Raw genomic sequence first — 44,370 nt, forward strand, 5'->3', positions numbered from 1 at the left:
CGGTCCAGTCCGGCAAGCAGTACTTTCTGGCCGCTTTTCACGCCGAGCTGTTCAGCAAGCGTTTTTCCGATATAAAGGGAGATGGTTCCGTTTTCCGGAAGCTGCTGCCGCCCGTTGCCGGCGATCAGATACCGTTTCAGAAAAACCGTGCGCTCCTGGGCGGTTATTCCCTTCAGTACTACCGGCCGTACCGCCGACGCTCCACGTCTCTCTCCGGGACGGCTGCGGATAATGAAGCTTTTTTCAAGAAAGGGCGAGGCCGAGACGACACCGGGAAAACCTGCGACAAGGCGCTGTTCGTAACGGCTTTCCGGAAAGTACTGCTCGTCGCCCTGACGCACCTGTATGTGCGAGGTAAAGCTGATCAGCTTGCCCTCCACGCTTCCGGCAAAACCCTTGACGATCGAGAGCGTCAGAATAAGTGCGGCAGTGCCTACCGCGATGCCGATAACCGATGCCAGCACGATGAATGCAGGTCTGGACCCGTTTCTCTCCCTGAAGGCGAAGCGCCGGGCGATATAAAGTACCGGATTCATTTGCCCTCATCTCCGCTCTTGATTGCAGAAAATGCGCACACGTTGTTCCGCCCGACGGACTTCGCATGATAGAGCGCCCGGTCGGCATTGTTGACCAGGGTATACCAGTCCTGGGCATCGTCAGGAAAGGTAGCGATACCGATGCTTACCGTCAGGCGCCCACCTGGCTGTTTTTTTTCATGAGCAACCGGTTCAGCACTGATGATCATGCGCAGACGATCGGAAATCTGCATTGCCGTGTCGATTCCCGTCCGGGGAAAGAGCACGGCAAACTCCTCTCCTCCGAAGCGCGAAGGCATGTCGGAGGTGCGGCAGGTGGTTCCGATAATGCCGGCAAGCTGCTCGAGCACCTGATCTCCGGCCACATGTCCGTTCTCGTCGTTATAGAGCTTGAAGTGGTCGATATCGATCATGGCTATCGACACCTTGTCGTCAAGCCGTTTCGAACGCTCGATTTCCATGATGAGATGCTCCTTGAAATGCCGGTAGTTGTACAGATTCGTTTTCTCGTCGCGAATATAGAGCTCGTCGAGCTTCTTGTTTTTCGCAGCGATATCCCGGCAGAAATCGACCATGGTGTCGGTGATAAGGGATATCTCCCATGAATGCGGCGTAACGGCAAGATCGTTCCGGATATCTTCGGCCGTATCATGAATACTCTCCGGAATGTTTTTGTTGATGAGGCTGACTTTACGTGAAAGCCGTGAAAGCGGTATCAGAGTCATGGTATAGTTTATGTAGAACCGTCGCCAGGAAGCAAGGACAAAAACGACAACCAGAAATGAGACCGTCATGACAAAAACGTTACTGATCCATACACAGGCATCGAGTGCACTCTGCAGCTCCTTGTCAGCTTTCTGGGTACTGTTGTCGAGGGCGAGCAGAAATACTTCACGGTTTGCCGCCGAAAAGTAACCTCGATCGTTTCGTTTCCGGATCAGTACACCCGGAATGTCCGGCTTTCCTGCAACGACTGCACTTTCAAGAACCTCATCGAGCATGAACTGCATAACCTTGATCGTTGCGTCGTCATCCATGCTTGATTGGTCACGGCTTTTTTCGAAACCGGCAGCCTTTCCCTTCAGTTCGACAAGATTGCGGTACAGAGTCTGCTTGTGCTGCAGATCCTCGACAAGCAGGTTCCGGTAGAACATGAATCCCCCGATTACAAGCGCCAGAAGCAGGAGAAAGAGTGCGGCCCCGAGAGTGATGCGTTTCAGATGAACCGGCTGATTGATGGGTATTTCACTGCTCATGCTTGTCATTTCAGGATTATGGTTCTCGGCAGTTGCCGGAACGGCGCAAGATAGCTCCGCTCAAAGCCTTTCTGTCCCTCTCTGGAGAGCCACGACCCGAAACCGGCGGCAAGAGGATTGCCGGGAATATAGATGTAGTAAACTATGGTGGCCAGGGGGTATCGACCGTCATAAATATACTGTTCGGAAGGCATTACGGCACTGGAGCCCGCTTTTTCGGATGCAACCGGAAGAATGCGGATCCCGTTCCGCGTCTTTTCGGGAAGGGAAAGGGTGTTCCAGGCCGAAAGGTAGAGCAGGCCGGCGGCAAGAGGATCGGCGGCTGTTTTTTCGACAAGCAGCGAGTCGGAATCGGTCTGCATGGCATGAAGCGTTGTGTTTCCCGTGCCGAGCAGCTGTCGCAGGGTTGCCAGCAGGCGGTAGTCGTTGCGAGCAGTCCACAAAACAAACTCCGCCTTCGACGATTTCCGGGCGGCAAGCACGGCCCCGAGTGCTCCGGTTGTAACGGAATCAAGCGAACTGTTGCGGTTGACAATGCAGATGAGCGCATCACGTGCAACCGGTTCCTTCCGGCCCCCGAGCCTCGGATGCGCAAGCAGGGAGTCCTCTTCCGGCAAAAGCGAGCCGTTGAGGAGCGCGGCACCGGATTCCTTTTTAAGCAGCGTGAGCAGGGTCTTTCCGGTCAGCTCCGGCGTGACGGAAACGACGGCATCGGGATAGTGTGCTGCGAATATTTTTGCCTGTGCGTCGGCCGCTTCGGCAATGGATGCATCGACCGCCAGGCGGAGCTTTCCTGCCGTGGCCGACAAGCGGGCGTCATCGGCGCCGCTATCCGTACGACACCCTGAAATCGACAGGGCAAAGAGAATGGCTGCCACAAATGATCGCGTGAGGGCGACGCCTTTCCCTGTGGCTGCGCAAATGGGCCGCTCCCGGTCTCCGATATCCCCGTTACCTGTAATCATAAAGCATATGATAGCAATACCCCGCGAGAATTGCAGATGAAAAAGCTTTTCCATAAACGAGAACGGAGGTTACAGGAGTGAAAAAAATACCCGCATACTCTTGATAATCCTCCTGAAAAGTGTAATATATTCACATTATTGAATATATATTCAGTGACTGAATGAATATTCATGACCGGTATCCTGTTTTTTCTCTGTTAATTACTTTCAAATATCCTTAAAATTGAATATCATCGCAGGTTTCACGCGGTATGTTCATCCAGTATGCAGAAAAGGTTATGATACAAACAAAGGCGCCCTCCGGGGCACCGTACTCGGTTGCCGTTATCGGAGCATCCGGTTATTCCGGTGCGGAGCTTGTACGCATCATTCTTCGCCACCCCGCCCTGAGGCTTGAGTCGCTCTATGCCTTTTCGCAGGTCGGAAAACGTTTTTCGGATCTCTACCCTTCAATCTCCTGCGACATGGAGTTCCTGCGCTATGAAGGCGAATGCACAAGCGATATCTGCTTTCTTGCCCTGCCTCACGGTGAAGCGCTGAAGATTGTACCGGAACTGCTTGGCCAAGGCAAGATGGTTATCGATCTTTCCGGGGATTTCAGGCTGAAAAACCCGGAAGAACATGAACGTTACTACCAGCAGTCGAAGCCGGCAGGCTCCACCCTTACCTATGCCATGCCCGAACTCTTCAGGGATGCAATATCGCGCTCGACGGCCGTGAGCAATCCCGGCTGCTATGCGACAAGCATCATTCTCGGACTCGCCCCGCTCTTTCATGGTACTGATCGTGCCTTCAGGGTGAGTATGGTAAACTGCACGGCGATTTCAGGTATTTCAGGGGCGGGGCGCACCAGCAAGACCGAGCTGTCGTTCTCGGAAATGAGCGAAAACATGCGTGCATACAAGGTCGGCCATCACCAGCACACTCCTGAAATCATGCAGGCACTCGGCTCTTCGGCTTCCGATCCTTCGTTTGATTTCACCTTTACCCCGGTCATAGGGCCGTTTACAAGGGGCATCTACTCCCTGCTGAACGTTTCGCTCGAAGGCGAAACCGCCGGCAGCACCATCGAGGATCTCTACCGGAAATTTTATGCCAAGGCCCCTTTTGTGAGAGTGCGCAGCAGCATGACCGAAGTGCGCCATGTCGCCCTGACGAACTTCTGCGACATTCATATCGCCAGCGGGCCGGAAAACGGTCGTCTGGTGATTGTTAGCGCCATCGACAATCTGCTCAAGGGAGCGGCGGGTCAGGCCGTGCAGAACATGAACATCATGCTCGGCCTCGAAGAGACGCTCGGACTGTCCTGATACCGGAAAACCATTATTGTACTGCCGTGACACTTAATCTGCACAAAGCACTCGATACCATAAGGGAACTTGCCGCAGCTACACCGTGGCCCGAAACCGTGACTCCCCTGCTCCCGTCCGGACTCGACGAGGCGGGATTCTGGCCTGTGGGGTTCCGTTCCGCCGGGGTTTCGGCCGCCATCAGGTACGACAAACGGGATCTCATGATCCTGCTCTCGGAAAATCCGGCATCGGCAGCCGCGGTCTTCACAACCAATCTCTGCTGTGCCGCACCGGTCATGCACTCCAAAGCCAGTCTGGTGAAGAGCGGGGGCCGCATGAGAGCGATCATCTGCAACAGCGGCAATGCCAATGCGGCAACCGGCTCCAAAGGTCTGGCCGATGCCGAAGCGATGGCCGGAGCAACCGCCGCACTGTTTGGCCTGAAACCCGAAGAGGTTCTGGTCGCTTCCACCGGGGTGATCGGACAGCCCCTGCCGATACCGAAAATTCTCGGCGCGATGAAGGAGCTTCCTGCTGCACTTCTGCGGAACTCCAGCCTCGATGCAGCCGAAGCCATCATGACCACCGATACCTTTCCGAAGTTTCTCTCACTCGACATCCGCCTTTCAGGCGGCACGGCAAGAGTGAGCGGCATCGCAAAAGGGTCCGGCATGATCTGCCCGGACATGGCAACCATGCTCGCATTTCTTGCCACCGATGCGGCAATCGAACCGGATCTCCTGCAACGAATGCTCCGGAACGCCAACAGGAACAGCTTCAATGCCATAACCGTTGACGGTGATACCAGCACCAACGATATGGTGTCGATCCTTGCCGGAGGAAACGGCCCGTCCGTTTCCGAAGGAAGCAGGGACGCGGAAATCTTTTCCGAAGCTCTCGAACTGCTCATGACCTTTCTTGCAAAGCTCATCGTCATTGACGGCGAAGGCGCCACGAAACTTGTCGGAATCCATGTCGAGGGAGCTCTCTCGGACCGGGAAGCTGCAATGGCGGCAAAAACCATAGCGAACTCCCCTCTCGTCAAAACCGCCCTGCATGGCCAGGACGCCAACTGGGGCAGGATCATGGCTGCCGCCGGCCGATCCGGAGCTTTTTTCAGACAGGAGGAGGCAGAGATCCTTTTTAACGGCCTCTCCATTCTCAAGGCGGGCTTCAATGCCGATTTTTCCGAAGAGGATGCCGCGGCGATTCTGAAAAAGCCCTCCTATACCATGACCGTCCGTCTCGGAAACGGACCGGGAACGGCAACCATCTGGACCTGCGACCTGAGCAAGGAGTACATCGAAATCAACGGCAGCTACCGAAGCTGATTTTTTTACCTGAAACCGCAATTGTAATCAAAAGCATGAACCCTTTGTGCAGCGAATTCGCCTCCGCAAGAAAGGCTCCCGAAGCGGCTATCGGCCAGGTGCTCATCGAGGCACTGCCCTATATCCGCAAGTTCGAGGGCAAGACATTCGTCATCAAGTACGGCGGCTCCGCCATGAAAGACGAGGTGCTCAAGAACAGTTTTGCCCAGAACGTCACCCTTCTGAGAAAAGTGGGCATCAATGTCGTACTGGTGCACGGCGGAGGAGACGCCATCACCCGTACCGCCAGGAAGCTCGGGCTTGTATCGCAGTTCGTTCATGGCAAGCGAGTCACCGACAGGGAGATGATCGATGTCGTGCAGATGACCCTTGCCGGCAAGGTAAACCAGGATATCGTGCGTCTTCTGAGCGAACATGGAGGCAAGGCCGTAGGGGTCACCGGCCTCGATGCCGACACCATCCAGGCCGTTCCCGGCCCAAACGCTGAAACGCTGGGGCTTGTGGGAGACGTTGAGGCGATCAACACCGGCTATATCGATCTGCTCTGCCGGGCCGGACTCATTCCGGTTATCGCTCCCATCGGGTACGATCATAAGGGTAACATCTACAATATCAACGCCGATGACGCGGCAAGCAGCATCGCCATTGCGCTGAAGGCGGAAAAGCTTATCTATGTCAGTGACGTCGAGGGAATACAGGTCGGCGAGCGGATATTGAAAACCATCTGCAAATCTGAAGCTGCCGATTTTATCGAACAGGGCATTATTTCCGGCGGCATGATCCCGAAAGTGCTTTCGGCATTCAAGACCCTCGACGGCGGCGCAGGTAAAATCCATCTGATAGACGGCAAATTCACACACTCCCTGCTGCTCGAGATTTTTACCCATGAGGGGGTTGGAACACAGTTTATCGCCGAACAGGATAACGATCAACCAGAAAACAGGTAATACAACCGTTATGGAACAGGCTAAGAAACAGGCTTATGCCGGAAAACGTGATTTCCTCGGTTTTTCCCGGCTCGATGCGGCCAAGGTCATTGAGCTTTTCGATTACTCCCTTCATATCAAGCAGAAAAGGCGGGAACACGCTGCAGAAAACACCTTTCTCCCTCTGAAAGGCAAGACTGTAGCCATGATTTTCAATAAGCCCTCTCTGCGCACCAGAGTCTCGTTCGAACTCGGCATTCATGAACTTGGCGGCTATGCGATCAATCTCGAAGGAAAATCGATCGGCGTCGGTTCCAGAGAGTCCGTAGAAGACATCGCCCGCCTGCTCTCCCGCTACAACGACGCTATCGTAGCCAGACTGCATGAACACAGCATCATCGAGGGACTTGCCACACACTCCTCCGTTCCGGTCATCAATGCCCTGACCGACCTGTCGCACCCCTGCCAGGTGCTTGCCGATGCTTTTACCCTGTACGAAAGGGGTTTGTGGCACGAAGGCATCAAGGTTGTCTTTGTCGGAGACGGCAACAATGTCGCAAACTCATGGATCGAGCTCGCCGGCATTCTTCCATTCCATTTCGTGCTTGCATGCCCCGAAGGGTACACCCCCGACGAAGGCCTGCTTGACGCCGCCCTTGCAGCGGGCATCAGCCGTATCGAAGTCACCCACGATCCCGAAGCTGCAGCAACAGATGCCGACGTGCTCTATACCGACGTCTGGACGAGCATGGGACAGGAGGATGAACTTGAGGAACGACTGAAAATTTTCGCCCCCTTTCAGATCAACAGCCGCCTGCTCTCCCTGGCAAACTCCTCCGCCGTGGTCATGCACTGCATGCCGGCGCACCGCGGCCAGGAAATTACCGCTGAGGTGATGGACGGACCGCAGTCGGTAATCATCGACGAAGCTGAAAACCGGCTGCATGTTCAGAAAGCCCTGCTCGTGAAACTGCTCAATCACGAAGAGTACCGGAAATTTCATCTCACGCACCGTCTGCTCAATGCAGCAAGGAACATCAAAGCCTGAGTGGCGATGAACAAACAGGCACGGCAACTGAAAATCCGGGAGACGCTCCGTCTTCATGAGGTCGGTAACCAGCACGATCTTATCCGACTGCTTGAAGTGGCCGGCATCAAGGTGGCACAGGCAACCCTGTCGCGGGACTGCACGGAACTCGGCGTTGTCCGCTCCAGAAGCAGGGGCGGGTACCGGCTGGTTCTGCCCGAGGAGAATCCCGGCAATATCATCAGGGGTCTGGTCGGGGTCGAGGTACTCTCCATCGAGTCGAACGAAACAGCGGTCATCATCAAAACCCTTCCCGGAAGGGCGCATGGAGTGGGTTCATTTCTCGATCAGATGAAAAACTCACCTGTTCTCGGCACCATTGCCGGTGACGATACCGTCCTGGTGATTCCCCGTTCAGTATCGCAGATTTCCCAGGTGATATCCTATATTCAAGAAAATCTTTCCAAAAACTGATAATCAATCACGCAACGCATGAGTAAGGAAAAAATCGCACTTGCCTATTCCGGTGGTCTGGACACCTCCGTGATGATCAAATGGCTTAAAGACAAATACGACGCAGAAATCGTTGCCGTCACCGGCAACCTCGGTCAGCAGAAAGAGATCGAAAACCTCGAGTCCAAAGCCTACTCCACGGGAGCCTCGGCATTCAGGTTTGTCGACCTCCGCAAGACCTTTGTCGAGGAGTATATCTGGAAAGCCCTCAAAGCGGGCGCTCTGTATGAGGATGTCTATCCCCTGGCCACGGCTCTCGGTCGTCCGCTGCTCGCCAAGGCGCTTGTCGATGTGGCTCTCGAAGAGAACTGCACCATGCTTGCGCACGGCTGTACCGGAAAAGGCAACGACCAGGTACGCTTCGAGGTCACCTTTGCCTCGCTTGCTCCCCACCTGAAAATGCTCGCTCCGCTGCGCGAATGGGAGTTCACCTCTCGTGAAGCTGAAATTGCCTATGCGCTCGAACATAACATTCCGGTGTCCGCAACCAAGAAAAGCCCTTACTCCATCGACGAGAACATCTGGGGCATCAGCATCGAATGCGGCGTGCTCGAGGATCCGATGGTAGCTCCTCCGGAAGATGCCTACCAGATCACCACATCGCCGGAAAAAGCCCCCGACAGCGCATCCGTCGTTGAAATCGCCTTCGAGGCCGGTGTCCCGGTCTCGCTCGACGGCAAGCCGATGGGCGGCCTCGAGATGATCATGAAACTTAACGACATCGGTGCGGCAAACGGCGTCGGCCGTCTCGACATGATCGAAAACCGGGTTGTAGGCATCAAATCGAGGGAGATCTACGAAGCTCCTGCGGCAACAATCCTGCACTTCGCCCACCGCGAACTCGAACGCCTTACGCTTGAAAAAACCGTCTTCCAGTACAAGAAGAACATCAGCCAGGACTACGCCAACATCATCTATAACGGCACCTGGTTCTCCCCGATGCGCAAGGCCCTCGACGCTTTCGTTGACGAGACCCAGAAGCCGGTAACCGGCCTGGTTCGCCTGAAACTCTACAAGGGCACCGTATCCCTGCTCGGCAGAAATTCGCCGAACTCCCTGTACAACGAAGAACTGGCAACCTATACCGAAGCCGATACCTTCAACCACAAGGCTGCGGCAGGCTTCATTCACCTTTACGGTCTTGGCCTGAAAACCTTCAGCGAGGTCAATCCCGGCCTGTGACACCGGGAAACCGTAAGCGCTCCTCTGAGCATCCGCCAGGGGAGCGCTTACGTGCCAGCTGTTTTTTCCGTTAGAACGATCTTGCAAACAACACGACGTTTTCATGAGCAACAAGAAAGAACTTCTCTGGCAGAGCCGTTTTTCAGAACCGTTCGACCCTGACGCGCTGCGCTTCTCTTCATCGGTTCATGTCGACAAGGCTCTCTTCAGGGAGGATATCGAGGGCTCGACAGCCCATGTCACCATGCTTGCAGAAGAGGGAATCATCACCCCGGAGGAGTCCCTGCAGATTATCGTCGGCCTCAGGGAGATCGGGACGGAACTCGAAACCGGAGCCCTTGTACCACACTGGGAGGATGAGGACATCCACACGGTGATCGAAAACCGGCTGAAAGAGAAAATCGGAGCGGCGGCCGGAAAGATACACTCGGGAAGAAGCCGGAACGATCAGGTGGCAACCGACACCCGGCTCTACCTCCGCCGGCAGATCCGCACGCTCGACGGAGCACTGCAGGGACTGCAGAAAGTTCTCGTCTCAAAAGCCGAAGCCTGCAGGGATACCATTATTTTCGGTTACACCCATCTGCAGCGTGCCCAGCCGATCTCAGCCGGGCACTACTATCTTGCCTATTTCAACATGTTCCGCCGCGACCGCGACCGTCTTGCCGATCTCTTCAAACGGGTGAACATCTCACCCCTCGGCGCGGCAGCCTTTGCCGGAAGCACACTTCCGCTCAATACCGAAAGAAGCGCCGTGCTGCTCGACTTCGACGGAGTCTTCTCCAACAGCATCGATGCAGTAAGCGACCGGGATATCGTGATCGAGTTCATTTCAGCCTGTTCGCTGATCATGATGCATCTGTCGCGCTTTGCCGAAGATCTGATTCTCTGGAGCTCCTACGAGTTCGGCTACCTTGAAATCAGCGATGCCTTTGCTACAGGATCATCGCTCATGCCGCAGAAAAAGAACGCCGACATCGCCGAACTGGTAAGGGGAAAAACCGGGAGGGTGTACGGCAGTCTGGTCGCCATGCTCACCATCATGAAAGGACTCCCCCTCTCCTACAACCGCGACATGCAGGAGGACAAGCCGCCGCTTTTCGACAGCGCCGAAACGACCATCGAGTGCGTCTCGATTTTCGGAAAGCTGCTCGAACACACGACCCTCAGGGAGGAACGGCTTGCAAAACTGACCGCCGAGGATCTCAGCCTCGCCACCGAAATCGCCGAGTATCTGGTCAGGAAACAGATGCCGTTCAGGGATGCGCACCGTGTTACCGGCAGGATCGTCTCCCACAGCATTTCTTCAGGTAAAACCCTTCCGAAGATAACGCTGGAAGAGTACAGGACCTTTTCCATGCTTTTCGAAGACGACCTCTACCTTGCCCTCAAACCAGAAGCGAGCATCATGGCAAAAAAGACCCGCGGGAGCTGTTCCTTCAGTTCCGTGGATGCACAGCTTGAAGAGGCAAAAAAGCTGCTGTAAAAATCGAGGGTTAAAAACAGAGAAGGGCTGCCGGTTATAGACAACCCTTCTCTGTTTTAGCCGTTCCTCAGTTTATCGACAATGCTCTCCTTGGAGGAGCGCCCGCCTGCCTGGATTTTTTCAGCTCCACCAGCATGCTCATGATTTCCGCAGAACGGTTAAGCATGAAATCCCTGCTGCTGTCCATGACGCTGTCGGGATCACTCATCCATCGTTTTTCTATTCTCTTCAGCTCTTCATTTTCCGCCTTGTAGGCAGCCTCGTTAAGGGCGACCAGCTTTCTTTTCCTGATACGGTTCAGAATACCCAGATCCCGGAGATACTCCCGGCTTGTTCTGTTCTGAAGCGAGGCAGCATGATAGTTCTGCCTGAGATGCAGTATCTCGTCACGTGAGATATCGGAAACGGGACGGTAGAAGGTTCTTGAAATCGTGCTCCAGGGAAGACTGCTGGTATAGGTGTTCTCTCCGATCGAAGCGTTGTCGATCAGTGAGGGAATCGCAATGTCCGGAGAGACCCCCTTGTGCTGGGTGCTGCCTCCGGAAATCCGGTAAAACTTCGCGATCGTCAGCTTCAGCTGACCGAGATCGGTCTGCTTCGAGAGAAAGCTGAAAGGCCGACTCAGCTTGACCAGGCTTTGAACCGTGCCTTTGCCGAAGGTCTGCTCGCCGACAATGACTCCCCGACCGTAATCCTGTACCGCAGCGGCGAAGATTTCCGATGCCGAGGCGCTGTAACGGTTTACCAGCACGGCAAGCGGGCCGTCATACATCACCCGCTTATCCTCGTCGCGCAGAACCATTTTTCCGCCTGAAGAGTTGCTGATCTGTACAACCGGTCCGCTCGGGATAAACAGTCCGGTAACCTTTACCGCTTCCTCAAGCGAACCTCCGCCGTTGTCACGCAGATCGATAATCACGCCCGCCACACCTGCGGTACCGAGTTCCGAAAGAATACGGGAGACATCGCGTGTCGTGCTGTTGAAGTTGTTGGCATTGAGTTTCTGCGCCTCAAAATCGAGATAGAACGACGGGATGCTTATAACGCCTATTTTGCGCCCTTCCACATCGATGATGCTCTTGCGGGCAGCCTGCTCCTGCAGATCGACCTTGTCGCGCACCAGCTGAATGACTTTTGCCGGTCCCCTGCCTCCCTGGCTTGCAGGATAGATTTTCAGGCGGATCACGGTTCCTTTGCTGCCCCGGATAAGCTTGACGACATCATTGATACGCCATCCCCGCACGTCAACGATTTCGCCGACAGCTCCCTGCCCGACACCGATAATGCGGTCGGATTTTTTCAGAAGATTGCTTCTGAAAGCCGGTCCGCCGGGAATAACCTCGTTGACCACCGTATATTCGCTCTCCATCTGCAGTTTCGCTCCGATACCCTCCAGCGAACGGCTGAGATCGATCTGAAAGTTCTCGAACTCATCGGGAGAGAAGTAGTTGGTATGCGGATCGAAGGAGGTCGTTACCGCATACATGTACGCCTGGAATGCATCGTCGGGTTTCTGCTGGTTGAGAAGCTTGAGGCGGTTGGCATAGGTTTTCGATAGTTCCGTTCGAATGGACTTTTCGTTGCCTTCCGAGTACTTCATACTCAGCCACTGGTATTTGAGCTCTTTTTTCCAGAGAGCCTGTAGCTGGCGCCGATCTGCCGGCCATGGATCGGTTTTGCGGTCAAGGTCGAGAGATTCCGGCCTGGTGAAATTAAAACGTACGGTATCGACCGTGGCTTTCATGAAGCGCATTTTCTCTCTTGAGCGGCGCAGAAACTGGTTGTAAATCGTAAATCCCGTTGTCACGCGGCCCTGGAGAAACTCGTTGTCGAGGCGGTTTCCGTAAGCAGCCTTCAGAGCCGCAACCTCACCGGCAAGGAAATAGCTCCTGGTGCCGTCGAGATGCTCGAGATAGCGCCGGAAAATCTGCTGTGAGAGCGAGTCGTTCACCGGAACCTTGCGGTAGTGGTTTTTCTGGAGATACTGCGTTACATATTTGCCGGCGGCAAGTTGCGTTTCAGTCGGCCTGAGTGGTAAAACAGCTGCGGCGGGTTTGAGCGTTCCGGTGTTTTTGCCAAGGGCCGGAGCTGTACAGCTTAATGAGACAATGACGGCAATCAGGCTTTTTCTGATGATTGCCGGTGTATGATAATCCATGGTTTATCGGTAGCGACCGCTTGAGTGTTCTTGAATGAGTTCACAAATATATTATATTAACGGGCAGTTAACCCGCTGAATTCTCACGATGCAGGGAAAGTAAAAATTCGACCAAATAATAACAATTAAGCAAACCCTTTCTATGGAAAAGATCTCAGTAAGCTATAAAGAACTTGGACTTGTCAACAGCCGCGAACTTTTCGCGAAAGCCGTCAAGGGCGGTTATGCCATTCCGGCCTATAATTTCAATAATCTCGAGCAGCTGCAGGCTATTATCATGGCCTGTGCCGAAACCGCCTCCCCGGTTATCCTTCAGGTATCCAAAGGCGCCCGAAGCTATGCCAACGAAACCCTGCTCAAGCACCTTGCAAGGGGCGCTGTGGAGTTCGCAGCCGAACTCGGAACCCCTGTTCCGGTCGTACTTCACCTCGATCACGGCGACACATTCGAACTCTGCAAGGAGTGCATTGAATCCGGTTTTTCGTCCGTCATGATCGACGGGTCGCACCTGCCCTATGAAGAAAACGTCGCGCTTACCAGAAAAGTTGTCGAATACGCCCACCAGTACGATGTGACCGTCGAAGGCGAACTCGGCGTGCTGGCCGGCATTGAAGACGAGGTATCCGCTGCCCACCATACCTATACGCAGCCGGAAGAGGTGGAAGACTTCGTTGCAAAAACCGGTGTCGACAGCCTCGCCATCTCCATCGGCACCTCTCACGGCGCCTTCAAGTTCAAGCCCGGTGAAGATCCGAAAATCCGTCTCGATATCCTCGCCGAAATCGAACAGCGCATTCCCGGCTTTCCCATCGTCCTGCACGGAGCATCCTCCGTACCGCAGGAGCTCGTCCAGACCATCAACGAGCACGGCGGCAAACTCAAGGATGCCATCGGCATCAGTGAAGATCAGCTTCGTCTCGCAGCCAAGTCTGCGGTCTGTAAAATCAATATCGACTCGGACGGACGTCTTGCCATGACCGCCGCGGTGCGCAAGGTGTTCGATGAAAAACCCGAAGAGTTCGATCCGCGCAAATACCTCGGACCGGCAAGGGACTCGCTGAAAAAGCTCTATGTCCACAAGATCCTGAACGTACTGGGTTCCAACGGCAAAGCCTGATTCATGCCCGGATGCATCTCAAGCAAAAGGCGCTCTTTTCCGGGAGCGCCTTTTTTTTTGAATTCCGGGCAGTTTGTGCCGGGAAAACAGTCCTAACTGTTGCAGAGCATATCGAGAAACCTGCATGCCGTATAGGCAAGAAGACCACTGCCGGCTTCAAGAGCCCGTTCTTCAGGGTTGAACGTTGGCGAATGCAGGGTATTGCCTTTTTCCTGCTCCGGGGTTCCGGTTCCAATCTGCCAGAAGGTCCCTGGTCGCTCCCGGAGATAGTAGGCGAAATCCTCGGCCGTCATGAGAGGCTCGCTCTGGAGCACGTTCCCGCTTCCGAGATACTCCGAGCATGCCGTCTCGGCCTGCGCGGTGACATGGGGATCGTTTACGAGAGCCGGATAACCGTTCCTGATTTCCAGCTCGGCCTGAACTCCAAAGGCTTCGGCTACATGCATGACCGTCTGGCGAAGCCTCTCCTTGAGAAGCGCCCGCAGATCCTCGTTCATGGTTCTCATGGTGCCCGACATACTCACCTTGCCGGGAATGACGTTGGGGGCGTTGCCGGCGTGAATGGAGGCTATCGAGACAACCGCCGGCTCATGCGGCGGAGCCACCCTGCTGACCAGGTGCTGAACCGCAGTTATGATATGGGCAGCGGCAAGCACGGGATCCGCTGCCTTGTGAGGCGCCGAAGCATGACCTCCCTGACCTGATATCGTGAAGTAAAGCTCATCGGTGGCCGCCATAAAGCTGCCTTTGCAGAGCGCCACCTTTCCGGTTGCGACGTTCGGGAAGCAGTGCTGTCCGATAATGACCGCAGGGTTGAAGCGGCGAAAAAGTCCGGCTTCAATCAGGGGCCTGGCCCCTCCCGGCGCTTTTTCTTCGGCAGGCTGAAAAATCAGCAGCACATCCCCATGCAGTTCCTGTTTCATACCCACAAGAATCTTCGCCGCTCCGAGAAGCATTGCAGTATGCATGTCATGACCGCAGGCATGCATTTTTCCGGGTTCAAGCGAACAGAATCCGTGGCTGTTCTCCTCGGTAACCGGAAGCGCATCGATATCCGCACGAAGGGCGACCAGATTATTGCTGCCCTCACGCTCCCCTTCTCCACTGATGAGGGCCACGACGCCGGTTTCAAGAAAAGGGGGTTCCGGATCGATACCCAACGAGCGCAGATAACCCTCTATCAGCGCCGTGGTTTTCACCTCTTCATAGGAGAGTTCCGGATGAAGGTGTATTTCCCTGCGCAGGGAGACCATTTCCGGAAAAATCTCCGATGCGCGCGTCCGGATCCGCTGTGCAAGTCCGGAAGAATAATCAGTAATCATAAACAGGTAATTAACAGCGTTTACGCTCTTCCCTGGTCGTCGGGATGCATGAAGCCCGTCCGGTTTCTGTTTCTGGAGGGATGTTTCAAGGTACAAATATCGTAACGAAAGGAAAAGCCGGTGGAGGTGCAAAGAGATATCCTGAAAGGTTGGCTATTGTCGGGGTTTTTTTTAAATTCGGATAATAGTGAATTAATTTCCCTTATTACCGATTTTCCGATACCGGAATTCCGGTAAAAAGAAAACATGAACAGCTATGGAAACGGTTCTTTCGCTTGGCCAGCGAGTCAGGCTCCTTCGGGATCATTTAGAACTCCGCCAGGATGAGTTCGGGGCAAGAGTAGGCATTTCAGGCAACAGGATATCGGAAATCGAAAACGGCAAGGGAGGCACAACCGCTTCCGTACTGATGTCACTGTGCAGGGAATTTCCCGTCAATCCGGAATGGGTGCTTTCCGGCAGGGGCAAAATGCTGAAAGAAAGGCTCGGGAGCACACCCCGGGCTGTTGATTTCGGCATCCGCCTCAATGTGCTCGAAGAGCAGATGCGCCGGGTTCTGAATGCCGAAACTGATGCTGATCCGGATCCGGACCAGCCCCTCGCAAGAGTCCCTCTCTACATGGGTGCCGTACCCGCAGGAACGCCCGATATGGCTGCCGGAGAGATCGAAGAGTATCTCGATATGCCTGCGTCATGGATTCGGGGCAAAAAAAACATTTACGCGCTCAAGGTCAACGGCGACAGCATGATCGATATCGGCATCATGCATGGAGACACCCTTCTTGTCGAAGCTCGCGAGAAAGCGAAACACGGCCAGGTGGTCATAGCAAGCATCAATGGCGAGGTAACCGTCAAGACTCTCTCTATCGGCGGGGGCGGAGCAGTCTCGCTGGTACCCGAGAATCCGGCCTACCGTCCGATAGCCATCACCGCCGATATGGATTTCCGCATTCTCGGCATCGTACTGGCCGCCGTCAGGCATTACGGGTAGAGCCCCCTACATATCCATATATCTGATGAATTCAAGCGCTTTTTCCCTCAGTTCGTCATATTCCGATGTCGAAAGTGGCGAGGCGTAGCGCACTGTATAGCCGTATTTCTCCATATTTTTGACCAGGCGGTACTGGTCGTGGGCCTGAACCCTGAAGGTGAGTACCACGCTCCCTTTTTCGGGATCGGCATAGTAGGAGCCGAAACTCAGAAGCGTCGCGTCGTTTTTCTCAAGCGTGGCGACAATTTCCGAGAGCTTCAGGCCGTGCGATGGCAGATCGAGCTCAATGGTAGTGGCATCCTGGCCGAGATGGAATACCGCGGAGATTTTTTCAAGAACCTTGCTCTTTTCAACAACACCGAGATACAGTCCCTCATTATCCGATACAGGAACGATCGGATTGGGAGAGGAGCGGAACCGCTCGAAAAGAGTGAACAGATGCTCGTTGTGAGCGGCACTTTTGAAAGCTGCTGCCTGCAGTTCGCCGAGGCGCAGACCATCCTTTTTCTTCGACCGCTCCAGATCGCCGAGCCCGACGACGGCCACAACACTGCCCTCATGCAGGACAGGGACACACTGAAGGCCTTTCTCCTGCATGTAAGCGAGAACATCCCCTGCCGGGGTATCGTCGGCAAAAGAGGGGTATGTTCTGTCAAGACAGTCCTCTATACACTCGTTCAGCAGCATGGTTCGATTTTATTGACCCGTCTTTCATGCCGTCCTCCTTCAAAATCGGCAGCAAACCAGTTTTCAAGGCTTCTGGCTATGGTTTCCCTGTCGGTAAACCTTGCGGAGAAACAGATAATATTTGCATTATTATGCTGACGTGCAAGCGTGGCGAACTCCGGATTGCAGGCCAGGGCAGCTCTTATGCCTTTCACCTTGTTGGCGGAAATCGAAACGCCGATACCGGTTCCACATAAAAGAACACCCTGCCGGAAGGTTCCGTCCGCTACACTCAGGGCGACTTTTCTTGCGTAATCGGGATAATCAACCGACTCTTCACTGAACGGGCCCATATCGACGGCATCATGACCCTTCTCCTTAAGCCATTCGACGACGTAGTTTTTCAGCTCAAAACCGGCGTGATCGCTTCCTACTGCTATCTTCATAACTCTTCTGCTTTAAATTTATTGGAAAATTTTTTCCGGGCCGTCTGATTCAAAAAAATATTCTGGCTGTTGATCTCCGTTGCTGCTGTTCCGGAAGCCACTTTCCGATAGGTTCCCTCCGGAAGCATCTCCCATGACTTGACGTTATCGAGCAGCATCAGCTCAAGGTCGGATTTAACCAGCTGGACGATCTTCCTGTCGGGCACGGGAAAGAGTGTTTCGACCCGGTGATCGAGATTTCTCGGCATGATGTCGGCACTGCCGAGATAGAGTTCGCCCGATCCGCCATTCGAAAAATAGTAAGCCCTGCTGTGTTCGAGAAATCGTCCGATAATACTGACAACCCTGATGTTCTCGCTGATGCCCGGAATACCGGATTTCAGGCAGCAGATGCCGCGCACAATGAGATCGATCCTTACGCCGTCCCTCGAAGCCCGGTAAAGCGCCCTGATGGTCTTGTCGTCGACAAGCGCGTTCATCTTCATGATAATGCGCCCTCCTCCCCTGCTCCTGTGCTGTTCAGCCTCTCTTTCAATCATGCCGATAATCCGCTTTCTGGTATTGATCGGTGATACCAGCAGCTTTTTGTATCCGGTATATTTCGAATATCCTGTCAGCGCGTTGAACAACTCGGCCACCTCGCTTGCAAGTCGCTCGTTGACGGTAAAGAGACTGTAGTCGGTATAGATTTTACCGGTAGCCGGGTTGTAGTTGCCGGTACCCAGGTGGAGGTAACGTTTCAGCCTGTGGTGTTCCCGCCGGACAACCAGGGTAAGCTTGGCGTGGGTTTTCAGGCCGGGCAGGCCATAGATCACATGAGCGCCGACCTCTTCGAGCGCCCTCGCCCAGACGATATTGTTCTCCTCATCGAACCGGGCCTTCAGTTCCACCAGCACAGCCACCTGTTTGCCGTGTTCGACGGCAGCCATCAGAGCCTTGACGATTGGCGAATTGCTGCCTACACGGTAGAGCGTCTGCTTGATAGAAAGCACATCGGGATCATTGGCCGCCTGCCGGATGAAATCCACAACCGGCTGAAAAGAGTCGTAGGGATGATACAGAAGAATATCCTGCGCCCTTGCAGCGCTGAAAATATCCCCCTGATACTGTTCTTCGATCCGGTTGACCGGCACGAACGGCTCATCCTTCAGGTCCGGACGGTCGATCCTGAGCAGGTCGATCAGGCAACCGAGGCCGAGAACCCCTCCGATCTCGTAGACATTACGTTCCGTTACGTCAAGATTGTTCATCAGCAGCTTTCTGACCGAATCAGGCATTTCCGGACCGATGTCAAGACGCACAACCTTTCCGTACCTGCGCGAGCGGATGCCCTGCTCTATGGTTTCGAGCAGATCTCCGGCCTCATCCTCTTCGATTTCGATATCGGCATTGCGTATGACCCGGAAGAGATGCGACTTGATGATCTGCATTTCAGGAAAAAGCTGTCCGAGATTGTTGGCAATAAGATCCTCGAGCCAGATGAAGCGGGCAACCCCGTCATCAAACACAATATTTTCGATACTTCCCAGATTGAGCAGGCGCGGCAGAATGCTCGGAACCTTGACCCTGGCGAACTTATGCGTACGGGTTTCCCTGTCCTCAAGTTCTATGGCAAGATTGAGCGAAAGATTCGACAGAAAGGGAAAGGGATGGCCGGTATCGAATGCGAGAGGAGTAAGCACGGGAAATATCTCCTGACGGAAATAAAGGCGGAGCAGCTCCTGGTGTTCGGGGCTCATTTCGGTAAAACGGACAAACTCCACCCCCTTTTCGGCCAGCGCCGGCAGAATATCGTTGTAGAAACAGTCGTTTCTCTGGCGGAGCTGCAGAAGAATCCGTGAGCGGATTCTTTCAAGCTGTTCTCCCGGCGTCAGGCCGTCGATGGTACGCTCATGAATACCTGCGTCGAGCTGGTCTTCGATACCGGCGACGCGGATCATGAAATACTCATCGAGATTGGAGCTGAATATCGAGATGAACTTGGCTCGATCGAGCAGTGGGTGTGCACCTGGGGTCAACGCCTCTTCCAGCACCCTCTGGTTGAACTCGAGCCAGCTCAGCTCCCTGTTGATGTAATATGCCGGATCACGGAGATCCGGAACAATCTCGGCCGACTCGGTATCGATATGCTGTGGTTCCATACAGGACAAAAAAAATTAGGTGAATCGCATGACTCCGCACTCATGGACGATGTAATCAAGCCGTTCATCCCACGGATCAAGAGGAAGCAACGGCACGATCTGGAGGCGGAACGCCAGCCCGACACGACAGGGAAAATGCCCTGCAGCCGCAAGTTCCGAAAGAAAACGGTCGAAATAGCCCCTGCCGTAGCCCATTCGGTACCCATCTTCATCAGCGGCAACGAGGGGTATGATCACCGCATCGATCCCGGAAGGATCGACGGAACGGAACAGTGCGGGCTCCGGCTGACCGAACATACCCCTATCGAGCTTTTCTCCGGGCATATAGCCGCAAGGAACAAGCCTCTCCTGACGTATCACCGGCACGGAAAGCTTCCGTCCGGAGCCACAGAGTTCCTTGATGATCTTTCCGGTAGAGACTTCTCGGGTTTCGGCAATGGAAAGATAGACAAGAAGATGCTCCGCAGCGGAAACCTCCGGTATTCCGAAGACCCTTGCCGCAATTTCCTCACTTTTTTCAAGCCATTCTTCATGCTGCAGCCGTTTTCTGATGGCAAGCACCTCTTTTCTGACCACCTGTTTCGATTCCGAAGGGCTGCTCATGCACGCAAATCCGCAGTTGATGACCGTAATTCTCTCCTTAACCTGCAAGATAAAAAACTTGCCCGTCTTTGCAGTACCCGTCTTTAAGCAAGCTGGCAAGTTGTAGTTCAGCACGAATGATTTTACATTACCGAAACGAACCCTTTTGAATCAATAAGCCCGTCCTCTATATGACGTCCTTAATCGATGCTTCATCCATTGCTCCTGGAACAATCTACTGCATCGCCAAAAACTATCGCGATCATGCACGTGAAATGCAGCTCTGGGAAGAGCCGGGAAAGGAAAAATCCCTTGAGGAGCAGGAACCGGTTGTTTTTCTCAAACCTCCTTCCGCCCTTGAAACCGGCGGGATAACCATGATTCCCAGGTTCGAAGGCCATCCGCTTTCTGAAAACCTGCACTACGAAGCGGAAGTCGTGCTGCTTATCGGCAGGGAGTGCGAAGACTGCTCGGAAGAAGAGGCCATGAAAGCCGTCAAGGGTTACGGCATAGGCCTCGACATGACACTCCGGGACGTTCAGCTTGAAGCTAAAAAACAGGGCATTCCGTGGCTGAAAAGCAAGGGATTCAGAAAAAGTGCCCTCATATCCGATTTCGTTCAGCGCAGCGAAGCCGGCAGCTGGCGAGACCTGGAACTATTCCTCGACTGCAACGGTAAAAGGGTTCAGCACGGTTCTCTTGACGAAACCATTTTTTCACCTCCCTTTCTCGTGCACTATCTTTCATCCGTTTACGGGCTGCGCAAAGGGGACATGATTTTTACGGGCACTCCGGCCGGAGTGGGACGGGTTGTGGCGGGAGATGTGCTTGAAGCGAAGCTTTGCAAGCGCAGCAGTCTGGAAAATGACTCCTATGAACTTGCAACACTCCGGGTGTCGGTGCTCCAGGACTGTCCCGAAAAATGAATTATCCGAAACAGCGCCTCCAATCTTTCACCAATCACTCCTTACACTCATGAGCATTATTTTTCAGGGAGCCCGTCTCCTGAGTCCTGCAGATAATCTCGATACAAGCGCATCGCTGAAGGTTTCCGTTTCAGGCGTTATCGAAGCCCTTGCAACCGGCAACGAAAGCATCGTCAGCAACGGCGACGACCGGGTAGTCGACCTCGGGGGAAAACTGATCGTGCCCGGCCTCTTCGACATGCACTGCCACTTCCGCGATCCGGGACAGGAGTACAAGGAAACGCTTGCGACTGGCTCTGCGGCCGCTGCCGCCGGCGGATTTACCGGGGTAGCGCTCATGCCCAACACCCGTCCGGTCATCGACAGCCCTCTCGGAGTGGCCTATATCCGCCACCATTCCGCCGAACTGCCGATAGACCTCGAAGTTGTCGGCGCCATGACCGTCGAGAGCCGGGGCGAGACCCTCGCACCTTTCGGCAAATTCCGCTCATACGGAGTGAAGGCCATTTCGGACGACGGCACCGCCATCCAGAATACACAGATCATGCGTCTCGCATTCGAATATGCCTCGAATTTCGATCTGCTCATCATCCAGCACTGCGAAGACAAAACGCTGACCCAGGGTGGCATCATGAACGAAGGCCGCTTTTCCGCCATTCTTGGCCTGAAAGGCATTCCCGACGCCGCTGAAGCCATAACGCTTGCCCGTGACCTGCAGCTCATGCGCTATCTTCAGAAACACAAACTGCACGATCCACTCAACCCTCCCCGCTACCATGTCGCGCACATCAGCACAAAAGCCGCACTCGACCTTGTCCGGCAGGCAAAGGCCGAAGGGCTGCAGATCACCTGCGAAGTCACGCCACACCATTTCACCCTGACCGATGAAGACCTTTTCCGGGCGGAAGCCAAGGGAAACTTCATCATGAAGCCGCCGCTCTGTTCCTCCGAAAACCGGCAAGCCCTGCTTGATGCCATCGCCGATGGCACCATCGACGTTATCGCTACCGATCATGCACCCCATGCCGCTCACGAAAAAGAGTGCCCTCCCGATCAGGCGGCATTCGGCATAACAGGACTGGAGACCTCCGTAGGCCTCACCCTGACCGAGCTCACCTCAAAAGGGGTGATCCCGCTTTCGAGAGCCGTGGAAATGCTCTCCGTCAACCCGAGAAAAATCATGCATCTCTATCCCATACGCTTCAGCGAGGGAGAAACCGCAAACTTTACCGTTATCGATCCCGATCTGGAGTGGACGGTCGCCAGGGAAAATCTGCACTCAAGGTCCCTGAACACTCCGTTTATCGGCCGCATCCTAAAAGGGAAAGCCATCGGTATCTGCCACAGGGGGAGGTACATCGAAAACCCGTGATAACGCAAAAGGGAAAGGGGCCTTTTGTAACTTGTAAAGAGGTGATTTTTTTATTACCTTCAAGTTCTTTTAAGCGAAAGTATATTACGTTCCGACAATAACCACAAGAACCAGCGTATCAGTCATGGCAAAGAAACAAACGTTCGGCGATAAAGGAAAGAAAACCGGCGGCAGCGACTTCAAGGTAGCCAAACTCGTGCTTTCCGTCCCGTCGAAAAAGAGCAAGGCATGGAAATTCGTTGAAAAAAACGTCCGTATTCCCAACGGCGAAAATGAACAGGCTATTCTTGCAAAGGCCATCAGCGAAGCGGTTAAATAAGCTGTTTTCCTCCTGAGCGGGGCGCATCTTCGGCGCCCCGCCTCCTCTTTTCATCATACGAACACCCTCATTCATGTCAGAAAGCGGCAACTTTTCCGGTCAGGATGCCCGCCCGCCCTGGTTTGCGGAATGGTTCAATCATCCGCTCTATCTAAGGGTCTACAGTCATCGCGATACAGGGGAAGCAGCCCGCTGCATCCGCACCATCATCGATCGTACACAATCCGGAAAGCGCCATCCCTCATCGGTAGCAGTGCTCGATATTGCCTGCGGAGCAGGCCGCCATGCGCTTGAACTCGCCCGTCTCGGCTACTGCGTAACCGGCAATGACCTCTCTCCCTTTCTGCTCGATACCGCCCGCCGGGAAGCCCTCGCCTGCAGCATCCAGCTGGTACTGAGCTGCTGCGACATGCGCAACTTCCCTGAAAAGGAGCGCTTCGATCTGGTTGTACAGCTCTTTACCAGTTTCGGATATTTCGAATCGGAAGAGGACGACCGCAGGGTGCTCGCAAACGTTTACCGGGCGCTCAACGGCGGAGGCTGGTATGTGCTCGATCTCATCAATCCCCGGCATCTGGAACGAAACCTCGTACCGGTTACCCGGCGCACAATCGATAATCTGAGGGTAGTCGAAGAACGCACTTTGGAGGAGAACCGGATCACCAAAAAAATATCCATCACTCCTGATGAAGGCGAACCGCTTCTGTTCACCGAATCCGTTCGTCTCTTTACCAGGGAAACCATTTCGGCTATGCTCCTTGAAGCCGGGTTCAGTCTCGAATCGATTGCCGGTGACTACGGGGGCAGCGACTTCGAGGGCGAACACTCACCCAGAATGATGCTTTTCGCCCGAAAACCCTGAGTCTCCTCCCCTCCGGCAGAGCGCCGATAAGCAAATCAGTTACTTCATCAACAGCGATCCGGCGGTTTCGATGCCTGATTTTCGACCCTTCGCCAGAAGACGCTGATAGAGCTGTGCCGTAAGATAGGCATCACCTGCCGAAGTGTGACGATCGTGCAGACGGATACTGTAGCGTTCGCACAAGGTATCGAGCCGGTACTCGCCCGCCTTGTGCGCAAGATTGTAATACGGGCCTTTTTCGAGCCTTTTTGCAAGACTGGCCGTATCGATCACCTCGTTGAACAGCCGGATGCCGAAATGTCTGCGGAGGATGCGGTTCACCATGCACATATCGAATCCCGCATGCTGGGCAACCAGCACGCTGTCGCCAATATAGTCGAGAAATGCCGCAACTGCCTGTTTTTCATCGATACCCGAAGCGATATCCTTTCGGAGCAATCCGTGGACACTTACCGCTTCGCGATCCCCGACGTTTTCCTGACGCACCAGAACCTCGAATGAATCTCCGACGTCGATGCGTTGCGCCCTGAGAGCGATAGCGCCGATAGAGATGATCTTGTCCTTTTTCAGGTCAAAACCGGTTGTTTCGGTATCGAATACCACGAAACGGATATCCTGCACGGGAGTCCATGAGGAAATTTTTTTCCGGTTCCTCTCCAGGTAACGACAGACGGCCTCATGGGAAGCTTTTTTTCGGCTCCGCAAGAGTGCCGCCTCGATGAGAATGCGGTCAATCACGGATATAGTCAAGCTGGAACCTCAGATTAAGGGTTTTCTGTACCTGTCCGATGGTAACGAACACATTGCGCAGCATCTGCCGGTCGATCTTGTTCAGGCTCTCCGGATTGATATAGCGACCCGCCGACTGCTGGCTGAGCCCGTTGACCACGCGCAGGCGCATGAGAAACTCATAGGCGGCGGCGGCCTCGAGGCAGAGATCCTTTTCCGGTGGAAGCAGTTCGGCAAGTCTTCTGAACCGTTCGGAGGTACTCAGATAATCCGGAATCCTGAGCTCATAGGCAAGCACCCTGGCGGCATCGGAAAGCGGCATCATGGCTCTCGACTTGATATCGAACTCATTGGCATGATCGCGGCTTTTCTCGACAAGGAAATTGCGGAAGAAGCCGAGGGGCGGAGGATTCTGCAGGGCGTTTTTCGCAAAGAACTCGAGAAATCCCCGACCCCGGGCGATCTCCTCGAAAACTCCCCGCTTCAACTCGGCCGCAAGCGAAGCTTCACCGAATACCGGACGGAAATCGAAGAATATGGTCGAATGCATGAGCGCTTTCGGCTCGGGGGTGAGAATCCACCGGCTGAAATATTTCTGCCACACCGATACAGGCTGGCACCACTGCTCGTTGCTGGCCATAATCTCCGCCGGACACCTGGCGAAACCGGTCTCCAGCAGCATGGTCGTAACCTTCCGACCCAATGCGAGATAGTATTGGTGAACCTCTTCTCCCCTTCCAGGAGGAGGATCGGCATAGAGCAGGGCATTATCCTGATCGGTGCGCAGCATCTGCTCCTTGCGCCCTTCACTGCCAAGAGAGAGCCAGCAGAACGGAACATCCGGGGGCATCGTCAGCCCTTCCTGCTCAAGCTCGGCTTTCGAAAAGGCGATCGACTTGACAATGAGCGCGTCGTTGATTTCGGTAACGATATTCGAAATGAAATGGATGGCCACATCCTGGCTGATATAGACCTCGAGGAGATGCTCCGCCTTGTCCCGCTCCTTTTTCAGATGGCCGACATTTTCGGCAGTCATGATCTCCTTCATGATCACGGCAGGGTTGTTGCCTTCGGAAGTGATGATGTCATGCTCCGAAATAATGCCCTTCAGCGGGGAGTTCACGGTGCCGTCCTCGGTAATGCAGAAATGGCGCAGCTTGGTTTTCACCATGAGCATAACCATATCGGCAACGGTTTTGCCACCCGTAATGGTATAGACGGGACTGCTCATGATCTCGCGTACCGGTCGTTCATTGACCGAACCTGGCTGGGCGACCACCTTTTTGCGAAGATCGGTATCGGTGATAATGCCGAGCGGATGGTTTTCGGGCGATACAACGAGTATGGAACCGATATTGCAGTCGGACATGATTTTTGCCGCTTCCCTGACGCTGATATCCGGCAAACAGGTTATGACATTTGTTACCGGCTTCACCTCGAGCGTTTCATGTTCCAGAAAGCTCCTGCAGGACTGCTCGCTGTAACGCAGCTTGTGCTGGTCGAATGCATTGGTGAGGGTTCGCTCCATCACCTGCATGCTTTTGGCGAACTCTCCCGCAAAAAACATGGAAACGGCCGGATTGGCCACTATGAGCGCCCTGATCTTTTCGGCTGGCATCTCATACAGAAGGCTCTCTTCGGCTACCTGAGCGCTCAGCACATAGGAGCTTCCCCCGAAGATCGCCCGGACGCCGAAAATATCCCCTTCGTCGCACAGGTCAACGAGCACCTCTTCGCCATCGATGGTATCGAAAAGACGGACAGCTCCCTTCATAACCATGAAGGCGGCTTCCCTGAGGGCATCACCTTTATTGAAAATCACCTCGCCCTCTTCGTGATAGTGAATCGCAGTGCATGATGCAAGATCCTGCAACACCGACGGTTCGAGCCTGTCGAAAGGAGGATATTTGCCAAGATCTGCAGCAACACGTTCAACAATGGTGTTCGACGGCATGGCTTGTTCCGGTAAGATGGATAGAAAACATGTCGAATGAGGCTGAAAAAGGGTGCCGGCACCACTGCACCAGGCAATCAGAACGCCCGGCAGATGTAAAGGGTTGCCCTAATGCAGCATATTCCTGTCACGATACCACTCGAATGCACTTCTGATGCTGTTTGCATGTGGCTCCCGTCTCATGCCGAGTTCACGAATGGCCTTCGCCGAATCGTAATAAAGGTTTTCCGAAGCCACCCGGTACATGGAGAGGTTGAAAAGCTTCGATATACCATTGCGGCCTTTGTGCATATCCAGGTACGATTTCAGTATTCTGGCCATCCAGAACGGCAGGGGAAGATGAATTTTCGGCGCTCCGGTTACAGCTGAAATCGTAGCCACAAGCTCCCTGTAGGAGACGTTGTCTCCGCCGATAATATAGCGCTCTCCGGTTCTCCCCTTCTCCATCGCCGCCATAATGGTTTCGGCTACGATCTCCACATCGATCACACAGATACCGCCAACAGGGAAAAAGGGTATCCTGCGGTTATAGACGTCTTTTATCAGCCTTCCCGCGTTGAAGTTGATGTCGCCGGCACCGAAAACGAAGGCGGGATTGACGATGACGCAATCCAGACCCTTTTTCACCGCTTCGGCCACGAGCTGCTCCGCCTTCTGTTTTGTCCGGGCGTACTCGAGATTGATCCGGTCGAAGTTCCATGGCGAATTTTCATCGAGAGGGGTTTTGCCGCTGCACATGCCCACTGCCGTAATCGAACTGACATGTACGACCCTCTGCACCCCTGCCTCGATCGATGCATCGAGAATATTCCGCGTACCCTCTACATTGACGGCATGCAGCAGCGGATTTCGCTTGTCACCCATATAGGTTAGTCCAGCGGAATGATAGACCTGCTCGACTCCCATGAGCGCGCTATCCAGAGAGTTCCGGTTCGTTACGTCACCGTAGACAAGGGTTATCCTGTCGAGCACTCCGTCCAGAGAGATCAGATCCGAACTTTTACGGACAAGAACATGAATATCGTCGGCCGTCGAGGCCAGTTTGTGGACAAGACGCGATCCGATAAAACCCGTACCGCCAGTCACCAGAATTTTTTTCTTCACCAATACTGTATACTTCAATCATTGAAAGAACGGCACAAGCCCACCGAGAGAACACTTATTCTGTCGGAGCCTGCTCCTCTACTGCTATAACGCCGGAAAGAATTTTACGGCGGATATCCTCGACACGCTCATGAACATCAGCACCGAAAAGCGCCGCATTGCGGTCGTTGTAAACATAGTCGGTATAACGCTCGCCGATCCCGAAAATCGTCAAGGCACCGCCCCTGAAAGTTCCGGCAAGCACCTCCTCGACACTCTTGAGTACGGCACGGTCAATGCTCTTCACCATACTGGTCAGAACAAATCCCGGAGCATCCGGCTCCTGGTCACGATCGGTGCAGATAACAAGTTTTTTCGTGGCGCGGGCAGCCTCGATCACGCCCATACCGCTTGCACCGGCCGCCTCATAGATAATATCGGCGCCACGGGCGTACTGACCGAGAGCGAGTTCCTTGCCCTTCGCCGGATTGGCGAAAGCGCTTCCGGTCATGCCAATATAAGCGGGAATAACCGTCGCGCGGGGATTGACATACCTCACCCCTTCTACAAAACCGGTTTCGAACTTTCTGATGATGCCGGACTCCATGCCCCCAATAAATCCCACGATACCCGTTTTCGTAACCAGACCAGCAACCGCTCCAGCAAGAAACGAGCCTCTCTTCTCTTCAAAAACAACACCGGAAAGGTTTTCGGGAAGCGATACGCCCTTTTTGGGGATATAGTCGATACAGACGAACTTCTTGTCGGGAAAATCCCTGGCGATAGCGGTAATATCATCGCTGAAAAGCAGCCCAACGCCTATGACCAGATCAATATCCGGTTCGGCCGCCATCTGCCTGAGGGCCGCCTCCCTGTCTGCTCCTTCGCCGGACGGTTCGGAATGGATAAAGGTGATGGCGTATTTTTCTCTGGCGAGCTCCAGTCCGTGATATGCCGAATCGTTGAAAGAACGGTCACCGAGACCGCCGACATCAAAAACAAGACCTACCCTCAGGGGAGCATCTTTTGCAGTAGGAGAGGATGTTTCAGGTGTTGACGAACCCGAACAGGCCCCGAGCAGAAAAGCGCAGGCCAGAAAAAAAAGGAAAAGACGCTTCATGATTGCAACAGGAAAAGACTGGACTGCAGATAATGATGTCACTATTTTTCAAGAATTTGAAGTTAGAAAAAACCGGCCCCATTTAAAAACGGAGCCGCAACAAATTTGCCTAAAGGCAATGCTTTTCGAGGGGGCTCGGGAGGCATCGGCCCAGGCCCTGGCGGTATATCGCAAAGTTCTTGTTATATTTGAATTTATCGGCCTGCAATAAAATCCTTTTGAAGATGCCCCACAAATGGATGCGCTGAAAACCATATACTTCAAGCCTGGAAATGGTTTCGACATCGAATCCTTTCTGAACTCCCCGACATTTCCGGTTCGCTTCAGGCCGGAACCGGGGCAAAAGGAACGCAGAATTTTTTACGACACCTTCGACTGGCAGTTTTTCAATCACGGTCTTGCCGTAGCCATCCTCGGCAGGAAGCTTTCGCTGATCGACCTGAAAAGCGGCATTGAACGCTCGTCGATACCGTTTCTTTCCGTTCCGGAGCATTTTCTTCCCTCACTCCTTCCACCGGGGCCCCTCAGAGAGGAACTCGAAGCGATAACCGATCTTCGTGCACTGCTCAGGCGCTGCACCATCGATGTGGAAATATTCCGTACGAGAATACTTGACAGTGAAGATAAAACGACCGGTTTTCTCTTATGGGAGAGCTGCACTCTTGTCCGGAAAGGCGAAAGGGTGCCCGTTACAGGAATGCTCGTCATCAAACCCCTGAAAGGGTTCCAGGATGAAGCCGAAAGCCTTGCCCGCCATTTCGAGGAACTGCAGGGCAACCGAAGCGTCACGGAGTTCAGGGAGCTCTTCACCCTGTTCATGCATGCCGCAGGCCAGAAAATAAACGACTACAGCACCAAAATCAGCCTGAGTCTGCAGCCCGCCGATCCGGTACGGAAATCCGCCGCAGAGCTCCTGCTTGCCGCTCTCGGCGTCATGAAGCGCAACGAAGGGTGGATTGGAAAAAATATCGATACCGAGTTTCTGCATGACTACCGAGTAGCCGTCAGAAGAACCCGTTCGGTCATCAGCCGGATCGGCGGCATCTTCGAAGCCGAAACAACCGAAACCTACCGCCGGGCATTCCGCGAAACCGGCAACAGGTGCAACGCCTTCAGAGACAGCGACGTCTACCTGCTCAGGGAGTCCGAATACCGGGCAATGCTTCCTCTGTCGCTCGCCGGCCATATCGACGCCTTCTTCCGGGACCTTCGTGCGACCCGAACCTCCGAACAGAGGCGTTTCAGCGCATTTCTCCGTTCAAAAGCGTACTCCGACGCGATCGCAGGATGGGAAAGGCTGCTTGAGGAGACCATCGCAAATCCTTACGGCGGCAGCCCCCCCGCCGCCGGACTCGAACCGACGCTGTCCGTTGCCAGAAAACATATCGCAAAGGCCTGGAAAAAAGTGATCCGGCACGGGAGAGCCATCCCGGCGGAGGCTTCCGATACCGAACTCCACACCCTGAGGATCGACTGCAAGCGGCTGCGCTACCTCCTCGAACTGTTTTCATCGCTTTTTCCGGGCAAAACAATCGGACCGGTCGTCAGGCATCTGAAGGAACTTCAGGATAATCTCGGCATGTTTGTCGATCTGGCCGTACAGCAACGCTACCTGCTCGACCGTCTGGATGGCATGAGGGCAAAACCTTCGAACCCTGAACTCGCCGCAGCGCTCGGAGGACTCGTCACCCTCCTGCACCTGCGGCAGGAGAAGGCCCGAAAAGCCTTTCACCGCACTTTCCGGCTTTTCGACAACGACGAAACCGAAGCGCTTTTCAGAGAACTCCTCAACAGCTGACTGACCATAAATGAAAACCATCGCGCTTTACAGCATAAAAGGAGGAGTGGGTAAAACCGCCGCAGCGGTAAACCTCTCCTATCTGGCATCGAGGAACTCGCAACAGACCCTCGTCTGCGATCTGGATCCCCAGGGTGCAAGCTCCTACTACTTCAGAATATCCGCCAGGGAAAAGTACAACAGCAGCAAATTTCTTCAGGGCAGCAAAAAAATATACCGGAACATCAAGGCAACCGACTACGAAAGCCTCGACTTGCTCCCTTCGGATTTTTCATACCGCAACCTCGACCTCGAACTGCTCGAAGAGAAAAAACCGCAGAAAAAACTCAGAAAAAACATCGAGGAACTCGGCGAAGAATACCGGTACATTTTTCTTGACTGCCCGCCGAATCTCACCCTTTTTTCGGAAAGCGTCTTTGCTGCAGCCGATCTCATTCTCGTACCGGTCATTCCCACCACCCTTTCAATGCGTACCTATGGGCAGCTCAGGAATTTTTTCGAAAGCAGCGGCCTCGACACCTCAAAAATCAGGGCATTCTTCACCATGGCCGAAAAACGCAAATCGATGCACCGCGACATCATCGACGCCGTCCTGAGCCAGCCGGACTTTCTCGAGGAGATCATTCCGTACAACTCCGAAGTCGAAAAAATGGGCCTCTACCGGGCTCCGCTTAACGCCGTTCTGCCCTCATCCGTCGCCGCAAAAGCATACAGCCGTCTCTGGGACGAGCTGTGCATGAAAGCGCTGAAGTAAACACCAGGCACGGCTCTCTGATATTTTGTAACCCTTGCTTCAAGCAGCATGAAAAAAGCAAAGGCGTCTTTCCACCTCAACCGGACCATTTTCGCAGGCATAGCATCGGCGGCGGTTCTGCTGACACTGGCGTTCTGCAACTTCCTGAAACCATCGCAGGATCTCGACGCCGTAAAAAAATCAGGGAGACTCCGGGTCATCATGACCTACGACCCGGTCAACTACTTCATCTACAAAGGAGCCCCTATGGGCTACAGTTACGAACTCGCCCAAAAGTTCTGCGACGATCTCGGCGTTGAAATGGAGGTGGTCCTGGTGCGTGACCTCAACCGGCTGCTTACGAGCCTGAGGTCCGGCAAGGGCGACATCGTAGCCCACAACCTTACCATTACAGCCATAAGAAAGCTCGAAGTCGATTTCACGGAGCCCATAAGCTTTACCAGCCAGGTGCTGGTACAGAAAAAAGTGCCGGGAATGCAACCGATCAGAAAAATCGGGGAACTCCGGGGAAAAACCATCCATGTCCGCTCAGGCTCGGCATACTACACCCAGCTTCAGAGTCTGGAAAGCACAGAGAAAATCAACCTCGATATTCTCACCGTGCCAGGTTCGAAAAGCACCAGCGAGCTGATCACGGAGGTCGCCAACGGCAGGATCGCCTATACGGTGGCCGACCGGAACATTGCCGATGCACACCGCTCTCTCTACCCCGACCTTGACTTTGCAACCGAATTGAGCCGTAACCTTCCTCTGGCCTGGGCCGTGCCAAAGCAATCTTCAGGCCTGCAGAGGGCGCTGAACCGGTGGCTCAAGCGCGAAAGCACGCAAACCTACGTACGGGTGCTGCAGGACAAATACTACCGGCAGCAGTACACCTTCAAAAAAAGGGCGATGCACGCCTTCTATTCCGGAAAAGCCGGTGAAATTTCCATCTACGACCCTCTCGTAAAAAAATATGCGAAAACCATCGAGTGGGACTGGCGGCTGCTTGCCTCGCTGCTTTACGAAGAGTCGCACTTCGACCCGCAGGCGGTCTCCTGGGCGGGAGCCATGGGGCTCATGCAGCTCATGCCTGGAACTGCGCGCATGTTCGGCATAAGCGATCTCTTCGACCCTGAAACCAACATCAGGGCAGGAACGCTTTATCTGGCATGGCTTCACAAGGAGTGGAACGATATTGCGGATCCGGAAAATCGCATACGCTTCATTCTCGCCTCCTACAATGCCGGCCCGGGCCATGTGCGGGATGCACAGGAGCTCGCAAGAAAATACGGCAGGGATCCCGAAGTGTGGGAAGGAAGCGTCGAGCGCTATATGGAACTGAAATCGGACCCCTTTTACTATCGCGACGATGTGGCCGAATACGGCTTCTGCAACGGCTTCATGCCGGTCAACTATGCTCGAAACATTCTGGCAAGATACGAGCAGTACAGGCAGGTCATTCCGCACTGAAAAGTCCCCTTCTCCGGGCCGTCACGGATGGGCCGTTCGGGAAAAAAGCAGGGCTTTGAGCGACCTGAAGAGAACCTCCGGAAACGAAGCGTACCGCACAGACCCGCTGAGGGTGACGACTTGACGGATTTTCGGAACAAGCCTTCTGGCCACCGTTTCCGGCTCTTTGGCGACATGCTCCAGAAAGCGCCGGGTTTCGGGCGAAACGCCGCGAAAAAGAAGGTCGGTTCTGACCATGCCGGGGCTCAGTTCATGCACGCCTATCGAGCCGATGGTGTTTCGGCGGAGTTCCTCCGAAAGAAAGGCTGTGAGAGAAGCTACGGCGGTTTTCGAGACCCGGTGCGGCAGCGAAGAGCGTGAAAAGCGCGCACCTGCTGCTGAAAAGCCCATATTGAACAGGTGATAGACCGGCTTCGGCGAGGGAGGCTGGCGGAGCATGAGCTTCAGCGCTTCGGCAGAGGCCATCATGCTGCCCGCAAGATTGGTCGAGCAGACCTCCAGCATTTCATCGTTGTGCAGCTCCCAGAGCGGATGCTGCAGGGTACCGGCACTTCCGGCATTGTTGATCCAGCGGTCCACCCTTCCAAAATGTTCACTCACAAACGCGGCAAACGCCTCAAGGTCGTTGGCACAGGAAACATCGCACACCATGCCATGTATTTCACCCTGCGGAGCCCGCTGCCGCAATGTCTGCAGGGCGCTTTCAAGACGGACCGCATGCCGGCCGCATATCGCCACCCGGTCGCCAGCCTCAAGAAAACCGGAGGCAAGCGCAAGACCGAGCCCGGCAGTTCCTCCGGTGATGACCACGCCCAGTTGCCGCATTTCGTTCAGTCCTCGCAACCACCTGTTTTTTCGAGAGGAAAATCCGAAACCGGGTAAAGTTCCCATCCTGAGGCATCGAAATGCCACCACTCGGTAGGAAAAGGCTCGAACCCCTCCTCTTTCATGGCACTTTCAAGCAGCTCGCTGTTTCGGCGGGCGGCTGGAGATGAACCGGTCCAGCTTCTCGACGCCTTTTCCGAGAAATCATCGTAAGCGGTAGGCATCTCAAGCGGTCGTCCGGCGCTGTCGGCAAGGCTCACATCGACGGCGGCTCCACGGTTGTGACGCGACCCTTTTTTCGGATCGGCCACATACCGTTCATCGGGGAGAATGGCCCAGAATTTCTTCTGCACCGACAACGGACGGTAACAGTCGAAAACGATCAGCCGATACCCCTTAAGGCGAAGCTTTTCCTGTACCTTCAGAACCCGCATGGCGACGTCGCGGCGCAAGAGACATCTCGCTGCGGGATAGACCGTTTTACCGGTAAAATTGTTCGGCGTCGCGTAGCGGATGTCGAGAATGATCGAAGCGTCATAGTCCGCCAGATCGGCGAACATCATATCAGGTCCTCTCGCAATAGCAACCCTGAAAGGCAGCACGAGCAGAAAAAGAAAAATGAATCCTTTTTTCATATAAATCATGAACCCGCAGGCCTTGAATTAGCGCTACTGTTGAGCGCGTGAGGGCAGCCAGTAACGGTAGAGGCTCGAAACGCTTTCAGGAATCAGCTCACGCCAGGCCTCCCGCTCCTCATCCTTCAGCTCGGGCATATTCTCGTCCGTGCCCGAAAGCAGGAAAATCGGGGTAAGCAGATGCACCTCGGCATCGCCCTCTTCATTGACCGCCTCGAAAACCGGCAGCCAGTCGTCCCACCTCAGTTCCATGCCGAGAATGAAGCCCAGCGACCAGGCCTTTACGGCAAGATCCTCCTCTTCGGGATCACCAAACACACACTGGTCGAAAAGCGGTACGTAACTGTCGGGATCGGCATCGAAAACTGAAACGATCGAATTCATGTAACGAACAATCAGGCCGGTCATGCGTGCAGCCTGCTCCGGAGATGAAAACGACGGGGGTCCCTCGCCCTCAACATCCAGAACCATCGGCAGCCACTCGGATGGCCCGATAAGCGAAGGCCCGACCGCCAGCGCGGCGAAAAACCCGTCGAGCATGTCGAGCGTCATGGATTTGTCGTCGTGGGTGTCGAGAAGAAGAAAATCCTCAAGCTCGTCGAGCTCTTCGCTTGATAGCGGCTGAAACAGATCGTCGGAAGAAGTCATAAAAAAAAATGTTTTCGGCGGTTAACCTTGCACGTTTTTATTCGAGTTTCAGACAGAAAACCCATCCATAAAGTAACGATATTCCCTGAGAAGATGAACAAAAGCTTTATAATTTCGTCTGTTATGAGTTTTTCGGCACATGGGGCCGAAAAACTCATATCGCCGAAAAGTGCGGGCTTTTTCGGAATTAAATTTGGATTTCACGCAGAAAAACAACTAACTTGAAAAGTTGAGTGCCTGTCGGATAAAAGAGTAATCCCATTCATCTTATCAAACGCTACGCATATGCAGCATAGGAACTTGTTATGCCGACCGCGCTCCGTTTCCGGAAAATCCCGGCATCCGCTCCGATCATTTTGCATGTTTTTCCTTCTCGCTTCCTCGCTCTTCCTCGCTCCATCTTCCGACAGTTTTGCAGCTCCCTCTCCAGAGCAGAACGCCTTCCAGTCCGGCACTGAAAAGGCCACCTGCTCCATGCGGAACTTTTTCAGCGACGTCAGGCAGTTTTTCGGCATCAGGTACCGCTTCGGTGGCCAGAGCACGGACGGGTTCGACTGTTCGGGTTTTGTCCGGTTCATGTACGACCGGGTATTCAACACGAAACTCCCCCGCACCTCGATTGAAATGGCCGGCATCGGCCAGAGGGTAGAACGCAGCGAACTCAAGCCCGGCGACCTGGTATTTTTCCAGACCCGCGGCGGCAACCGCATCAGCCATGTAGGCATCTTCGTCGGCAACGACACCTTCGTACACTCCTCCGTCTCCAAAGGCATCACCGAAGACAAGCTCCAGCAGAAATACTACGACACCCGTTTTGCCGGCGCCGTTCGTGTGCTCGACAACATCATCTCCGATTTCCCTGCTCTGCCCATGCAGTCCGACAGGAACACGGAGGACAAAGAGGCTTCCTGAGGGGTTAGCGGGACCATCCTGACAGGAACAGCTCCCTCGGGCAGGCCATCGGCCTGCAATCAATGCCTGTGGCGATCAGCCGAAACTCTCTGCCGGAAGGTGACCGGCGCTCGAAAAACCTTCGGCTGCCACGGAGGCATAGAGCAGTTCCTCTCGACGGGTAATCCCGATTTCTGCCACACCCAGAGGAATCATCCCGTTACAAGTTTCCCCAAAAACCTGCTCACCTTCGCGGTGCCCTACCGGATGTATCTGGAAATGGAATCGAACGAGGAGGAACGCTTTCTCGAAAAGCACAAGATTTAATTACCCCCTGTCACCTCTGGAAATCCATCGACCGAAATGGCAGACTCCCCCTATGATTCCTGCACAAAAGTTAAGTAATTGCGAGCATCTCGTCATCTACTTTCAGCATTTCCTGTCTTTCTTCAAATCCCGTAGGGATGACATATCGGTAGCCCGAGGTGCAACCCCGGAAAGGAATCTTCTCCCAAAAAGGGTCTTAGCTACGTAGCGAGCGACATATCAGTAACACCCACATGCTTCAGTTTCTCCGGTACAATCTTTTTTACCAGTTGCACCTGTTTGTTTTATCGGCTATTTTTATACTCAATAATAAAATCAGCCGAATCATGCTCTACAAAACAAGAACACTTGAGCGCTTTTTCCTGCAAGCGAGTCAACAATTCCCCGTCATGCCTCGCCAAACCGGCAAAACAACGTTTCTGCGACACCTTGCAGGAGAAAAGCGCTCGCATATTTTAAGGCCCTTCAAACCCTGAAACAACCGATTGGGCAGGGATGCATCATCTCGCTTGCCCCCATGTATCTCCCGATCACAACTACCATCGATAACGTGCCTGCAGGAATGGTGTAACCCCGGATCAGGAATACTGGGCATGATCGCTATGTGAACCGGAGCGGCATCCTAACGATCAGTTCGGCAAGCTCGTTTCTCTGAAGCAGATCTCCATAACCGTACCGAACACCTCTTCGCCGTCCGTCGCGCCAATTCTTCCTCCTCGTGGCAGCACTATTGACTTCAGGTTTTCAAGAGGTTATCCCATACATCCTGAATATTTCTAACGGCAAGACACAATCTTCTACGCTATTGCACTGCGTCCCCTTAGCTCCGATACTCAGTCATTGAAGCGCTCACGCCTCGAAATCCACCCTTTTTCCGGCCATTGTCGGGCAAATCGGAGATGATAGCGGTATCGGTTTTAAGACGGCGAAGAATAAACGGCGCCGTTATGGCTTTGAGCCGTTATGATGCGTCGATGTCGCCATACAACTGGATCGGGTATTATTGAAAACCTCCATAGCCATCTCTTGATACTTCTTGGTATATGGAAGTTCGTCCTCCAGCGATTTGAGAATATTCAGGGCTTCCGTAAGACAATCGAAGGACTTTTGCCTGTCAGCAGAAACAGACTGCAGATAATATCTGCCGAGCGATACCAGAATCACAGCAACCTCAGGCAGATAGGTCAACGGATGAGTTCTGGCCAGTTCCCGGTAGATTGATAACGACTCCTCATATTTCTGTCTTGCGATACCTGACTTATCTCGGGATTTATTATGAATTGCCAGAATATTGAGCATCCTGGCAACCTCAGGCAGATAGGTAGACGGATTAGAGCGAGCCAATTCCCGATAGATCGACAATGCCTCCTCATAACACTGAACGGCGCCATCGAAATCGTTAAGAGCTTGCAGCAAATCGGCCTGTTTAATACGCGTTACGACAACCTCCGGCAGATAGGTAGACGGATTAGAGCGAGCCAATTCCCGATAGATCGACAACGACTCAAGATAGCCCTGTCCGGCAGCGTCGAAATCATTGCGAGCTTGTTGCAGACTTGACAGCTTATTGAGTGTTACGGCAACCTCAGGCAAATACGCATGGGGATTCGTGCGAGCAAGGTTACGCCTGATCTCCAACGCATCCAGGCAGCTTCGTTCGGCATCATCATAATAATTGCATGCCTGCTGCAGACTTGATAATTTATAGAGCGTTAAGGCAACCTCTGATAAATACGCTTGGGGATTCGTGTGAGCAAGACTACGTCTTATCTGTAAAGCCACAACACAGCTTCGTACGGCAGCGTCATAATCATTGCGTGCCTCCAGCAAATTGGATTGATTAAAAAGCGTTACGGCAACCTCGGGCAAATACCTCTTGCGATCGATACGAACCAGTTCTCGATAAATCGATAACGCTTCAAGATAGCCCTGTCCGGCAGCATCGAAATCATTGCACGCCTGCCGCATGCCGGACAATTTATTGAGCGTTACGGCAACGTCGGACAAATAGGTCAGAGGATCGGCAAGAGCTAATTCACGGTAGAGCAGCAGCAATTCCTCATAACCCAGTCTTGCCGCGTCGAAATCACTGCGGGATTGGTGCAGCAAGACAAGCTTATCGAGTATCCTGGTGATATCTTTCAGGTAGAAATGCGAGTTTTTTTGTGCCAGTTTCCTATAGATTTGCAAAGCCTCAAGATAGCTCTGTCCTGCAGCATCATAATCATTACGCGCATACTGTTGCAACGCAAGATTGGTAAGCGTTGATGCTAAATCAGGAAGGAATCGTTCTGAATTAATGTCCGTCAGTTCACGTTTGATAAGCAGTGCTTTACGATAACTTTTTTCGGCAGCAGAAATAATATCATTACCAGACACAGTGTCATTTCCAAAATGGTTTTTTTCTATGGTTGATTTTCGACGAGAAAACTGATTATTCTTTCCGTACGAAAATAAATAACTGAAAACAAAACCGAACATACTGAACATTCAACCGAATAGTTTATAGCTATGAGCCGATTCGTTAATTGCAGTCTCTTTGTCGCTCTTCGTTGTCTACCATGAACGATGAAGATACTCTCTGTTTAAGGCTGATTTAAATATCATACACTCCTGAATTAAAGGCAACACACGGTTCATCACATATCCTGACAGATCGACTCTCTGATGCATCCTGAAAGCTCAGGACAGCTGAAGCGGACCGGTAAAGGAATAACCGCTGCCGTGATCGGTCCGGAGCGGGAGCGTGCCGATTGAAAGTGTTTTTTTTCGCAGGCGGTGAACAATCGTTTCGAGCGCGCGGTGCCCGTATTCGTTCCGCTGATAACCGAGTGCATCCAGCAGCCGATCCCTCGGGACAGTACGGTCGATGTTTTGGGTGAAGCCGTGCAGAAACAAATACTCCTTGGTGGTAAGTTTGACGCCGTTACCCTTCGGAGAAATAAGCTCGCGAGTCTCTTCATGGAGTATCCACGTCCTTCCGATAACGGATAATGAAGGAGATGCGGAGCTTGGCTCTGTTTCCGCACGGCTGAGAAGATTCGATATAGAAGCTGAAAGTTCTCTGAAATCGACTGGTTTTACCAGAAAGAGATCGGCCCCTGTCTGATATGCGGCAAGACGGTTTTCAAGCGATGCATGAGCAGTCAAAACAAGAATACGTATATCGGTATTCTGCCGGAGATACTGAACCAGTACCATTCCGTCCTGATCCGGCAGCGACAGATCAACAATCGCTGCGGCATAGCTCCGCAGGGAGATTTCACGGTACAGATCTATAGCGGTGCTCACTCCGGTTACCTCTATGCCGTCGAGTTGCAGATATTTCGCGATGCTCTGGCTGAGGTCAGCGTCATCCTCGATAAGGATAATCCGCCAGAGATGTTCCGGTTCCCGTATTGATGTTTGCATACATAGAGAGGCTTAAGATTTACTGATATTTCCGGACAATTACTTGAGATCGTTACAGTCCGTGAACAATGGCAGCATGAGAGTTACCGTCACGAACCCCTTTTTCGGGTAACGTAAATTCACCCTTCCTCCATGCTGTTTTGCGATCTGGCGTACCAGCCACAAACCAACCCCTGCCCCGCCGACACCCGAAACATCCGATCCCCGACGATATTTTTTGAACAGTTCCTCGGTATCATCCGGCATCAATGCGTCGGTTTCGTTGGTGATGATGACGACGGCAGCACGCTCTCCTGTACGGCAGGTCACCAACACCGGTGCTGACGGAGGGGAGTATTTTCGGGCATTATCGAGCAGGTTGAACAGGGCTGTGTTGAGCAGTGGCTGTTCGCAATGAAGCACCCCTTCTGCGGCAAAGCCATCGAACAGAAAAGTTTTATCCGGCCACATGAGACTGACCGTATTGACTTGCTGAGCAACGAACCTGCCGATAGAAATACTTTGCCGGTCGCCCCTTGCTCTTGGTTCGGAAATCCGGCTCTGATCAAGGGAAACCTCCATTACCTCGACAAGGCGACCGACAGCCCTCCGCATCTTCAGAAACTCTCCCTGACACGCTGTACATTGTTTCAGGATCAGCCGCTCCAGCAGATCGATATTTCCCTGAATAACGGCCAGAGGGGTTCTGTATTCATGCGACAGCATCACAAGAAAACGCTGCAGCCGTTCTGACGACTGCAGCTCGGCAAGCAACGAAACCTCAAGGCGTTCCTTGTTCTCCTGCAACTCGTGGGTCATAACCATGGCCATCTCGATTGCGCGCTGTTCGGATAATCTTATGTTATCGAGTATCCGAATCTCTCCTCGTCGCAATCGATCGGTCATCGCAAGAAAAATCAGGAGAATATTAGCCAATGCGGAGAGTTGAAAGGTATTCATCCCGATTGCATGCAGGGGCAAAACGCCAAGATTCTGCAGAAACAACAATACATAAGCCAGACCATTCAGAGCAAATGCGATCAGGTAGGTAATCCAGTATCGCGGTTCCTGAACAAAGCATCTGAGACTCATCCAGAATATCAAGGCAATCAGGCCGAATGCCAGCTTCATTGCCCAGGGCATAATCATTGCATACAGACCAAATGGCACGGCGATTATGGATAGAACACCTACAGGAATCATCAGCTTAAGGTAGAGCCGACTCAGCGGGTAATCCGACTCCTTGAAAAGGGATAAGGCAAACAGGGCAAAAACAATCAGACCGACCCCGAAAACCATCCCTGAAACCATATTGGATACTATCGGAGGAAGCAGAGGAAAGAGAATAACATGCATCCCCTTCATGGTCAGAAAGGTAAGCAGAGAGGTAAATACATAGAGTGAAAAATAGAGAAACTGGGTATCCCTGACGGCTATGAACAGTATCATGTTCATCAGGGCGATCAGAAGAGCTATACCGAGATATGCCGATTGCTGGAACATATACAGGGAGGTATATTCCATAAGATCGGTATACGTATGCAGCGACCCTGTAAAATTGATGGTCGAATTGCTGGTTACGCGAACGTAGATTGTAACAGGTTTGTCCGCATCAAGGTCAACGGGAGCCACAAACTCAGGATGCCGCAACGGCATATTTTCTGCAGAAACCATCATGCCAAGAGCAATGGCCCGATAGGATGATGCCTGCCTCGGATCTTTTGTCGGCAGAGGTATATATATTGTCACGTCGTCAAGGTAGCTTGGCGAAAAGCGCAACCACCCCTGTCGGGGGAAATTATTGCCGCGTTCAAGCGTGAAGCGGAACCAGTATGCGGATCTGGAATAACCGGCATTGAACGGGCCATAATACGGACTGAATTGTTCCGAATACTTCTTGTCGAGAACATCATGTAATGTCATGTCGGTTGACGGATCTTCGATAACCGATATATATCCCGACAGATTATAGGAGCCCTCGCCGCCAAGCGTAAGCGGAGAGGCAACCGCATCTCGTGACGGATCAAGCGCAAAAATGAGCATAATAAGGCTCATAAATGAATGCAACAATAATGCATAAGCCTGATTAACACGGGAAATCGGATCTTTTCGGCAATAAATCACAGCTGTTCGTTATATAAAAAAGATATACTAATACATACAACGCATCAGTAGAACAAACATATAAAGCAGACATTCTCTTTAGAGGCCATCGCAAAAAAATGCGAATCATTCTGTGGCAAAAAATATTATACAGTAACAATGGGCTTATCCAGTCGAATAATGGTTTTGAGACTGTATCAAAAATTATATTATAAATAATTTTATTTACAATATAATTATCGTGCGAATAAATGATAGTATATACATATATGCCCTATATATATTATATGTATATATACTATCGTCTGTCGATGAATCTGTGAGTAGCATGCTTTTTCAGAAGCATCCGTATCAGGGTGAGCGGAGCCAGGTCACCGTGCCATGATGTATTCCCGGGGTTGCTGTAGATTGGCAAGAATGTTGAGCGCTTTGGTTAGATCGGGCATGTATCTCCGGGAATCGATTCGTGCAAGTTCACGGTAGATCTGTACCGCCTCTTGATAGTTTTTCCCGGCAGCCTCGAAATCATGGCGTGCTTGCTGCAAATCGGCAAGGCTGAAAATAGAGGCAGCAACATCCGGCATATGCTTCTGAAAATTATTACGTGCCAATAAACGTCTGATCAGCAATGCTTCCCGACAGCCTTTCTCGGCGGCATCGAAATTGTTGCGAGCTTTTTGCAGGTATGCAAGACTATCGATCGTATTTGCCACATGGGGCATATAGACCTTAAAATTGGTCTGCGCGAATTTACGATAGATTTGCAGCGCTTCCTGATAGTTCTGTTCCGCCGTTGCGTCATCGTTGTTGACTTGCTGAACCAACGCCAGACGGCTGAGCGTCCTGGCGACTTCGGGTCTGTAGGTTATGGGATTGGAGTAAGATAGTTCACGGTACAGTTCCAATGCATCCTGATAGTTTTGTTTTGCCGCTTCAAAATTGTTGCTGACTTGCCGAAGCAAGGCCAGACTCATCAGCGTCCTGGCTGCTTCGTGCTTGTAAGTCTGGAGATTGAGATAGATATCCAACGCCTCCATGTATCCCTGTTCGGCTGCATGTAAATCATTTTCGGTTTGCTGAAGATCTGCCAGAATGCAAAGAGTTCTGGCAACTTCGGGCAGAAATGTTTGCGGATTGGCGCGGGCCATCTCACGCCTGACCTGCAATTCCCTTTTATAATCAAGCTTATCATAACCAGTAACGTCACCGGTTGTGGAATCAGTTTTTTCTGCACTTTGGACTCCATCAACCCTGTGACGATCATAACCTCCAAAACGGAAACTATTGCTGGATCTTAACGATGAAAATCGGGAAATGAGAATGCGAAACATAATATTCTTTTTGAAATCACTTACCGTACAATTTATACGTCGTAATTACTATAATCGCATTATTTATTTTAATCACTGAGGGTCAAATTCCCCGAAGATTGCTTCGTGAAAGAATAATATGCATATAAATTCATACCCCACAGCTTGCGGCGGGGTAGCTGATTGAATTTCAATAAATCAATATAATATTTTATTCATTATAAATGACAAGAATATCATATTCAGTAATATGCATTATATAATAAAAATTTAATATATAAAATCACTATATATCATTTATATATTAAATATAGTTTTACTATATAAATGTTTGAGTTTAAGTAACAATCTCTGTATGATCTCAATTTCCGAATAATATATATGGAAACCTCAATAAGTATCCTGAACAACCTGAATACAAACCAGACGGAGGCCCGATGAAGTCCGGTTGCGCAATGAGTTTTACAAGCAGCCGTATTCATTTCTGGTGAGGTGTGATTTTATCGGGTAAGGTCAGCGCATTATTACGCAATCATCCCCGGTTTTCTGTTTTGCCATATTTTGATCCCCCCAGCCTATCTCAGCCTGTTGTGTGCAGATTCGGCTTACCCGCCCGGTTCGGCATACAGAAACGCCGCCTCCGGGGATGTTTTCACGCAGTCTCAACCCATTTGATCGCTCTGCCTGCACGCACCAGTGGAAGCAGTTGATAGTGAAAAATGATAATTCAAGCTGATAAGCATCCGGCAATGATCTCGACGGAATTCCAGCCGGACGGCTCAGAAAACCGGCAAAAAGCCGCAGGGCATATGCTGTCCACGGCATCAGAGAACCGAAATGCTTTTAGGGGGTACATAACCGAATGAATGGAGAGCCGTTCGTTGCTGAAGTACATCTGCAGCGCCTCTCCGTACTCGGCCAAGGTTCAGGCATCGTGTTCTTAACCTGGAACGGCCACCACCTTTCGATCAATTTCAACAAAGCGTTTTTCTTTGGCGTTCATCTTATTTGCTGGTTTTCTGTATATGCTTATCTGATGATGCCTTTCGCCTGCAGGGCCTCGCGCACCAGTTGCTTGCGAAGCGCCAGGTCGGTTTCGCTGCGGAGATCCATGTTGAGGGCGAAAAACCGGACATCATCCGGCGTTTCGATATAACCGACATACCAGCCGATTTGCGGGTTTGCGGAAGCGGCCCACCTGGTCTTTGCGTAGATCGTGAATTCCGGGGTTTTTTCTGCAACCATGATCTCCCTGAGCGTCGCATATGAGGAGTCGCTGAACGGCAACTTCCGCAGACAGAGCTTCCTGAGGAAATCCGCCTGCTCTCTGGCGCTGATTTCCAGTGAACCGTCGAGCCAGAAGGTCGTCGTGTCGAACGGCTCCCGCAGCTTTCCATAGCCCGAACGGTTCAGGTAGTCACGGTACTTATCCGCACCAATCCGGCGGGCAAGCTCCTGATAGTACCAAACGCATGAAACCCTGAACGCACTCTCCAGAGTCTGGTCGCGGTTCCAGTCTGCCAAATCGTGCCGCCTTCCGTCCCACCTTATCAGATGATCCTTTCCCGTCGCGACCCTCTCCTCCAGCGCGATGAGGGTGTTGAGTATTTTGAATGTCGAAGCTGCGGAAAACCGTCGGCTCGCCCGTTCGTCGTTATGCACAATTGTCCGGCCTCTCTTCAGCGATGAAAGCACCAGAGTTCCCATGACACCTTTCCGGGCGAACAGCCCGGCAAGCGCTGCATCCCCTGCCGCTGCAGGAGAAGGAAACAGGATGAAAAGTATGAGTGGAAAGAGTGAAGTGGACCCCATTGAGCAGACAAAAAAAGGTCAAGTTTAAGGTGGTAACCCACCGGTTGGTTATGCAGCTTCTTGTTGCTGCCCTGTAGTCTCCGATGACCCTTCGGAGGCACTTTTTTGAGAGAACTTGTCAAC

41 protein-coding genes (1 of these 41 running past the window's edge) are annotated in these 44,370 nt (G+C 52.8%); 20 read left to right on the forward strand and 21 right to left on the reverse strand.

All coding sequences use genetic code 11. The annotated features are described in order from the left end of the window. The 3 genes in view from K9G39_RS02380 to K9G39_RS02390 are tightly spaced (at most 5 nt apart) and all read right to left on the reverse strand, a layout consistent with a single transcriptional unit that may run on beyond the window. On the reverse strand, positions 1–536 hold the beginning of the coding sequence (locus tag K9G39_RS02380; protein WP_292003326.1) for an FtsX-like permease family protein. 736 nt of this gene lie to the left of the window's left edge; the window shows 536 of its 1,272 coding nt (coding positions 1–536); it begins with the start codon at positions 534–536; its stop codon lies beyond the left edge, outside the window. Continuing rightward, positions 533–1,792, reverse strand: coding sequence for a GGDEF domain-containing protein (locus tag K9G39_RS02385; RefSeq protein ID WP_292003327.1), 1,260 nt, complete (start codon positions 1,790–1,792; stop codon positions 533–535). Before K9G39_RS02385 ends, K9G39_RS02380 begins: the two co-directional genes overlap by 4 nt. A 5-nt stretch (positions 1,793–1,797) precedes the next feature. After that, positions 1,798–2,757: a substrate-binding domain-containing protein gene (locus K9G39_RS02390; protein WP_292003328.1), complete on the reverse strand. Its 960-nt coding sequence runs from the start codon at positions 2,755–2,757 to the stop codon at positions 1,798–1,800. Between the two features lie 278 nt (positions 2,758–3,035). Here K9G39_RS02390 and argC point away from each other — a divergent pair, with 278 nt between their 5' ends. The 7 genes from argC (at position 3,036) to argH (ending at position 10,514) form a co-directional block, all read left to right on the forward strand. After that, positions 3,036–4,067: an N-acetyl-gamma-glutamyl-phosphate reductase gene (gene argC / locus K9G39_RS02395; RefSeq protein WP_292003329.1), complete on the forward strand. Its 1,032-nt coding sequence runs from the start codon at positions 3,036–3,038 to the stop codon at positions 4,065–4,067. Between the two features lie 26 nt (positions 4,068–4,093). After that, positions 4,094–5,380 carry a bifunctional glutamate N-acetyltransferase/amino-acid acetyltransferase ArgJ gene (gene argJ, locus K9G39_RS02400; RefSeq protein WP_292003330.1) on the forward strand — a complete coding sequence of 429 codons (1,287 nt, stop codon included), beginning with the start codon at positions 4,094–4,096 and terminating at the stop codon, positions 5,378–5,380. Between the two features lie 35 nt (positions 5,381–5,415). Next, complete coding sequence (argB, locus tag K9G39_RS02405) at positions 5,416–6,327, forward strand: acetylglutamate kinase (protein WP_292003331.1); 912 nt, start codon at positions 5,416–5,418, stop codon at positions 6,325–6,327. A 10-nt stretch (positions 6,328–6,337) separates the two neighbouring features. Further along, positions 6,338–7,354, forward strand: a complete 1,017-nt coding sequence (argF, locus tag K9G39_RS02410) for an ornithine carbamoyltransferase (RefSeq protein WP_292003332.1) — start codon at positions 6,338–6,340, stop codon at positions 7,352–7,354. A gap of 6 nt (positions 7,355–7,360) precedes the next feature. Beyond that, positions 7,361–7,807, forward strand: a complete 447-nt coding sequence (locus tag K9G39_RS02415) for an arginine repressor (protein WP_292003333.1) — start codon at positions 7,361–7,363, stop codon at positions 7,805–7,807. Between the two features lie 18 nt (positions 7,808–7,825). Next, complete coding sequence (locus K9G39_RS02420; RefSeq protein ID WP_292003334.1) at positions 7,826–9,028, forward strand: argininosuccinate synthase; 1,203 nt, start codon at positions 7,826–7,828, stop codon at positions 9,026–9,028. Between the two features lie 103 nt (positions 9,029–9,131). After that, entirely contained in the window at positions 9,132–10,514 is a 1,383-nt protein-coding gene (argH, locus tag K9G39_RS02425) for an argininosuccinate lyase (RefSeq protein ID WP_292003335.1), read from the forward strand. A 67-nt stretch (positions 10,515–10,581) separates the two neighbouring features. Here argH and K9G39_RS02430 read toward each other — a convergent pair whose 3' ends face one another. After that, positions 10,582–12,672, reverse strand: coding sequence for a carboxy terminal-processing peptidase (locus tag K9G39_RS02430; RefSeq protein WP_292003336.1), 2,091 nt, complete (start codon positions 12,670–12,672; stop codon positions 10,582–10,584). Positions 12,673–12,814: 142 nt separating this feature from the next. Here K9G39_RS02430 and K9G39_RS02435 point away from each other — a divergent pair, with 142 nt between their 5' ends. Further along, positions 12,815–13,789 carry a class II fructose-bisphosphate aldolase gene (locus K9G39_RS02435; RefSeq protein WP_292003337.1) on the forward strand — a complete coding sequence of 325 codons (975 nt, stop codon included), beginning with the start codon at positions 12,815–12,817 and terminating at the stop codon, positions 13,787–13,789. Positions 13,790–13,881: 92 nt separating this feature from the next. Here K9G39_RS02435 and K9G39_RS02440 read toward each other — a convergent pair whose 3' ends face one another. Continuing rightward, positions 13,882–15,111 (reverse strand): M20 family metallopeptidase, encoded by a 1,230-nt coding sequence (locus K9G39_RS02440; protein WP_292003338.1) that lies wholly within the window; start codon positions 15,109–15,111, stop codon positions 13,882–13,884. A gap of 256 nt (positions 15,112–15,367) precedes the next feature. Here K9G39_RS02440 and K9G39_RS02445 point away from each other — a divergent pair, with 256 nt between their 5' ends. Continuing rightward, positions 15,368–16,102, forward strand: a complete 735-nt coding sequence (locus K9G39_RS02445; RefSeq protein WP_292003339.1) for a S24 family peptidase — start codon at positions 15,368–15,370, stop codon at positions 16,100–16,102. Between the two features lie 6 nt (positions 16,103–16,108). Here K9G39_RS02445 and K9G39_RS02450 read toward each other — a convergent pair whose 3' ends face one another. From K9G39_RS02450 to K9G39_RS02465, 4 genes are read right to left on the reverse strand one after another with little or no spacing between them, the layout of a single operon-like run. Continuing rightward, positions 16,109–16,789, reverse strand: coding sequence for a CBS domain-containing protein (locus K9G39_RS02450; RefSeq protein WP_292003340.1), 681 nt, complete (start codon positions 16,787–16,789; stop codon positions 16,109–16,111). After that, the gene (gene rpiB / locus K9G39_RS02455; RefSeq protein ID WP_292003341.1) at positions 16,780–17,214 is read right to left on the reverse strand and encodes a ribose 5-phosphate isomerase B; all 435 of its coding nucleotides are present in this window, start codon (positions 17,212–17,214) and stop codon (positions 16,780–16,782) included. Before rpiB ends, K9G39_RS02450 begins: the two co-directional genes overlap by 10 nt. Further along, positions 17,211–19,355, reverse strand: coding sequence for a polyphosphate kinase 1 (gene ppk1, locus K9G39_RS02460; RefSeq protein ID WP_292003342.1), 2,145 nt, complete (start codon positions 19,353–19,355; stop codon positions 17,211–17,213). The genes rpiB and ppk1 overlap by 4 nt, the downstream gene beginning before the upstream one ends. A 15-nt stretch (positions 19,356–19,370) precedes the next feature. After that, entirely contained in the window at positions 19,371–19,958 is a 588-nt protein-coding gene (locus tag K9G39_RS02465) for a 5-formyltetrahydrofolate cyclo-ligase (RefSeq protein ID WP_292003343.1), read from the reverse strand. 170 nt (positions 19,959–20,128) lie between these two features. Here K9G39_RS02465 and K9G39_RS02470 point away from each other — a divergent pair, with 170 nt between their 5' ends. The 4 genes from K9G39_RS02470 to K9G39_RS02485 all read left to right on the forward strand — a co-directional run bounded on the left by K9G39_RS02470 (position 20,129) and on the right by K9G39_RS02485 (position 23,416). Next, positions 20,129–20,863 carry a fumarylacetoacetate hydrolase family protein gene (locus tag K9G39_RS02470; RefSeq protein ID WP_292003344.1) on the forward strand — a complete coding sequence of 245 codons (735 nt, stop codon included), beginning with the start codon at positions 20,129–20,131 and terminating at the stop codon, positions 20,861–20,863. Between the two features lie 49 nt (positions 20,864–20,912). Further along, entirely contained in the window at positions 20,913–22,235 is a 1,323-nt protein-coding gene (locus K9G39_RS02475) for a dihydroorotase (RefSeq protein WP_292003345.1), read from the forward strand. A 124-nt stretch (positions 22,236–22,359) separates the two neighbouring features. Beyond that, positions 22,360–22,554 (forward strand): hypothetical protein, encoded by a 195-nt coding sequence (locus tag K9G39_RS02480; protein ID WP_292003346.1) that lies wholly within the window; start codon positions 22,360–22,362, stop codon positions 22,552–22,554. 73 nt (positions 22,555–22,627) lie between these two features. Continuing rightward, a complete protein-coding gene (locus K9G39_RS02485) occupies positions 22,628–23,416 on the forward strand; it encodes a class I SAM-dependent methyltransferase (RefSeq protein WP_292003347.1) in 789 nt (262 codons plus the stop codon). 39 nt (positions 23,417–23,455) lie between these two features. Here K9G39_RS02485 and K9G39_RS02490 read toward each other — a convergent pair whose 3' ends face one another. The 4 genes from K9G39_RS02490 to K9G39_RS02505 form a co-directional block, all read right to left on the reverse strand. Then, positions 23,456–24,076 (reverse strand): 3'-5' exonuclease, encoded by a 621-nt coding sequence (locus tag K9G39_RS02490; protein ID WP_292003371.1) that lies wholly within the window; start codon positions 24,074–24,076, stop codon positions 23,456–23,458. 70 nt (positions 24,077–24,146) lie between these two features. Further along, entirely contained in the window at positions 24,147–26,099 is a 1,953-nt protein-coding gene (locus tag K9G39_RS02495) for a DUF294 nucleotidyltransferase-like domain-containing protein (RefSeq protein WP_292003348.1), read from the reverse strand. A gap of 108 nt (positions 26,100–26,207) precedes the next feature. Further along, complete coding sequence (locus tag K9G39_RS02500) at positions 26,208–27,203, reverse strand: SDR family oxidoreductase (RefSeq protein WP_292003349.1); 996 nt, start codon at positions 27,201–27,203, stop codon at positions 26,208–26,210. A 55-nt stretch (positions 27,204–27,258) separates the two neighbouring features. After that, positions 27,259–28,302 carry a BMP family ABC transporter substrate-binding protein gene (locus K9G39_RS02505; protein WP_292003350.1) on the reverse strand — a complete coding sequence of 348 codons (1,044 nt, stop codon included), beginning with the start codon at positions 28,300–28,302 and terminating at the stop codon, positions 27,259–27,261. Between K9G39_RS02505 and K9G39_RS02510 the strand changes: the two genes are divergently transcribed. The 4 genes from K9G39_RS02510 to K9G39_RS02525 are packed head-to-tail and all read left to right on the forward strand — an operon-like array spanning position 28,301 to position 32,306. Beyond that, positions 28,301–28,513 (forward strand): hypothetical protein, encoded by a 213-nt coding sequence (locus K9G39_RS02510; RefSeq protein ID WP_292003351.1) that lies wholly within the window; start codon positions 28,301–28,303, stop codon positions 28,511–28,513. The two genes, K9G39_RS02505 and K9G39_RS02510, sit on opposite strands and share 2 nt — an antisense overlap. Before the next feature lie 24 nt (positions 28,514–28,537). Further along, the gene (locus K9G39_RS02515; RefSeq protein ID WP_292003352.1) at positions 28,538–30,100 is read left to right on the forward strand and encodes a CHAD domain-containing protein; all 1,563 of its coding nucleotides are present in this window, start codon (positions 28,538–28,540) and stop codon (positions 30,098–30,100) included. A 10-nt stretch (positions 30,101–30,110) separates the two neighbouring features. Further along, the gene (locus tag K9G39_RS02520; protein ID WP_292003353.1) at positions 30,111–30,854 is read left to right on the forward strand and encodes an AAA family ATPase; all 744 of its coding nucleotides are present in this window, start codon (positions 30,111–30,113) and stop codon (positions 30,852–30,854) included. Between the two features lie 48 nt (positions 30,855–30,902). Further along, entirely contained in the window at positions 30,903–32,306 is a 1,404-nt protein-coding gene (locus K9G39_RS02525) for a transporter substrate-binding domain-containing protein (protein WP_292003354.1), read from the forward strand. A gap of 21 nt (positions 32,307–32,327) precedes the next feature. On the opposite strand, the gene K9G39_RS02530 is transcribed toward K9G39_RS02525, so the two are convergent. Genes K9G39_RS02530 through K9G39_RS02540 form a run of 3 tightly spaced genes read right to left on the reverse strand, consistent with a single transcriptional unit; the run spans position 32,328 to position 34,414 of the window. Continuing rightward, positions 32,328–33,131: an SDR family oxidoreductase gene (locus tag K9G39_RS02530; RefSeq protein WP_292003355.1), complete on the reverse strand. Its 804-nt coding sequence runs from the start codon at positions 33,129–33,131 to the stop codon at positions 32,328–32,330. A 5-nt stretch (positions 33,132–33,136) separates the two neighbouring features. Then, positions 33,137–33,766 carry a M15 family metallopeptidase gene (locus K9G39_RS02535; RefSeq protein WP_292003356.1) on the reverse strand — a complete coding sequence of 210 codons (630 nt, stop codon included), beginning with the start codon at positions 33,764–33,766 and terminating at the stop codon, positions 33,137–33,139. A gap of 33 nt (positions 33,767–33,799) precedes the next feature. Continuing rightward, on the reverse strand, positions 33,800–34,414 hold the full coding sequence (locus K9G39_RS02540) for a UPF0149 family protein (RefSeq protein WP_292003357.1): 615 nt from the start codon (positions 34,412–34,414) through the stop codon (positions 33,800–33,802). Positions 34,415–34,774: 360 nt separating this feature from the next. On the opposite strand from K9G39_RS02540, the gene K9G39_RS02545 reads away from it, so the two are divergent. From K9G39_RS02545 to K9G39_RS02555, 3 genes are all read left to right on the forward strand, one after another. Continuing rightward, positions 34,775–35,326, forward strand: a complete 552-nt coding sequence (locus tag K9G39_RS02545; protein WP_292003358.1) for an NlpC/P60 family protein — start codon at positions 34,775–34,777, stop codon at positions 35,324–35,326. 99 nt (positions 35,327–35,425) lie between these two features. Next, entirely contained in the window at positions 35,426–35,632 is a 207-nt protein-coding gene (locus K9G39_RS02550) for a hypothetical protein (RefSeq protein ID WP_292003359.1), read from the forward strand. 233 nt (positions 35,633–35,865) lie between these two features. Next, entirely contained in the window at positions 35,866–36,108 is a 243-nt protein-coding gene (locus K9G39_RS02555; protein ID WP_292003360.1) for a hypothetical protein, read from the forward strand. Between the two features lie 469 nt (positions 36,109–36,577). Here K9G39_RS02555 and K9G39_RS02560 read toward each other — a convergent pair whose 3' ends face one another. The 5 genes from K9G39_RS02560 to blaOXA all read right to left on the reverse strand — a co-directional run bounded on the left by K9G39_RS02560 (position 36,578) and on the right by blaOXA (position 44,247). Continuing rightward, positions 36,578–38,122 carry a tetratricopeptide repeat protein gene (locus K9G39_RS02560; protein ID WP_292003361.1) on the reverse strand — a complete coding sequence of 515 codons (1,545 nt, stop codon included), beginning with the start codon at positions 38,120–38,122 and terminating at the stop codon, positions 36,578–36,580. A 192-nt stretch (positions 38,123–38,314) separates the two neighbouring features. Then, positions 38,315–39,043: a response regulator transcription factor gene (locus K9G39_RS02565; RefSeq protein ID WP_292003362.1), complete on the reverse strand. Its 729-nt coding sequence runs from the start codon at positions 39,041–39,043 to the stop codon at positions 38,315–38,317. A 39-nt stretch (positions 39,044–39,082) separates the two neighbouring features. Next, positions 39,083–41,077, reverse strand: coding sequence for a sensor histidine kinase (locus tag K9G39_RS02570; RefSeq protein WP_292003363.1), 1,995 nt, complete (start codon positions 41,075–41,077; stop codon positions 39,083–39,085). 419 nt (positions 41,078–41,496) lie between these two features. Beyond that, positions 41,497–42,456 (reverse strand): tetratricopeptide repeat protein, encoded by a 960-nt coding sequence (locus K9G39_RS02575; RefSeq protein ID WP_292003364.1) that lies wholly within the window; start codon positions 42,454–42,456, stop codon positions 41,497–41,499. A 1,008-nt stretch (positions 42,457–43,464) separates the two neighbouring features. Continuing rightward, positions 43,465–44,247 carry a class D beta-lactamase gene (gene blaOXA / locus K9G39_RS02580; protein WP_292003365.1) on the reverse strand — a complete coding sequence of 261 codons (783 nt, stop codon included), beginning with the start codon at positions 44,245–44,247 and terminating at the stop codon, positions 43,465–43,467. Positions 44,248–44,370 lie beyond the last annotated feature (123 nt).

It is taken from the genome of Chlorobium sp. (assembly GCF_021740465.1).
In the GTDB taxonomy this organism is placed as follows: Bacteria; Bacteroidota; Chlorobiia; order Chlorobiales; family Chlorobiaceae; genus Chlorobium.

What these genes read in the sequence shown, in the direction of transcription:
- K9G39_RS02385 (WP_292003327.1), bottom strand. Translation starts at nt 1,792, where the DNA reads ATGAGCAGTGAAATACCCATCAATCAGCCGGTTCATCTGAAACGCATC.
- K9G39_RS02390 (WP_292003328.1), bottom strand. Translation starts at nt 2,757, where the DNA reads ATGATTACAGGTAACGGGGATATCGGAGACCGGGAGCGGCCCATTTGC.
- argC (WP_292003329.1), top strand. Translation starts at nt 3,036, where the DNA reads ATGATACAAACAAAGGCGCCCTCCGGGGCACCGTACTCGGTTGCCGTT.
- argB (WP_292003331.1), top strand. Translation starts at nt 5,416, where the DNA reads ATGAACCCTTTGTGCAGCGAATTCGCCTCCGCAAGAAAGGCTCCCGAA.
- argF (WP_292003332.1), top strand. Translation starts at nt 6,338, where the DNA reads ATGGAACAGGCTAAGAAACAGGCTTATGCCGGAAAACGTGATTTCCTC.
- K9G39_RS02415 (WP_292003333.1), top strand. Translation starts at nt 7,361, where the DNA reads ATGAACAAACAGGCACGGCAACTGAAAATCCGGGAGACGCTCCGTCTT.
- K9G39_RS02420 (WP_292003334.1), top strand. Translation starts at nt 7,826, where the DNA reads ATGAGTAAGGAAAAAATCGCACTTGCCTATTCCGGTGGTCTGGACACC.
- argH (WP_292003335.1), top strand. Translation starts at nt 9,132, where the DNA reads ATGAGCAACAAGAAAGAACTTCTCTGGCAGAGCCGTTTTTCAGAACCG.
- K9G39_RS02430 (WP_292003336.1), bottom strand. Translation starts at nt 12,672, where the DNA reads ATGGATTATCATACACCGGCAATCATCAGAAAAAGCCTGATTGCCGTC.
- K9G39_RS02435 (WP_292003337.1), top strand. Translation starts at nt 12,815, where the DNA reads ATGGAAAAGATCTCAGTAAGCTATAAAGAACTTGGACTTGTCAACAGC.
- K9G39_RS02440 (WP_292003338.1), bottom strand. Translation starts at nt 15,111, where the DNA reads ATGATTACTGATTATTCTTCCGGACTTGCACAGCGGATCCGGACGCGC.
- K9G39_RS02445 (WP_292003339.1), top strand. Translation starts at nt 15,368, where the DNA reads ATGGAAACGGTTCTTTCGCTTGGCCAGCGAGTCAGGCTCCTTCGGGAT.
- K9G39_RS02450 (WP_292003340.1), bottom strand. Translation starts at nt 16,789, where the DNA reads ATGCTGCTGAACGAGTGTATAGAGGACTGTCTTGACAGAACATACCCC.
- rpiB (WP_292003341.1), bottom strand. Translation starts at nt 17,214, where the DNA reads ATGAAGATAGCAGTAGGAAGCGATCACGCCGGTTTTGAGCTGAAAAAC.
- ppk1 (WP_292003342.1), bottom strand. Translation starts at nt 19,355, where the DNA reads ATGGAACCACAGCATATCGATACCGAGTCGGCCGAGATTGTTCCGGAT.
- K9G39_RS02465 (WP_292003343.1), bottom strand. Translation starts at nt 19,958, where the DNA reads ATGAGCAGCCCTTCGGAATCGAAACAGGTGGTCAGAAAAGAGGTGCTT.
- K9G39_RS02470 (WP_292003344.1), top strand. Translation starts at nt 20,129, where the DNA reads ATGACGTCCTTAATCGATGCTTCATCCATTGCTCCTGGAACAATCTAC.
- K9G39_RS02475 (WP_292003345.1), top strand. Translation starts at nt 20,913, where the DNA reads ATGAGCATTATTTTTCAGGGAGCCCGTCTCCTGAGTCCTGCAGATAAT.
- K9G39_RS02480 (WP_292003346.1), top strand. Translation starts at nt 22,360, where the DNA reads ATGGCAAAGAAACAAACGTTCGGCGATAAAGGAAAGAAAACCGGCGGC.
- K9G39_RS02485 (WP_292003347.1), top strand. Translation starts at nt 22,628, where the DNA reads ATGTCAGAAAGCGGCAACTTTTCCGGTCAGGATGCCCGCCCGCCCTGG.
- K9G39_RS02495 (WP_292003348.1), bottom strand. Translation starts at nt 26,099, where the DNA reads ATGCCGTCGAACACCATTGTTGAACGTGTTGCTGCAGATCTTGGCAAA.
- K9G39_RS02510 (WP_292003351.1), top strand. Translation starts at nt 28,301, where the DNA reads ATGATTGCAACAGGAAAAGACTGGACTGCAGATAATGATGTCACTATT.
- K9G39_RS02505 (WP_292003350.1), bottom strand. Translation starts at nt 28,302, where the DNA reads ATGAAGCGTCTTTTCCTTTTTTTTCTGGCCTGCGCTTTTCTGCTCGGG.
- K9G39_RS02515 (WP_292003352.1), top strand. Translation starts at nt 28,538, where the DNA reads ATGGATGCGCTGAAAACCATATACTTCAAGCCTGGAAATGGTTTCGAC.
- K9G39_RS02520 (WP_292003353.1), top strand. Translation starts at nt 30,111, where the DNA reads ATGAAAACCATCGCGCTTTACAGCATAAAAGGAGGAGTGGGTAAAACC.
- K9G39_RS02525 (WP_292003354.1), top strand. Translation starts at nt 30,903, where the DNA reads ATGAAAAAAGCAAAGGCGTCTTTCCACCTCAACCGGACCATTTTCGCA.
- K9G39_RS02530 (WP_292003355.1), bottom strand. Translation starts at nt 33,131, where the DNA reads ATGCGGCAACTGGGCGTGGTCATCACCGGAGGAACTGCCGGGCTCGGT.
- K9G39_RS02535 (WP_292003356.1), bottom strand. Translation starts at nt 33,766, where the DNA reads ATGAAAAAAGGATTCATTTTTCTTTTTCTGCTCGTGCTGCCTTTCAGG.
- K9G39_RS02540 (WP_292003357.1), bottom strand. Translation starts at nt 34,414, where the DNA reads ATGACTTCTTCCGACGATCTGTTTCAGCCGCTATCAAGCGAAGAGCTC.
- K9G39_RS02545 (WP_292003358.1), top strand. Translation starts at nt 34,775, where the DNA reads ATGTTTTTCCTTCTCGCTTCCTCGCTCTTCCTCGCTCCATCTTCCGAC.
- K9G39_RS02555 (WP_292003360.1), top strand. Translation starts at nt 35,866, where the DNA reads ATGCTTCAGTTTCTCCGGTACAATCTTTTTTACCAGTTGCACCTGTTT.
- K9G39_RS02560 (WP_292003361.1), bottom strand. Translation starts at nt 38,122, where the DNA reads ATGTTCAGTATGTTCGGTTTTGTTTTCAGTTATTTATTTTCGTACGGA.
- K9G39_RS02565 (WP_292003362.1), bottom strand. Translation starts at nt 39,043, where the DNA reads ATGCAAACATCAATACGGGAACCGGAACATCTCTGGCGGATTATCCTT.
- K9G39_RS02570 (WP_292003363.1), bottom strand. Translation starts at nt 41,077, where the DNA reads ATGAGCCTTATTATGCTCATTTTTGCGCTTGATCCGTCACGAGATGCG.
- K9G39_RS02575 (WP_292003364.1), bottom strand. Translation starts at nt 42,456, where the DNA reads ATGTTTCGCATTCTCATTTCCCGATTTTCATCGTTAAGATCCAGCAAT.
- blaOXA (WP_292003365.1), bottom strand. Translation starts at nt 44,247, where the DNA reads ATGGGGTCCACTTCACTCTTTCCACTCATACTTTTCATCCTGTTTCCT.